This is a genomic window from Sphingobium abikonense NBRC 16140, assembly GCF_001598335.1.
In the GTDB taxonomy this organism is placed as follows: Bacteria; Pseudomonadota; Alphaproteobacteria; order Sphingomonadales; family Sphingomonadaceae; genus Sphingobium; species Sphingobium abikonense.
Genome location: NZ_BCYT01000003.1, coordinates 164400 through 219319, shown reverse-complemented (window position 1 = coordinate 219319; position 54920 = coordinate 164400). Strand labels below are relative to the sequence as shown.

Sequence of the window (54920 nt, the reverse complement as noted above, 5' to 3'; positions counted from 1 at the left end):
TCGCCGTCACGACCGATCAGCGGGGCGCCGGCATAGAAGCGGATATGCGGGGGGCCCGTGACAAGCGCATTGTCCGTAAATCGCGGGTCAGTGGTAGCGTTGGGCACTATGAAGACTTTTGCGCCCAGCATGGCATGCGCGCAAAAGGATACGTCGCGCGGCGTTTCCTTCGCGTCCAGCCCGACCCGGGCCAGAAAGCGCTGGCGAACATCTTCAACGATGCTGACCAGAGAGATGGGAGCGTCACACAGGCGCGCGGCAAAGGCGGTGATATCGTCCAGCGTCCGGAAGCCGCCGGCATCCAGATCATAGAGCGCAAGAAGCGCGCCGCGATCGGTCGCGAGCCCTGTTCCGTCAGCCATCGCCGACGCGTTCGATATCCGCGCCCACGGCCGAGAGCTTCTCCTCCAACCGCTCATAACCGCGATCGAGATGATAGACGCGATTGACCCGCGTTTCGCCCTGCGCCGCGAGGCCTGCGAGGATGAGGCTCATCGAGGCGCGCAGGTCGGTTGCCATGACGGGCGCGCCAACCAGATGCGCCACGCCGCGCACAACCGCCGTACGGCCATTGACCGCAATGTCCGCGCCCATGCGCGCCAGTTCGGGCACATGCATGTAGCGATTTTCAAAGATCGTCTCGGTCAGCACCGATGCGCCGTCGGCGAGCGTCAGCATCGCCATGAACTGCGCCTGCATGTCGGTCGGGAAGGCAGGAAATGGCGCGGTCGAAAGCGTCAGCGGCCGCAGCTTGCCATCGGAGGAAATGCGGATGCCCTGCTTGTGCGCGTCCACCTGGACCCCGGCGTCGCGCAGCGCCGCCAAAATGGCGTGCATGTCGTCCGCATTTGCGCCGATCAGGTCGAGCGATCCACCCGTGAGGGCAACGGCGCAGGCATAGCTGCCCGCCTCGATCCGGTCCGGCATGACACTATAGGTTGCGCCATGGAGGCGGGGCCGCCCATGGATCACCAGCCGGTCGCTGCCAATGCCTTCGATCTCCGCTCCCATGGCGACAAGCAGATTGCAGAGATCGACGATCTCCGGCTCGCGGGCGGCGTTTTCCAATGTGCAGGTGCCTTTGGCGAGCACGGCCGCCATGACGGCGTTTTCCGTTGCACCGACCGATACCACGGGGAAGGTATACATGCCCCCCGGAAGACCACCATCGGGCGCGCTGGCGCGGACATAGCCGGCGGCCAGCTCAATCCTTGCACCCAGCGCCTCAAGCGCCTTCAGATGCAGGTCGATCGGCCGATTGCCGATCGCGCAGCCGCCTGGCAGCGACACACGCGCTTCGCCGGCGCGCGCGAGCAGCGGGCCCAGGACGAGGATCGACGCACGCATCTTGCGCACGATATCATAAGGGGCTTCGGTCGACGTGACCCGGCCTGCGCGGAGCGTCATGACGCGTCCGAAATCCTCGGGTCGCGCGCCTTCGATCATGGTCGAAACGCCAAGCTGGTTGAGGAGGTGGCCAAAACTGTCGACGTCCGCCAGCCGGGGCAGGTTGCGCAGAGTCAGCGGCTCGTCCGTCAGCAGCGCGCAGGGGAGCAGCGTCAGTGCGGCATTTTTCGCGCCGGAAATGGGAAGGCGGCCATTCAGTGCGTTGCCGCCGCGGATATCAATGCGGTCCATCCAGCAGGCTTAATAACGGCAAACGGGCCGTGCGCAAGGCGGCTGAGATGGTCCGTTCAGCCCGTTTTACGGGATGCAAAAGGAAATTTTGCCAAGCGGGCGGGAATTGATCGAGTTTAGTGCAGAAGCTGGAAATGCAGCCAAAAGGCACTCAAGGCGTTTTGCCATCGTAACGACTATTTTTTACAAGAAGGTATGTTGGTGCCAGATAGCTGTTTTGCAGAGCAGTTGACGCGCCATTTGCGCTTGACCAACGCGGAACAGGCGGCATTGGCTAGGCTGGAGGAAAATCCGCGCAAGGTGAAGCGCGGGGCAATGATCCAGCGAGTCAACGATCCGATCACCGAATTATTCGTACTGCGCCAGGGGCGGGTGATGAGTTTCGTCATCCTGCCCGACGGCAGCCGGCAGATTTTGCGCGTCTATTTTCCAGGCGACTTTATCGGGTCGGCCAGCACCATTTATACCCGTGCTCCGGAATCATTGGTAGCGGTGTCGGATTCGGTGATCTGCCCGTTCGACAAACATGCGCTGCGCCGTTTGCTGGAAGAGCATCCGCGCGTCGCGGCGCTCCTTTTCCTGCTGTCCAATGCCGAACGCGTGTCTATGACCGACCGGCTGGCATCCTTGGGCCGCACGTCCGCCAAGGCGCGGGTCGCCGCCTTTTTGCTCGACATGTTTCATCGGCTGCGCGTCACCGACGACAGTATCGAGGATAGTTTCGACCTGAAGCTGACCCAGGAAGAGATCGGCGATTCGATCGGCCTGACCTCGGTTCACGTGAACCGCATGATCCGGCAGATGGAGCAGGAAGGCCTGATCAGCCGGACCAATGGCCGTTTCCGCCTGTTGGACATGGAGCGGCTGGAGGATATTGGGCATTATACCAATCGGCACAAGGATATGGACCTGGACTGGCTTCCGGTCGGCTGACGAATAGGGGAAAGCTCTCAGGCGAGCAGTTCGACATCCCAGTAGAGCCAGTCGTGCCAGCTTTCATGCAAATAGCCCGGCGGAAAGCCACGGCCATGTTCCTGTAGCTGCCAGCTGGTCGGACGGATCGGCTGCACATGCAATTGCATGTGTGCCTCCTTGGGCGTGCGACCACCCTTTTTCAGATTGCACGGCGAACAGGCCGTGGCCACATTTTCCCAAGTCGTCCGCCCGCCTGCGCGGCGGGGCACGACATGGTCGAAGGTGAGGTCGCTGGTCGATCCGCAATATTGGCAGGCGAACTTGTCGCGCAGGAACAGGTTGAACCGGGTGAAGGCTGGATGTTCGGAAGGCTTTACATATTGTTTGAGCGCGATAACCGAAGGAATCTTCATCTGGAAGCTGGGACTATGCACCTCCCGTTCATAGGAGGATACGATATCCACCCGCTCCAGAAACACCGCCTTGATCGCCGTCTGCCAAGGCCACAGGCTCAACGGATAATAGCTGAGCGGCGTATAGTCCGCATTCAAAACCAGCGCCGGACAATTTTCCGGATGTCGTATCAGGTCGGGATGGTACATAGAAAAACGTCTACCCCCTTGCCGAAGCCGCTGATCCATCAGCAACATGACGCGCACATGACAGCATTAACGAATATTGTTCGTCAAGGGCCAGTATGACACGGCCTGTCGCACCACAGCATATGGTGACGCGCTTTGCGCCAAGCCCGACGGGGCGGCTGCACGTCGGCCATGGCTGGTCCGCGCTGATGGCGATGGACCTTGCGCGATCTTCAGGCGGAACGATGCGCCTGCGGATCGAGGATATCGACGGCACGCGCAGCCGGCCCGAGCATGTCACCGGCATTATTGAGGACCTGCGTTGGCTGGGCGTGGAATGGGATGGCGACATCCTGTTCCAGTCGCAACGGATCGGGATATATGAGGCAGCGCTCGATCGGTTGCGCGCCGTGGGCCTTCTCTATCCCTGTTTCTGCACGCGCGCGGATATTCAGGCCAGCCTGACCGCGCCACACGGCCCGGAAGGCGCGGTCTATCCCGGCACCTGCCGCGCGTTGAGCACCCAGGTGCGGGCGCGCAGGATCGCGGCGGGCGACGCCCATGCGTGGCGGATCGACATGGCGCGCGCGGCGGCGCGCGCGGGGCCGCTCAGTTGGCGGTCCTTCGACGAGGATGCCAGCAGTGCCGTCTTTGCCGATGCGGGCGTTCATGGCGATGTCGTGCTGGCGCGCAAGGATGCGCCGGCCAGCTATCATCTGTCCTGCACGCTGGACGATGTTGCAATGGGCGTGACGCATGTCCTGCGTGGCGACGACTTGCGCAGCGTCACGGATATTCACCGCTTGATTCAGGCTTTGCTCGACCTGCCCTCCCCGGCCTATCGTCACCACCCGCTTCTGATGGACGCGCAGGGTCAGCGCCTGGCCAAACGCAGCGGATCGCTATCGCTGGCGCAGTTACGGGCGCAGGGTGTCGATCCACGCATTCTGGCCGCAGACCTGCGCGCCGGGCGCTTTCCGGTTGGCATCAGCTACGGAAAGGCATAGGCTGCGCCCATGAACACCGTCCTTGTCATCGCCCTCATCCTTGCCATGATCGCGACGCTGGTCGCTCTGATCCGGGGCGTCATCGCCTTCCTCCAGACCACCAAGGAGGATCTCAACGCGCCGGAAGGCAGCGGCCCAAGCCCGGCTCGCCTCAAGCAGAACCGCATGATGATCAACCGCGTCCTCTTTCAGGCGGGCGCCATCATCATCGTTGCTATCCTGCTGATGGCCAAGGGGCATGGCTGAAGACAGCGGTCGCATGCCATGGTGAAGCTGAACAAAATCTACACGCGCACGGGCGATGGCGGTATCACCGGGCTGGCGGATGGATCGCGGTTGCCCAAATATGCCCCGCGCATGCAAGCCGTGGGCGATGTCGACGAGGCCAACAGCGCGATCGGCCTTGCTATCGTCGCCATGGGCGACCGGGCCGAAACGCGGTGGCTGACCACGATACAAAATGACCTGTTCGATCTGGGGGCCGACTTGGCGACGCCAATTCCCGAAGGTGAGGACGAACCCTGGGCGCTACGGATCGTGGCGAGCCAGGTCGAGCGATTGGAGTCTGAAATCGACGTCATGAACGCCGAACTGGCGCCGCTCGACAGTTTCGTGCTGCCGGGCGGATCGGCTGCTGCCGCCGCTGTCCATCTGGCGCGCGCAATCACCCGCCGGGCCGAACGCAGCGCCATGGCGGCGGCCGCCGACGTCGCGCTGAACCCGCAGGCGCTGGCCTATCTCAATCGCCTGTCCGATCTGCTGTTCGTGCTGGCGCGGCGGTTGAACGACAATGGCGCTCGCGACGTCAAATGGGTACCGGGCGCATCGCGCTGATCCGAGGCAAGGCCGCCGGACTCGGACACGCAACGGATTGACGCATTCCGCGCAATTAACCCTTTTTATTCAATGAGCCTTTAGAACCCGCAAGGATTTCTCCCGCGGTTATTTCTACGGGATCGCCCATGCATTTCTATCTCGCCACGTCGTTCATTTTTCCGCGCTCGCTACGATTGCGCCTCTTTGCCATCTGCTTTGTCGCCACGCATCTGCCGTTGCTTTGCTATATCGGGTGGGGCGCGGCTACCGGGCGGCTGGCGCTTGCCGAAGTGGTCACGCTGACCCTGGCGACAGTCGCGGGCACCGGGCTTGCCCTTTACGGGATCGGCGCGCTCCTAAGTCCGATACAGGTGCTGGCCGAAGCCCTGAACGCGCAGCCCGACGACGGCAAATCGTTGCCGCAGGTGGGCGACGTAATCGCCAGTCTCTACGCGGGTGTGCAGCGGGCCGCCGCGACGACGCAGGCTCATATGAATGATCTGGCGATCGCCGCCCATGAAGACCCGCTGACCGGCGTCGCCAACCGGCGCGGATTCCTCGCTCAGATAGAGGCGCTGCCGGCGGCGCAGCGCAAGGGCTGCATAGCCCTTATCGACATAGACTTCTTCAAGCAGGTCAACGACATAAAGGGACATGACGAGGGCGATCGGGTGCTGGCGGCCTTTGCCGGGCGCCTGGCCTCGCAGGTGCGGCGCGCCGATCTGGTGGCGCGATGGGGTGGTGAGGAGTTTGCGATTTTCTTCCGCGATGGGGCCGAGGATGAAGCCAGTTGGGCGCTGGCGCGCATCGCCCAGCAGATGCGGCGCGAACCGATCGGGCGGGTCAATGGCCGCATCATCAGCTTTTCGGCAGGTCTGAGCCGCTGGACCGGAGGCCCGATCGAGGAGGCGCTGGCGGCAGCCGATGCGGCTCTTTACGATGCCAAACAGTCCGGACGCGACCGCGTATGTCGCGCCCCTGCGGCGATTTCGGCGGCCTGCACCTAAAGGAAGGGGAACCGTTAGGCCTTCCATGCGCTTTCTTCGATTGGAGCGGCACAAGCGATTGGAAGGGGCGCGAATGGCCAGAAGCTGGAACGATGCACGCCAGAATGATCTGGCGTCGCGATATCGCGACGTTCGACAACTGACGCAAGCGATCGCCGCGCCGCTGTCCGATGCTGACGCGACCGTGCAGTCCATGCCGGACGCGTCGCCCGCAAAATGGCATCTGGCGCATGTTACCTGGTTCTTCGAAACCTTTGTGTTGCGTGACCATGCGTCTCGCTATCGCCCGTTCGACCCGCGCTACGCCTATCTGTTCAACAGCTATTATGAGGCGGAAGGCCCGCGTCATGCCCGTCCTATGCGCGGCATGCTAACCCGTCCTGTGCTGAGCGACATCATGGCCTATCGTGCGCATGTCGACGCGGAAATGGACGCAGTGCTACCCCATCTCTCCCCGGCCGCCCAGCAGTTGGTGACATTGGGCCTGCATCATGAGCAGCAGCATCAGGAATTGATGCTGACGGACCTTTTGCATCTTTTTTCGCTCAATCCGCTGGAACCGGCGCTGTTCGAACCGCGCAGCGCGCAGGCGGTCGACCTGCCCGGTCCCCTGCACTGGATCGAGGGGCGCGAAGGGTTGACGGAAATTGGCGACGATGGCCGCGCCGGCTTCGCCTTCGATTGCGAAGGGCCGCGCCACCGCGCCTTGCTACATCCCCACGCCCTGGCGCACCGCCCGATCACCAATGGCGAATGGATCGCCTTCATCGAGGATGGCGGCTACACGACCCCTTCGCTCTGGCTGTCGGACGGGTGGGCGTGGGTGCAGCGAGAGGGCGTTCAGGCGCCGCTTTACTGGAAGCAGGGTGAACAGGGTTGGAGCCGCTTCGGACTCGATGGCCGCCAGCCGGTCAATCCCGCAGCGCCTGTGACGCATATCAGCCTGTATGAAGCCGACGCCTTTGCCAGCTGGGCGGGCGCGCGCCTGCCTACCGAAGCCGAATGGGAAAGCGCCGCACAGAATATCGCGCCAGGCGGCGGCAACCAGTTCGACGGGTCGACATGCCCCCGCCCCTATCCGGCGGCACCTACCGATACGCTCAAGCAGATGTTCGGCGATGTATGGGAATGGACCGGCAGCGCCTATCGCCCGCATCCCGGTTTTCGGGCAGCGGACGGGGCCGTGGGCGAATATAATGGCAAGTTCATGTCCGGCCAGTTCGTGCTGAAGGGCGGCAGTTGCGCCACCCCGCGTGGCCATATGCGGGCCAGCTACCGCAATTTCTTCTACCCCCACCAACGCTGGCAGTTCACCGGGCTGCGGCTGGCAAAGGATCTGTGACGATGCTGCTGACCGAGGATGCCCCTGCCCGAACGCAACGGATAGATCCGGCCTTTCGCCGCGATATATTGGAGGGGCTGGCGCAGGAACCGAAAGCCACACCGCCTATCTGGTTCTACGACCGGCGCGGCTCCGAACTGTTCGAGCAGATCACGGATTTGCCCGAATATTATCCGACCCGCACCGAAACTGCTTTGCTCAAGGCGCATGGCCCGGATGTGGCGCGCGCAGCCGGCGCGGGTCGCGCGGTGGTAGAATTTGGCGCGGGCAGTTCGCGCAAGACCCCCCATCTGTTGCGCGCAATTGAGCCGGCCGCCTATGTGCCCATCGATATCAGCGGCGATTTTTTGCACGACAGCAGCGCTGAACTGGCGCGCGCCTTCCCGCATTTGCCGGTCCTGCCGGTGGTGGGCGATTTCAATCAACCGCTCGACCTGCCGGAAGAAATAAGCGGCATGCCGCGCCTGGGTTTCTTCCCCGGCTCCACGATCGGCAATATGGACCCGGGGGCCGCAGTCGATCTGCTGCGCGCGATGCGTCGGCTGCTGGGCGACGATGCCATGCTGCTGATCGGCATGGACCGGATAAAGGATCGCGATCGACTGATTGCGGCCTATGACGATGCGCAGGGCGTGACCGCAGCCTTCAACCTCAACCTGATTGAGCGGATCAACCGCGAATTGGAAGGCGACATGCCAGTTGACGGCTTTGCCCATCGTGCGGTCTGGAACGACCAGAAGGCGCGGATCGAAATGCATCTCGAAGCCCTGCGCGCCCTGGATTTCCAGGTTGCCGGCGCGCGCTTTCACATGGAGCGGGGCGAAACCATCCATACCGAAAGCAGCCACAAATATGGGACGCGCGACGAGCGAATTCTGCTGCGCGCGGGCGGCTGGGACCCGGTGGAAGAATGGACCGACGCCGAGGGCCTGTTCGGGTTGGTGCTGGCGCAGGCGGCCTGACCTCCCGGCCAATTCCGATCAATCCGTCGCGCGTAGCAGGTCGCGCAAATCAGTAAGGCTCGGCAGCACATGCGCGCAGGCCAGCGTCAATTCCTCGGTCGGGGGCAGCAGGTCTGGCACCATCACGGTAGCAATACCGGCTGCCGTTGCTGAGCGAACGCCGGCATAGCTGTCCTCTACGGCCACACAATCGGCCGGATCGATGCCCAAGCGCTTGGCGGCAAGCAGATAGGGTTCAGGATAGGGCTTTGGCCGTTCCACGTCGCTGCGCGTCACGATGACATCGAAATAATGGATCAGCCCGCTGCGTTCCAGACGCTGCTGCGCGAAGGGCGCGGCGGTGGATGTGGCGAGCGCCATGGGAATACCGGCGCGGAAAAGATGATCGAGCAACAGGTCCGCGCCGGGACGCAGCGGAATGCCCGCATCCACCGCCGCTTCGAACAGCGCGTCGCTGTCGGCATAAAATTGTGCCAGCGGGAAGTCCGGGCCGAGGCGCTGCGCCAGCATCCGCTCATTTTCGTCCCGGTGGATACCCACCATGGAGAGGAGCAGTTCGTCCGCCAGCGGCCAGCCGAGCGCATGACCGGTATCGACAAAGGCGCGCCGATGGGCCGCCTCCGTGTCGATCAGCGTGCCGTCCATATCGAAAATGACGGCCCGGATCGGATCGGGAAGGCTCAACGAAGGCGTGGGCGCGGTCAGGGTTTCAGAAGCCATGCCTGCCATATAGGCACGGCCCATGGCGCTGCCATTGCAAAGAGCGGCGGAGTGATTGTCAATCGCTGACCCGCGCCGACCAGGTCCTGATCCAATGCCAGGCGCCGCGGCATTCGCCCATGCTGGTCGCTTCGGTCAGGCGGAAGCGCGATCCGTCCCAGACATAGGTTTCGCTGCCGCCGCAGTCACCGATGCCGCGGCCCTTGGCGAAGCTCGACAATTCCGACTTCTCCGGCACCCAACCAGCGTTGACCAGCATCGGCTTGGCCTCTTCCTCGCTCCAGCCGGGCTTGTAATCGAATGGTGCGAAATGAAAGGCGCGACGCCCGGCGATGCCGGTGGCGATCACGGGAATTGTCGTGAAATTATAGGCGCCGCTGCCGCAGGGTACGAGGATCAACGTCTCCGTCTTGGACAGGCGATAAAGTTGGGGCGGCTCGGCGTCGCGCATCTCCTCGGTGCAGCCTGTGAATTTTCCAAGAGCGGTTCGTTCCTCCCGCCACAGGGTCACAGGCGCGCCGCCGACCGGGACCGGCGCGCGCTTGATGACAGGGGCGGGCGGCGCCGCGCGCACGGCCAAAGGACCCAGCGGCCCCGTCGCGACGAGCGCTGTGCTGGTCCCGGCCCGGCCCTGCCGCGCATCCATGTAGCGCAGCGCCGCGCCGGACCCGGCTAGCGACGGGCGGCCCAGAAGGCGGCTGCCGGCACGCAATTCCATCTGGCTGCCCCGCGCCATGGCGATCACCAGCGCAGCCGCCTGCGGCCCGCGCACCGTCGCGTCGCCATCGCGGCTGCGCGCCGTGGCGAGGCGGCGGCCATCGACGATGAAACTGACGTCGCCATCGCCCTTGGCATCGCGACTGACCCAGACCTCGGCCTCTGCGTCCGGTCCAGCGTCGCGCGAGACACCGACCATGACGGGATTGTCCGGCCACTCGCCACCTTCGGGCAGCAAGGCAACGGCTTCGCAGCGGTTGCGGTTATCGCAGCCGATCGTCCAGTCCTTGTAGGTTTCCAAGGTGCCGGGCGTCGGCGCTTGCGCCGCGCTCATGCCCGACCAGCTCAGGGCCGCCAGCGCAGCCGCAAGAAAAGTCTTTGCCCCCATGGCGTTAACCATAGCCTATTTACGGCGAAAGAAACAGGGCTTCTGTTACGCTTTCGTCCCGATCGGGCTTAGAGGCTCAACATCAGGCCCGCCAGCGCCGCGCTCATCAGATTGGCGAGGCTCCCCGCGACCAGCGCCTTGATGCCCAGCTTGGCGATCATCGGCCGCTGGTTGGGAGCAAGATTGCCTGTCACCGCCATCTGGATCGCGATCGAGCTGAAATTGGCGAAGCCGCACAGCGCAAAGGTGACGATGGCGATGGTGGTGGGCGACAGCGCGCCCTGGACCTGACCCAGATTGATATAGGCGACAAATTCGTTGAGCACGACCTTCGTCCCGAACAGGCCGCCCGCCACCTGCGCTTCGGTCCAGGGAATATTGAGCAGATACATGACCGGGGAAAACACATAACCCAGCAGCATCTGGAAGCTGAGATCAGGATAGCCGAACAGCCCGCCGATGCCGCCCAATATGCCGTTGGCGAGCGCCACCAACGCGACGAAGGCCAGCACCATGGCGCCGACCGCGACAGCGAGCTTGACGCCAGTCTGCGCCCCTTGCGCGGCGGCCATGATGATATTGGCGGGCCGCTCCTCATCATGGGTGGCGGGCGGCATGGGCTCGCCCGGGGTCGTTTCGCTCATCAACGCGGCCGGGCCGGCGCCGCTCATCCGCGCGTCGGGCAGCGGGAGGTCGCGATGCGCCTCCAGCGGCAATTCCGGTTCCCGCTCGGGCTCATCGGGCATGATGATCTTTGCCATCAGCAGGCCGCCGGGCGCGGCCATGAAGCTGGCGGCGAGCAGATAGTCGATGCGGATGCCCATGGAGGCATAGGCGGCCAGGATGGTGCCGGCGACGCCCGCCATGCCGCTGGTCATGACCGCGAACAGTTGCGCGGGGTTGAGCGCGGCGAGATATGGGCGGATGACCAGGGGGCTTTCGCTTTGCCCGACGAAGATATTGGCGGCCGCGCACAGGCTTTCGACCTTGGACACGCCGGTCACTTTTTCGATCGCGCCGCCGACCCAGCGGACGACGAATTGCATGATGCCGAGATAATAGAGGATCGACACGAGGCTGGCGAAGAAGATGATGACGGGCAGCGCGGCGATCGCAAAGCTCGCCCCGCCGACATCCGGGCGGGCGAGCGGCCCGAAGATGAAATCGGTGCCCGCCTGCGCATAGCCGAGCAGGTTCGACACACCCCGCGACATGCCCGCGATGATGGCGCGGCCGGCCGGCACGTAGAGCACCAGCAGCGCGATCCCCGCCTGCAACAGGAACGCTGCGCCGACAACGCGCGGGCGGATGGCGCGGCGGTTGGACGAGAGGGCAAAGGCGATGGCAAGAATAAGGACGATGCCGGCAAGGCCGATGAGAAGATGCATGAAGCGCTTTCGCGGGAATAGGGCAAACGCGGGCGACTATATGGAGAGCGACGCGCCGAAGCCAGCCTTTTGGAATGCTACAAAGACGCTACGTCGGGCAATCGGCTGGAGACACGCCATCCCTATCCTGCGGCCTGGGCCTGAACAGGCAGATCGAGGAACGGGCAAAGGTCGGGACGATGCACGAACAAGATTTGGATCATGACCACGGGTTACTGCATGATCTGGAGCGGATACGGATGTTGGCGCGGGAGAATATCGGCCGACGGCGGACATTACGCCTGCTATTTTCCGCGAGCGGGGCGGCGCTGATTGGAGCATGCGGCGGATCGGGATCATCGAGCGGATCGACCACGACGACGACGGCGACACCTACCCCAACGCCAACGCCAACGCCCACACCAACTCCCACGTCCAGCGACACCTGCGTTGCCGATCCGGAAGAAACCAACGGCCCCTATCCGGCGGACGGATCCAACAGCAGCAACGGGACGCTGGTCAATGTGCTGGACGACAGCGGCATTCAGCGCAGCGACATCCGGTCCAGCTTCGGATCGTCGAGCGGCACGGCGCAAGGCGTGACGATGACGCTGACCATCACAGTGGTCAATGTCAATAATGGGTGCGCGACGCTGGAAGGCTATGCCGTTTACATCTGGCACTGCACCCGCGACGGACTCTATTCGCTCTACACCGTGCCGAATGAAAATTACCTGCGCGGCGTGGGCGTCACAGACGCCGATGGACAGGTGACATTCACCAGCATTTTTCCGGGCTGCTATGCCGGGCGCTACCCGCATATCCATTTTGAGGTCTATCCCAGCTTGGCGCGGGCGACAAGCTACAGCAACCGTTTGCTTTGTTCGCAATTCGCGATGCCGCAGGCGGCCTGCGACACGGTCTATGCCAGCAGCGGCTATTCCAGCAGTGCAAGCAATTTTGCCAACACGACCACCAGCAACGACAATGTGTTCGGCGACAATAGCAGCGCGCAGGTCACGGCCATGACGCCGGTCATGACAGGCGACCTCACCAACGGCTACACCGGCACAGTGACGGTCGGGCTTGCGATCTGAGGGGCAAGGGAATGATTTTGCAGGCTGACAGGATAGCAGATATGCTGCCCCCCATCATGGACAGTTCGCGCATTCTGGTAATCGACGATGATGGGGATATTCGGTCCCTGCTTTCGGATTTTCTGGAACAGCACGGCTTTGACGTGACGGCGGTTGCGGACGGACTGGCGATGGACCGTGAACTGGCGATCGGCACGTTCGACCTGGCGGTGCTGGACGTGATGATGCCTGGGGAAGACGGGCTTTCCATCCTGCGGCGTTTGAGCGCGCGCGGTGGCCTCCCCATCATTATGCTGTCTGCGATCGGCAACGATGTCGACCGTATCGTGGGACTGGAAATGGGCGCGGAGGACTATTTGTCCAAACCGTGCAACCCGCGCGAATTGCTGGCGCGGATTCGCACGGTCCTGCGCCGTCACCGACGGCAGGAGGAAGGAAGCGTCAACGCCTCAACGCGCAAGCTGCGCTTCGTGGGATGGCAAATCGACATGGGCGCCCGGCTGCTCACTGACCCTGACAATGTCGTAGTGACGCTGACCGATGGCGAATTCCGGCTGTTGCGCGCCTTCATCGAGCATCCGCGCAGGGTGTTGAGCCGGGATCAGCTGCTCGATTATTCGGCGGGCAGTGACGCCGAAAGCTATGATCGCGCGATCGACGTACAGGTCAGCCGTCTGCGCCGCAAACTGGAGCGCGGCGCGCGACGCCCCGGCATCGGCGACCTGGTCCGCACCGTGCGCAACGAAGGCTATATGTTCACCGCCGAGGTGCTGCCCGCGTGACTGATCGCGCCGAGCGGTTCAACCCATCGATCCTGACCCGTATCGTCGCACTAGTGGCGGCGGCGTTGCTGTTGGCGCTGGCAGCGATGATGCTGGTGACTTTTCGAGGACCTCCGCCGCATGCGCGGCCGATGTTGCTCAGCGAAGCGGCCCAATTGCTGCGGGGTGCTGGCGTAAGCGAGGCACCTGGTTCTGCGTGGAGCGTCACGCGCTACATATCGGATCGCGCGCCGAGCCCCGAACCCGACCAGCAAATCGACCTGCGGACAGGCGCGCAGGTGGCCGATCTGGTCGGCGTGCCGGCACGCGACATTCGCCTGATCCGCGAAAAACCACCCGAAGCCATGCGGGGCATGTCCTTGCCCGATCAACAGCGGCCGCTCCATCGCGCCTTCACCCTGGCACAGCGCAACGGCGCGCAGTGGCACGTCATTCAAGCCTGGCAAGGCGCCAACCTGCCTTGGTATGCAGTCACCCTGTCGCTGATGGCCGGCATTTTTCTGCTGCTGCTGGCGCCCGCTTATTGGGTGGCCAGGCGCATCACCCTACCCATCCGCAGGCTGGCCGAGGGCGCTGCGACCGAGCGGCCCGAACAGGCTCAACCCCTGCCGCTTAACGGCCCCCCTGAAGTGCGCGCGGTCGGCGCGGCCTATAATCATATGCGCGCGCGCATCGCCGATTATCTGAACGAGCGCACCGCCATGCTGGTCGCGATCGCCCACGACCTGCGAACGCCGATGACGCGGCTGTCCTTCCGGCTGGAACAGCTGCCCGACGGGCCACGCGCCAAGGCGCAGGCCGATGTCGAGGAGATGCGAGCGATGGTGACGACGCTGCTGGACTTCATGCGGCAGGGTTCCGAGCCGATCAAGCGCGTGCGGATCGACTTGTCCGCGATCGTGGATACATTGGCCGACGACCTGGCGGATATGGGGCAAGATGTGAGCGTGCGGCGTAGCGCGCGCGCCGTGATCTTCGGCGACGCTGGCGCGCTTCGCCGGTGCATCGCCAATCTGGTTGAAAACGCGGTTCGCTATGGCGGCAGCGCCGTCATCGACGTCGATGTGGCCAGCGGCCGCGCGTCCATCAGCGTCGAAGATCAAGGCCCAGGCGTCCCCGACACCATCATCGATCGGCTCTGCGAGCCCTTTTATCGGGGCGAAGCCTCTCGAAACAGGGAAACGGGCGGCGTCGGCCTAGGCCTCTCCATCGCGCGGACCATCGCCGAAAGCCATGGCGGACGGCTGGCCTTCACCAATCGCGCGGAAGGCGGGCTGCGCGTGAAGCTGACGTTGCCGCTTGCCCGCTAGGACATCAGGCGCCCGCCCCCTCCTCCGCGCCGAAGGCAATCGACAACCAGGACGTCATCGCGTCCACCGCCAGCGGCGTCAGGCGCATGACCCGGCGGCGTTTGCCCCGGGGCGACAGGCTGTGTTCGGCCAGCAGCCCGCGCCGTTCCAAGATGCCGACATGGTTGAGCATGACGTTCATCGACAGACGCAACGTTTCGGTGAGTTGTTCCAGCGTCATCGTGCGGTCTTCCAGCTCCGCCTGGAACAGGGTCAGCAGCAGGTCCCAGGCCGGATCGGCAAACAGTCCCTGACCAAAGAGCATGGATCGCGCCCGCCGCGCTTCAACATAGCGGGCGAGCATGGTGAAACCGTCGCCATCCTGCCCTTCCAGCACGGGCGGCTCTTCCTGCAGAGCATGAAAGCGGGTGAGGCAGCGTTGCAGGGCGACCACCAGGTCGACGGCCTGCTGGCTGGGCATCGCGCGTTCAGGTGGCATATGCGCGGTCATGACGGGCCTTCCGGTCGAGTTCGATTCCGATGATGGTGAAGAGAAGCAGCGGGATGACCCAGACAGTGCTGAGCCCGGCGTAGATGCGGTCGGAGAAATTGCTAAGCAGCAGCGTCACGCAATGGGTGAGGACCGTCAGGAACTGGCTGGCGGCCGCCCAGATGGGCCAGTAGCACGTCGCCCGGAGCATCAGCCATATCAAGCCGACCAACAGCAACAGATCGACCATGGCCAACCAGAATTGCGTGGCATGCCAGGATCCGGCCAACTGCGCCGGAATGGTGAGCACCACGCTAGAAAGGAACAATCCGACAAACCATCGCCCTTCCCGGCCACCAAATATGGCCGCGAAGAGGCAGGCCATCAGGGTCAGGAGCCAGAAGGAAGCCGCCAGCATTCGAATCTCCGTTTGTGAGAGGGGTCAAACATCCGGTCGAAGGCCAGCGACTTCCGCCCGGTCAGGCGACCAGGGTCAGGTGATGCGCGGTTTCGCGCTTGTCTTCTTCCTGCTCGAGTCCAATCGGGCAACCGACCGAGGTGACGGGAATGGCGCTATGTTCAAGGCAGCGCGTGAGGAGCGCGGTAGCGCGGATCATATCTCCGCGACCTTCGATAATCTTCGTCGCGCTGTCGTGAATCTGCTTGAGGATGCGCTGGCTTTCGCTCGCGGTGAGGCCAGAGCCCTGAGAAGCGGCGACGAAGGCGGTGGTCAATTGGGCGGCATCGACAAGAGCTGTATCCAGCGCGGCGAAGGCCTGACGGGTCTGGGCGGCGACAGCCTGTGTCTTGACGGGGTCGAGGTTCAGCACAAGTCTTCTCCTTCGCACACGCCGGGTGAAGCGGTGCGTTCTTTCAGCAGGGCATTTCAGGAAAGATCAGGCCAACAGCCGGAACGCTCCGGCGAGCAACAGCAGCAAAGCGACGACGCCGACGCCGGTCAGAATAGCGGCCCGGACCATCGCCAATATGCGGCCATCGATACTCAGTTCATTGGTCGATCCCCCTAGCGGCGGGCCGAAGGCGAGGATGCGTCGCAAGAGCGTTCTGGGCTGCTGCTCGTCATCCGATCCGTCCGGCTGACCCATGGATGACGCAGGTTCGGGATCGGAGGCAAGCGGTTGCGATTGATATATCAATGGCTGATATGTGCCGTTCTGGGGCGATAGTTGTTCAGCCGAAACGAAGAGGCGCGCTGCTTCCTTGCGGGAAGGCACGCCAAACTTGCGCAGGGTGATGCGCACGCGCTGGTCGACCGTATGTTCGGACACATGCAGCTGGCGCGCGATTTCCTTGGAGTTGAAGCCCTGCGCGACAAGGCGCAGGCACTGTTTTTCTCCCTCGCTCAAGGCTGGCAGGGTCTCCGCCACTCCGTCTTCCTCCTGCGTGCGACCATAGTGTTCAACGATCAGTGGCGATCATAACACCCGTCACGCATCCTGCTTGCAAAACCATCAGTTACGATTCGGTTCGCCCTAGGGCGCAAAGATGACATGACAGGGCAAGCCGACGCAAATGCAGGCGGCCCTGCATCACGCCACCTGTCCCATTTTGAGTCGCGGCCCAAAAGCGAAGGGCCGGCGCCTTGCGGCACCGGCCCCCCGGACAATCTTTGGCTTATCAGGCCGCCGCCTTCGCCCGGCTCATGCGCTTGCGCTCATTGGGGTCCAGGTAGCGCTTGCGCAGGCGGATGGTCTTGGGCGTCACCTCGACCATTTCATCATCGTCGATATAGGCGATGGCCTGTTCCAGCGTCATCTTCTTAGGCGGGGTCAGGCGGATCGAATCATCCTTGCCGCTGGCGCGGAAGTTGGTCAGCGCCTTGGACTTCATCGGATTGACTTCAAGGTCTTCGGGCTTGGCGTTCTCGCCGATGATCATGCCTTCGTACAGCGCTTCGCCCACGCCCACGAACAGGATGCCGCGTTCCTCCAGCGGACCCAGAGCATAGGCATTGGCTTCGCCCGCGCCGTTCGAGATGAGGACGCCATTCTTGCGCCCCTCGATCTTGCCCTTGTGCGGGCCATATTTTTCGAACAGCCGGTTCATGATGCCCGTGCCGCGGGTGTCGGACAGGAATTCGCCATGATAGCCGATCAGGCCGCGCGAGGGCGCCGAGAAGGTGATGCGGGTCTTGCCGCCGCCCGAGGGACGCATATCGGTCATCTCGGCCTTGCGGATGTTCATCTTGTCGACGACCGTGCCGGAAAATTCGTCATCCACGTCGATGACGACGGTTTCATAAGGCTCGGTCTTGTTACCATTTTCGTCTTCGCCGAACAGCACGCGGGGACGGCTGATGCCCAGTTCGAACCCTTCGCGGCGCATGGTTTCGATAAGAACGCCCAGCTGAAGCTCGCCGCGGCCGGCGACTTCGAAACTGTCCTTGTCCTCCGATTCGGTGACCTTGATGGCGACGTTGGACTCCGCTTCGCGGGCCAGGCGGTCGCGGATCATGCGGCTCGTCACCTTGCTGCCTTCACGGCCCGCCATGGGCGAGTCATTGACGGCAAAGCGCATCGACAGCGTCGGCGGATCGATCGGCTGCGCCTTGATCGGCTCGCTGACCTGCGGGTCGGCGATGGTGTTGGCGACGGTCGCGACGGTAAGGCCGGCAAGGCTGATGATGTCGCCCGCCTTCGCTTCGTCCACCGGCACGCGATCGAGGCCGCGGAAGGACAGGATCTTGGACGCGCGGCCGGTTTCGATCACATTGCCGTCGGCGTCGAGCGCGTGGATCGGCTGGTTGACCTTGAGCGTGCCGGACTGGACCCGGCCGGTCAGGATACGACCCAGGAAATTGTCGCGATCAAGCAGGGTCACAAGGAAGCTGAACGGCGCGTTTTCGTCCAGGGCCGGCGGCGGGACATGGTCGACGATCTTCTGGAACATCGGCTCCAGCGTGCCTTCGCGGCGCTGCGGGTCTTCGCTGGCATAGCCGTTGCGGCCCGACGCGTAGAGGACCGGGAAGTCGAGCTGTTCGTCATTGGCGTCCAGCGTCACGAACAGGTCGAACACTTCGTCCAGCACTTCCTGGATGCGCTCGTCCGGGCGATCGACCTTGTTGACGACGACGATGGGCTTCAAGCCCAGCGCCAGCGCCTTGCCGGTCACGAACTTTGTCTGGGGCATCGCGCCTTCCGAAGAATCGACCAGCAGGATGACGCCGTCGACCATCGAGAGGATGCGCTCCACCTCACCGCCAAAGTCGGCGTGGCCGGGCGTGTCGACGATGTTGATGCGGGTGCCGTTCCATTCGACCGAGGTGGGCTTGGCCAGAATGGTGATGCCGCGCTCCTTTTCCAGATCGTTGGAATCCATCGCGCGCTCTTCAACGCGCTGATTGTCGCGGAAGGTGCCGGACTGGCGGAAAAGCTGGTCGACGAGAGTGGTCTTGCCATGGTCGACGTGCGCGATGATGGCGATATTACGCTGGGACATGAACGGCCTTTGGGATCGGGTTTCCCGGTTCGGCACCACGCCGGGACGGGACTATCGGGCGCGCCCCTACAGGAAATGCCGCGCTGCGGCAAGGGCGGGCCGAGAGGGCAACGCTATGTGACAAAATAACCTGGATAGTTGCACGCCCGTATAACTGCCCTATGGAGGCAATACAGGATCGCACCATGAAAGGACGAATTGCCCATGCGGCTGCCCATTTCCCTGACGCTTGTTTCCCTGATCGCGCTGAATGCCCCTGCCTTGGCGCAAAAAGATGCGCCCGACGCCCAGAAGCAGCATGCCGAAAAGGTCGCGGAGGAAGTCGCCGCCAACTGGGCCAGCGCGCCGGTCGAGGAAGTGACGCAGAGCAGCAAGGGCACGGCGCGCGTGGATGGCAAGAGCATCGCCTATACCCAGACGGCAGGCACGCTCACCATTCGCGATGAACAGGGCAAGCCGATGGGGAGCATGTTCTACACCGCCTATACCGCAGCGGGAAAGAACCGCCCCGTCACCTTCTTCTATAATGGCGGGCCGGGGTCTTCGTCGCTGTGGCTGCGCATGGGCAGCTTCGCACCGATGCATGTACGCACCACCGACCCGCAGGCGGTCAAGCCTGCGCCCTTCGACGTCGGTCCCAATAATGACAGCCTGATCGGCAGCACCGACATGGTGTTCCTGGACGCAATCGGCGCGGGCTATTCGCGACCGATCGGCGACGCCAAGGGCTCGGACTTTTATGGCGTGGATCAGGATGTCGATGCCTTTGCCAAGGCGATCATTCGCTACACGACCAAGAATGGCCGCTGGGGTGACCCCAAATATATTTTCGGCGAAAGCTATGGGACGACCCGGTCGGGCGCGCTGGCCTATCAGCTGGAGGATCGCGGGCTAGCGCTGAACGGCGTGGTGCTGCTGTCGTCGATCATGAATTATGGCGTCCGCCAGTCGGGCTTCGACACGATCCATATCGGCTATCTGCCAAGCTATGCCGCCACCGCCTGGTATCATAACAAGGTGCCCGGCGGCCGCCCCGCCAGCCTGGAGGCCTTTGTCGAGGAAGCGCGGCAATTTGCGAACGGTCCCTATGCCACCGCGCTGCTGAAAGGGTCCGACATCACGCCGCAGGAGACGGACGAGATGGCGCGCCAGCTCAACCGCTATACTGGCTTGTCGGTCGATTACCTCAAGCGGGCGAACCTGCGCGTAAACCTGTCGCGTTTTCGCAAGGAATTGCTGCGTGACGAGCATGCGACGCTGGGCCGGTTCGACAGCCGCTATACCGGCATCGATGCCGACACCGCCGGCGAGGAACCCGAATATGATCCGTCGAGCACCGGCATCACCGGCCTCTATGTCGGCAGCTTTCTGGATCAGGTGACGCGCCAGATCGGCTACAAGACGGACTTGTCCTATCGCCTGAGCGCGCGCGAAGGCGGCGACTTCAAATGGGACTGGAGCCATCAACCGCCCGAAGGGGGCAAGCAGAATGTCGCCGACGTGACCGCCGACCTGTCGGCCGCGATGCGCACCAATCCGCATCTGCGCGTGCTGTCGCTCAATGGCTATTATGACATGGCGACGCCCTTCTTTTCGACCGAGCGGGACTTGAAGCACATGATGCTGGAGCCGCAGCTGCGCGGGAATTTGCAGTTCCGCTATTATCCGGCCGGCCACATGGTTTACCTCAACCCTGAGGCGCTGCACCAGATGCGGCTGGATATGGAGCGCTATTACGCCGAAGGGGCGCGCTGACGCGAAACCGGGCGGTGGCGATCCACCGCCCTTTTTTTAATGGTCGCTGGCGGTAAAAGCGCCGATCCCCGTTTCGGCGCGGACGCGCTGCGCTGGGTAGCCCGCCTTGTCGATCGCCGCGCGGGGCGAGCGGTCGACCAATGAAATGAGCCAGATGGCGAGAAAGCCTGCCGGCACCGAGACAATCGCGGCCGAACTGTAAGGGAAAGGCGCGTCCCCCAGGGCAAAGGTCGTCGTCCAGACCGCCGGCGACAGCAGGGTCAGCACGAAGGCCGTCAGCAACCCGATCGTCCCGCCCCACGCCGCGCCGCGCGTGGTGCAGCCGCTCCAGAGCAACGAGAGGATCAGCACCGGGAAATTGCCCGACGCGGCAAGCGCGAAGGCGAGGCTGACCATGAACGCCACATTCTGTTTTTCGAAAACGAGGCCGAGCAGCACGGCAAGCGCGCCGAGCGCCAGCGTCGTGATCCGCGACACGCGCAGTTCGTCGGCGGAACTGGCCTGCCCGTGGCGCAGAACCGTGGCGTAGAGGTCATGGCTGACGGCCGAGGCGGCCGAGAGCGTCAGGCCCGCGACCACGGCGAGGATCGTGGCGAAGGCGACCGCCGAGATAAAGCCGAGGAAAGCATTGCCCCCAATCGCATGGGCCAGATGGATCGCCGCCATGTTGCTTCCGCCGCGCAAGGCCCCTTGCCCGTCCAGATAGGCGGCGTTGGTCCCCACCAGCAGGATCGCGCCAAAACCGATGATGAAGGTCAGGATATAGAAATAGCCGATCCAGCCCGTTGCCCAGAGCACGGACTTGCGCGCCTCCTTTGCGTCCGGGACGGTGAAGAAGCGCATCAATATGTGCGGCAGGCCCGCCGTGCCAAGCATGAGGGCCAGGCCGAAGGAGATGGCCGATACAGGGTCCTTGATGAAGCCGCCGGGGGCCATGATGGCGCGGCCCTGCGCCAATGCCTGGTCCGCGCTGACGCCGGTGGCGAGCGCAGCCTGCGTCTTCACCTCGACCGCGCGGGCGAAAAGGGTTTCCAGGCTGAAGCCCGCCTGCGCCAGCACCATCACCGCCATGAAGCTGGCGCCGCCCAGCAACAAGACAGCCTTGATGATCTGGACCCATGTGGTCGCGCGCATGCCGCCGAACAGGACATAGAGCATCATCAGGCCGCCGACGATCACGACGGCGGCGGCATAGGGCAGGCCGAACAGCAATTTGATGAGTTGTCCCGCGCCCACCATCTGCGCGACAAGATAGAAGCTGACGACCAGCAACGTGCTGACCGCCGCGAAACTGCGGACCGGGGGCTGCGCGAAACGGTAGGAGGCAACATCGGCGAAGGTGAAGCGACCAAGGTTGCGCAGCCGCTCCGCCATCAGGAACAGGAGGATCGGCCAGCCGACCAGAAAGCCGGTGGAGTAGATGAGGCCGTCATAGCCATCGGCAAATATCTGCGCCGATATGCCGAGGAAGGAAGCGGCGGACATATAGTCGCCCGCCATGGCGAGGCCGTTCTGGAAACCGGTGATGCCGCCACCCGCCGTATAGAAATCCGATGCGGTGCGCGTGCGCGCGGCCGCCGCCTTGGTGATCCAGAGCGTCAGGCCGACAAAGGCGACGAACATGGCGATCGCCACCCAGTTGATCGGCTGGCGCTGCGCCTCCCCCTCCAGCGCGGCGGCAAAGGCGGACGCGGGCAGCAGCAGCGCCAATGCGGCGATGAGCGCCCTCATGCGCCATGATCCCGAAGTATGGCGGCCATCTGCGCATCATGATGGCGATTGGCCTGCCGCACATAGACGCCGGTCAGCGCGATCGCGAGCAGGATGAGGCCAAGGCCGAGCGGAATGCCGAGCGAGGTGACTCCGGCGCCGACCGGCATGGCCAGCAGCGCGGGGTGAAAGGCGATCAGCAGCAGATAGCCGACGAAGGCGATGAAGATGATCGCCGAAAGCGTCCAGCCCAATTGCGATCGGCGCGCCACCAGCGCTTCATAGCGTGGATCGGCCGCAACCGCAGCCGCCAGCCTGTCCTGTTCGTCCTGCATCGACGCGCTCCCCCTTCCCATCATGCGGCGAGCATCGCCATATGGCGGCATGCTAGCCCGGCGGCGGACGATTGCAATGGCGGGGGCGCAGGCCTTATAGCAGGTGCTGGAAAAATTGCGCAGACTTGCGACCTACTGTTTTATGCACATATAACAGTTGATGCCGCCCTTGGGCTTATCAGGAGATGACATGGCTTCGACCGCGCCCACCGCTACCGCCGACCCGCTCAATCTGACGCCGCCCGATCCGGTGCCGGCGGTCGCGCCCGACAAGGCCGCGGGACTGGTGCCGATCGACGAGGAGAAGAAGTCGAAGCTGGACGAGAAGGTCGACGCCTTTGTCGAGGACCTGGTCGCGCAGGACGCCAATTCGCCCGAATTCGGCAAGCGGGTGGACCAGTTGACCAATATGGGGCGCAAGGAGATTGCCGAGGCCGCCGGGCACAGCAATCGCTTCCTTGACCGGCCGGTGCGCGCGATGGACAGCGACAGCAAGGTCGGGGCGGACCTGGCCGAATTGCGCCGCACGGTCGAGGATTTGGACCCGGGCAAGCGCGGCAGTTTGCTGGCGCCGAAAAAGCTGTTCGGCATCATCCCCTTCGGCAACAAGATGCGCGACTATTTCGACGGCTATAAAAGCGCGCAGGGCCACATCAACTCGATCCTGGGAAGCCTCGCCAGCGGCAAGGACACGCTGATCAAGGATAATGCCGCGATCGATGTTGAGCGGCAGAACATGTGGGCCACCATGGGTCGTCTGGAACAGATGATCCATATCAGCAAGACCATGGACGCGCGGCTGGAAGCCAAGGCGATGGAGATGGATTCGATCGATCCGGCCAAGGCCAAGGCAATCCGCGAAAGCGCGCTTTTCTACATCCGTCAACGCACGCAGGACCTGCTGACGCAGATGGCGGTGACGGTGCAGGGCTATCTGGCGCTGGACCTGGTCAAGAAGAACAATGTCGAGCTGGTGAAGGGCGTCGACCGCGCGAGCACGACAACCGTGGCGGCGCTGCGCACGGCGGTGACGGTGGCGCAGGCGCTGGTCGGGCAGAAACTGGTGCTGGAACAGATCACCGCGCTCAACACCACCACCGCCAACATGATCGACCGGACCGGCGAACTGCTGAAAAGCCAGACCGCGCAAATCCATGAACAGGCAGCATCGAGCACGATCCCGATCGAGACGCTGCAGCGCGCCTTCCAGAATATCTACGACACGATGGACAATATCGACACGTTCAAGATGAAAGCGCTGGAGAATATGAAGACGACGGTGAATACGCTGTCGAACGAAGTGGAGAAGTCCAAGGGCTATATCGCGCGGGCGCAGGGCCAGGCGCAGGCGGCGCAGGAAGCGCGTGTCGACAATCCGCTGCTGAGCGCAATCGAGTGATGATATCAATGTCTCTCCTGTTACCGTTCGGGCCGAGCCCGTCGAAGCCCTGCTTTTTCTTTCAAGACAGGACAGCCCTTCGACAAGCTCAGGGCGAACGGATGCCGGCGCCTTGTCTATGAGCCGATCCGACCGCGTGCTGGCGGATGCCGAAGCCGTGCTGCGCCGTCACAGCGAGCGCGGACGGAGCCTGTCGGCGCGCGCGCGCGACCGCCGCAATGCGTCGATCATGCGGCGGCTGGGGCGGATTGGCGCCGCGATCTTCGTCATCCTGATGGGCGCGATGATCGCCGGATGGTTCCTGCCGCTGGGCACCAATGGCGTGATGATCGTGCTGGGGCTGTTGCTGATCGCGACATTGTTCTTCGCGCTGCTGCCCGGCGATCGCCCAGTCAGTGCCGAGAAGCTGGCGCAGACTGAACTGCCCGCCCTCCCCCTCAAGACCGAAATCTGGCTGGAAACACAGCGCAAGGCACTTCCCGCGCCGGCCGTGACGCTGGTCGACAGCATCGGCGTGCGGCTGGAGACGCTGGCGCCGCAATTGGAGCGGCTGAACGAGCAGGACCCGGCGGCGCTGGAAATCCGGCGCTTGCTGTCGGACCATCTGCCCGAGCTCGTCACCGGCTATCAATCCATCCCGGCGCCCATGCGAAGGGAGGAGCGCAATGGCCGCGTACCGGAAAAGCAGCTGGTCGAAGGATTGACCGTGATCGACGCGGAAATCGCGCGCGTGACCGAGAGCCTGGCAAGTGGCGATCTGGACAAGCTGGCGACGCAAAATCGCTTTCTGGAGCTGAAATATCAGGAAGCCAAGGATCTGGGCCGTTAGTTCCGGCCTGAATCCGTCATGATCCACCTGACCCTGATCATCGTCGATTTTCTGACCGGGCTGCTGGCGGCCGGGGCATGGGCGCTGGCGTCGGCCGGGGGCGCGATCGCGGCGGTCGTGGGCGGCGGCTTTCTGGGACTGTCGATGGTGCGGCGCTGGCGTCGGAAAAGCTGATCAGCGCTGTTGCAGGACCCGCTCTATGACAGGAGCGGGCAGCGCCGCATCGAAATGAAGTCCGAACCGCTTACCGCCTGCCCATACGACCCGGCCTGCAACGCCCAGACAGTCGGCGTCGATCAGCACGCGATCGCCCGCACCGAACGGCGTATCGCTGTGGCACAGCGCGCCGGTTGCCGACAGGTCGAGCAAATGCCCGCGCATGGATGCGCCATCGCGCCACAGAGAAACGGGTTCGAATAATTTGTGGCGCGGCGCGCGTTCAGGACCGAAAGTCAGTCCCGCTCTGGGTTCACTCTGCGTCATGCATGACCTCCCGAGCGCACTGTAACGCATCGGCAGGCACATGGGACCATCTTTTCAGCCTGACCCTTGCGTTAACCTTTAGGATGGCTGGTTGATCGTGCAGGGGACGATGGCGGCTGGGTCCGGTCGGGCGACGATGCGGCGAAAGCGCGCGAAATAGCCCCCGGCCGTTGGTTTGGGGATCAGTTCTTCCATACGGAAACCCATGGTCGCAAGTTCACAGGCCAGCAGGCGCGGCGGCGTGCCGTGCTGATCGGTCGGCCGATCCGCATCGACGACGATCAGTTCGCCGTCGGGCTTCAGCGCAGGGCTGAGATGCCACAGGAAGGCGTAAGGCTCGGCGATCTCATGATACATATGGACCATCAGAATGCGGTCGAAACTGTTTTCGGGCAGGCGCGGGTCTTCGGGCGCGCCCAGCTTGACGCTGACATTGTCCCATTCCTCCCGCGTGATGCGCCGCGACAACGCCTCTATCACTTCGGGCAATATGTCCTCGGCCAGGACCCTGCCGGTCGGGCCGACCCGCTGGGCCAGGCGCACCGTATAATAGCCTTCGCCAGCGCCGATGTCGGCGACGGTCATGCCAGGGCGGATGCCGGCCCGATCCATGATATCCTCCGCCTCGTTGACGCGATCGCGCGCTTCCTCGCTGGACCAGCGGGTCGACACGATCGGTGCTACCGGCCGATCGGCGCGCGGAAAATCGCGGGCGGCGACAGGGCGCTGGGAGGCATTGCCACCGCTCAACTGGTCGCAGGCGGACAGGAGGACGAGCGCGCCCGCCAGTGCCGCCCGGATCATCAGTCGACATCCTCCACATCGACCTTTTCGCCCGTCACCTTCTGGCTGAGCGCGGCCGCCATGAAGGGATCAAGCGCGCCGTCCAGCACATCGTCGGGCGATGTCGAGGTGACGCCGGTGCGCAGGTCCTTCACCAGCTGATAGGGTTGCAGCACATAGGATCGGATCTGGTGGCCCCAGCCGATTTCGGTCTTGGCCTGATAGTCGCTCGACGCCGCTTCCTCCCGCCGGCGCAGTTCGGCTTCATAGAGGCGAGCCTTGAGCATGTTCATCGCGGTGGCGCGGTTCTTGTGCTGCGAGCGGTCATTCTGCGACGCGACGATGATGCCTGAGGGAATGTGGGTGATGCGGACGGCGGAATCGGTGGTGTTGACGTGCTGCCCGCCCGCACCCGAAGCGCGATAGGTGTCGATCTTGAGGTCGCTTTCCTTGACCTCGATATCGATGTCGTCGTCGATCACGGGATAGACCCAGACCGACGAGAAGCTGGTGTGCCGGCGCGCGCTGCTGTCATAGGGGCTGATGCGGACCAAGCGGTGGACGCCGCTTTCGGTCTTGGCATAGCCATAGGCATTTTCGCCCTTGAACAGGAAGGTCGCAGACTTGATGCCGGCCTGATCGCCAGCCTGATAATCGACCAGTTCCACCTTGTAGCCGCGCCGTTCGGCCCAGCGCCGATACATGCGGCTGAGCATTTCGGCCCAGTCCTGGCTTTCGGTCCCGCCAGCGCCGGCGTGGATTTCCAGATAGGTGTCGTAGCTATCGGCCTCACCCGCCAGCAGCGCCTTGATCTTGTCTTCATCGGCCCGATCGGCCAGCGCCTTGAGCGCCGCAACCGCTTCGTCCACCATCCCCTCATCGCCCTCGGCCTCGGCCATCTCGATGAGTTCGGCGGTGTCGGTCTTTTCGCCCTCGATCGCGCGGGTGGCGCCGATCGCGCTGTCGAGCCGGGTGCGTTCGCGCATCACCTCCTGCGCCTGCTTGGCATTATCCCACAGGGTCGGGTCCTCGACGCGGGCGTTGAGTTCATCCAGCCGGCGCAGCGCGCGGTCCCAGTCGAGCGACTGGCGCAGCAGGGCGAGCGCGGCATCGATACGGTCGATATATTGCTGCGCTTCGGCGCGCATGGTCATGTCTCCAATAGGCGGCGCGGGGCCGTGTGCGGCCGCTGTAGCGGGTTGCGGCCGTCTTGTCGAAAGCGGGTTACTTCGCGATGTGCAGGCACTTCGTCAAGGGTCAGCCCTGCGTCACGCTTTCCAGCACGGCGGCGCGCAGTTCGGGCAGCCCCATGCCCTTTTCACTCGACGTGGCGATGATGTCGGGATGGGCGGCCGGACGCTTGCGGATGGCGTCGGCGGTCTGCTGCGTCACAGCGGCGAGCGCGCTCGCCTTGATCTTGTCCGCCTTGGTCAGGACGATGCGATAGCTGACCGCCGCGCCATCAAGCATGTCGAGCATGTCGGTGTCGACATCCTTGATGCCGTGGCGGCTATCGATCAGCACCAGCGTGCGCTTGAGTGCTGCCCGCCCACGCAGATAGTCGTTCACCAGGAAACGCCATTTCTTGACCATGTCCTTGGGCGCCTTGGCATAGCCATAGCCCGGCATGTCGACGAGGCGGAAACGCAGCGGATCGCCCACGTCGAAGAAATTGAGTTCCTGCGTGCGACCTGGCGTGTTGGACGTGCGCGCCAGCCCATTGCGGTTGGTGAGCGCGTTCAGCAGCGAGGATTTGCCCACGTTCGAACGGCCCGCGAAAGCGACCTCGTTCACCGCCATGTCGGGCAGGAATTTGAGGTCCGGCGCGGATTTAAGGAAGGCGATCGGCCCGGCAAAGAGCCTGCGCGCGTCTTCGATCAGGGCAGTGTTGTCTTGCTCGGTCACACTCATTCTCCGTTCGCCCTGAGTAGCCGCTGAGCTTGTCGAAGCGGCGTATCGAAGGGCCGAAGGTCGCAATGCTCCGATACGGACCTTCGACTTCGCTCAGTCCCCACTCAGCACGAACGGGACTTGAGAGGTATATTTACTTCGCCGGCACCGCTGCCGCTGGCACCGGATGCTTGCGATAGAGCCACCACTGCTGCGCCATCGACAGGCAGTTGTTGGTGATCCAGTAGACCAGAAGGCCCGCCGCGAAGGGCGCCATGATGAACATCATCATCCACGGCATGATGCCCATGATCTGCTGCTGCATCGGGTCCATCTGCGTCGGATTGAGCTTGAACTGGAAATACATGCTGATGCCCAGCAGCAGCGCCAGCACGCCGATGCCCAGGAACGCGGGCGGCGTGAAGTCGAGCAGGCCGAAGAGATTGAGGATATGCAGCGGATCGGGCGCGGACAGGTCCTTGATCCATAGGACGAAGGGCTGGTGGCGCATTTCGATCGTCAGCATCAGCACCTTGTAGAGCGCGAAGAAGATCGGAATCTGGATGAAGATGGGCAGGCAGCCGGCGAGCGGATTGACCTTCTCCTGCTTGTACAGTTCCATCATCTTGAGCTGCAGCTGCTGCTTGTCGTCCTTATGCTTTTCCTGCAGCGCCTTCATCTTGGGCTGGAGCGCACGCATCGCCGCCATGCTGGAAAACTGGCGCTGGGCGATCGGGAACATGATCGCGCGCACGACGAACGTCAGGCAGATGATGGCGACGCCGAAATTGCCGATATGTTCGAACAGCCAGTGCAGCAGGGCGAAGATCGGCTTTTCGAACCAGTAGAACCAGCCCCAGTCGATCGCCCGGTCGAACAGCGGCACGCCGGCGTCCTGATAGGCTTCGAGCGTCTTCACTTCCTTGGCGCCGACGAACAGGCGCTGCGTCTGCGTCACCGCCTTGCCGGGCGCGACCATAGTGGAGCCAAGCGCGACATCGGCCTGATATTGCGTGCCCGCGCCCTTGCGGAACTGGCCGGCAAAGTCGGCGTCGGCAGCCGGCACGAGAGCAGACAGCCAATATTTGTCGGTAAAGCCGATCCACCCGCCCTTGGACTGGAAGCTCTGGACCGACGGCCCCTTGTCCAGATCCTTGTAATTCACGTCATAATTGGCCGCGCCGTTGAACACGCCCATCGGTCCGACATGGATGGTCCAGGTATCGGGGTCCTTGGGAATGCCGGTGCGGCTGATATAGGCATAGGGCTTGACGCCGACCGTGCCGGCGCCGGTGTTCGACACCTTCTGCGCGGCGGTGATCATATAATTGTCGTCGACCGACAGGCGGATTTCGAAGAGCTGCCCAGCGCCATTGTTCCAGCTGAGCGTTACCGGGCTAGTGGGCGTTAGCGCGCTGCCCTGCGCGGTCCACAGCGTGTTGCGATCAGGCGCGCGCAGCCCTTCGCCCTGCCAGCCGAAACCGGCAAAATAGGCGTCCTGCGTGCCCGAAGGGCTGTAGAGACGGACGTCCGGCGAATCCTTGGCGATCGTTTCCTTGTAGGTCGGCAGCACGATGTCGTCGATGCGCGCGCCCTTGAGGTTGATCGAGCCAGTCAGCTTGGGCGTGCGAATGGGAATGCGCGGGCTTTCCTTGAGCACAAGCGCACGGTCGCGGATCGCGGCGGGGCTGTCGGCGGCGGGGTCAGCATCGGGCCGGGCGACGGGGACCTGCTTCCCGCCCTCGATCTTCGTTGCGGGCGGATTGGCCGTGGGGAAGAAATAGTTGGAAAGATAAGGCCAGCCGAACAGAATCGCCGCGGTCAGCAGCACCGCCAGGATGATATTCTTCTTGTCGTCCACGCTTTTGCGCTCCGCCGTCTTGTGATCTGTCGTTTCAGGGGATCGGGTCGTGGCCCGACCCGCCCCATGGGTGGCATCGCATTAGCCGCTTGAACCCCAGCCAGCTACCCTTGATCGCGCCATATTTGCGCACCGCCTGAATCGCATATTCCGAACAGGAGGGCGCATAGCGGCAGGTGGGCGGCAGGATGCGCGACGGGCCAAGTTGCCAGAAACGCGCGATCAGGATGAGCAGGCGCGCGATCATCGGGACTTAGCCGGGGCTCTGGTTCCGGAAGATTTTCCCTTGCAGCGGGACGGGTCGCGCGGCGCGTCGACCGGCCGCGTCATGATCTTGCCCAGCGCCTTTTCTAGTTCGCCGCGCAACAGGGCAAAGTCCCGCTCAATCCCCCCTTCCCGGCCGATCAACACATGATCGGCGCCGGCTATGCCAAGGGTAGGCAGCAATTCGCGCGCCAGAACGCGAAAACGGCGCTTCATCCGGTTGCGGATGACAGCGCCGCCAATCTTTTTCGTGACCGTGATGCCATAGCGCATCGCCGGATCACCGTCGCCGCGTTCGCGCACCAGCAGGACAAAGCCCGGCATCGGCGCGCGTCGCCCGCGATTCGCCGCCAGAAAATCCGCGCGCCGGACCATGATGGCCGGCGCGGCGGGCTGATCCGGCGATGATGTCAGGCGCAGAGATTCTTGCGGCCGCGGGCGCGACGGGCGCGCATCACATTGCGGCCGCCGGGGGTCGCCATGCGGGCGCGGAAACCGTGACGGCGCTTCCGAACCAGATTGCTCGGCTGAAAGGTGCGCTTCATCGTTCATTCCTCAAAAACAACAAGAGAATCGGGTGTGACAAAAAAGGGCCGCTTACGCAGCGGCCGCCAGTCAGGGGGCGTCCGATAGGGAAAAGGGATGGGGAAGTCAATGGCGGGGCGGCACCGCATCTCTTCATTTCATGTTCCTGCGTTCGCAGAAACAGGATGCCGCTACTTTCCGCGCGCGCTCGCCACGCCCTCCTTGAGCGCGTCAAAGCCGACCGCACCGCTTAGCACCTGATCGCCGATGACGAAGGTAGGCGTGCCGGTCGCCTGCAATTTCTGGGCGAGCGCGATGTTCGACTGGATTTCCGAATCATATTTGCTCGACGCCATTGCCGCTTGCGCATCCGCCTTGCTGATGCCGGCCTTGGCCGCGGCCCCCAGGATGGTGTCGCGCGTCACGCGCCCGGCGGCATAGAGCGCCTTGTGATAGGGCATATACTGGCCGCGCTCGGCCGCCAGCAGCGATACCTTGGCCGCATCGCCGCTTTCTTCCGACAGGATCGGCAGTTCGCGATAGACGATCTTCACCTTCTTGTCGGACCCCACCAGCTTGCCAAGGTCGGGCAGCGAGGCGCGGCAATAGCCGCAGGCATAGTCGAAAAATTCCACCACGGTCACGTCGGCGTCCGCTGCCCCCTCCCATGCGCCGGCATAGGGGGTTTCGAGCGCGCTGCGATTGGTGTCGATGACGCTGGAAAGACGCTTGGATTGCAGCTTCTCGATCGCCTGCGGGATGATTTCGGGATGCTCCAGGATATAGTCATGGACGATCTGTTCGATCGCAGCTTTGTCCGTGGCGCCGACGCTGGCGGTAGCCTGGACGGCGAGCGCGGCGCCGGCGGCGGCCGCGATGAAGGCGAAGGCGCCAAGGGTCATCTGGATGGTCCTGTTGGCAAGGGCGGCGCGAAAGCTCGGCCGGGTCTGATCTGTCATTGCTATCTTTTCTTCCGCTGCTGCTCGACCGCGGCACGCGACGTCATGGCGATATCCTGCGCGCGCAGATAGTCAACCGTGCCGGGTTGCAAACCCTGCACCGCGACGTCGGCGCTACGCAGCGCCAGATTATGATCGCCCATCATCGCATAGCGTTCCGCCGTGGCGAGCGCGGCGCGCGGCGTGTCGCCGCGCCGCTCGTAAACGACGCCCAGCTGATACCAGGCGAAGGGATTTTCGCGGTCACGCTGCACGGCGACCCGCAGCACTTGTTCGGCCTCCGCGAAATTGGCCGGGTCTTCGGTCGCGATGAGGGCGTGGGACAGGAGCACGGAAATCAGCGGCTGATTGGTGATCTTCACCGCTTCGCGCAGCGGCGCGATGGCGTCGGCCGGCCGGCCGCTTTCCAGCAGGATCTGGCCCTTGAGTTCCAGAAAATAGGGGTCATGCGGCTCCGCTGCGAGCAGCGCATCGGCCTCCGCCAGCGCCTTTTGCGGATAGGCGCTTTTGTGCCAGGCATAGGCGCGGGCATAATGGGCCGGCAGCGACTGGTCGCTTTCGGGATATTTGATGAGCGTCTGCTGCGGTTCAGACACGAAACCGATCAGTTTTGCCTTGATCCGTTCGAACCGCGCCTCCAGCTGCGGGTCGACCGGCCTGTCCCAGGCGGGGTCGACCTCATAGACCTCCCGCAGGACGCTGATGCGTTCGCCCGACAGCGGGTGGGTGCGCCCGTAGCTATTGTCCTGCGGAATGGCGAGGCGATATTCCTGGTTCTGCAGCTTCTTGAAGAATTCCAGACTCCCCCGGCCGCTGATCCCGGCGGTGTGGAGATACCGCGCGCCGGCAAGGTCGGCGGAGCTTTCCTGCGCGCGGGAGAAAGCGAGAAACTTGCTCATCGCCGCCTGCTGGCCAAGGCCCATGATGCCCATGCCCGCTTCCGCGCCGCCCGCTGCGATCGCCGCCGCGCCGAGCACGAGGCTGAGCAGGGTGACGCTGGTCGCGTCTTTGATCCCCTCGCCCGAGCGGATGATGTGGCCGCCCTCGATATGGCCCAGTTCGTGCGCGACCACGCCCTGCAACTGATTCACATTGTCCGCCTGGGCGATCAGGCCGCTATGCACCCAGACATATTGGCCGCCCGCGACGAAGGCGTTGATTTCCGGGTCGTTGATGACGAGGACCTGGACGTTCTTGGGCGTCATGCCCGCCGCCTTGACCAGCGGCGCGGACATGTCGGCCATGAAGGCTTCGGTTTCAGCGTCGCGCAAAATCTGCTGCGCGAGCGCCGGGCGCGACATCAGCGCAAGCGACGTCAGCGCAAGGGCCAGGAACTGGAGCAAACGGGCCATGGATGCCAGCCCTTGCCATGGGCGTCCTGAACGCGCCGTGAAGCGGGACGCAAGGAAAAGCGCCGCTGCGCACCGGTAAGGACCGGACGGGCAGCGGCGCTTCATCATTCAACCCTTCGCGTGCTTACTGACCGAAGGTGCGCTGCCACCAGCCGCGCCGGGGCGTGCCATCGGCATCCTCGCCGCCTGCGTCGTCGGCGGCGCCGGCTTCGGCTGGAACCGGGTCCGGCGAACCGGTCGGTTCGGACGGCGCGACAGGCGCAGCTTCAGCCGGGGCTTCCGGTGCGGCTTCGGCGGCAGGATCCGCCGCTTCCGCTTCGGCAGCCACCACCTTCTTGCGACGCGTACGCTTGGGCTTGGCGGGCGCGGCGTCCGCCTCAACTGCTGGCGCATCTGCTTCAGCCGCCTCGCCCTCGCTCGCCACCGCCTTCTTGCGACGCGTGCGCTTGGGCTTGGCCGGTGCGGCGTCCGCTTCGGCTGCTGGCGCAGGCTCTTCGGTCGCGGCCGGAGCAGTGTCGGACGGAGCCTCGGTCGCTGCCTCAGCAGTGTCAGCCTCCGCTTTCTTGCGGGCGCGCGGACGCCGACGCGTCTTGGGCGCGGGCTCGGCCGCTTCCTCGCTCACCGGCTCGGCGACAGGCGTTTCTACGGCAGCCGGCTCTTCAACCGGCGCCTCAGCATCGGCCGCAGCCGTTGCATCGTCCTGCTCGATCGCAGCGGTTTCGCCCGCTTCGCGCCGACGGCGGCCTCCGCGACGACCACGACGCCCGCGACGACGCGCGCCGCCTTCGTCACTGTCGGCGTCGCTTGCGGGCTCGGCGCCTTCGCGATCGTCGGCTTCTTCGCCTTCATCCGTATCGGTCTCGTCACCGGACTCGGCGTCGCCAGCCTCGGCTTCCGATCCGGCATCGCGCTGCTCGTCGCGCTGGCCACCGCGGCGACGGCGACGGCGACGGCGACGGCGGCCGCCTTCACGATCCTCGTCCCCCCTGTCGCCCCGCTCCTCGCGCTCGGCGCTGCCTTGGGCGTCCTCGACCTCTTCGATGTCGTCTTCGTCCTCGGGCAGGTCGATATCGTCATCATCCTCGACCAGCGGCGCATAGGTGACGACACGTTCCGGGCGCGGCCCGCTGGCTTCGACCGACATGCGCGCGCCTTCGATCTCGCCATCGGGTAGGATTTCGATACGCACGCCATAGCGCTGCTCGATCTCGTCCAGTTCGCGACGCTTGTTGTTGAGGACGTAGAAGGCCGCTTCCTGGCTGGCGCGCAGGGTGATGAGGTTGCCGCGACCGCGCGCCGCTTCCTCTTCCAGCATACGCAACGCGCTGAGGCCCGCCGACGACGCGGTGCGGACAAGGCCGGTGCCCTCGCAATGCGGGCATTGGCGCGTCGACGCTTCCAGCACGCCGGTGCGCAGACGCTGGCGGCTCATTTCCATCAGGCCAAAGCCTGAAATCCGGCCGACCTGAATGCGGGCGCGATCGTCCTTGAGCGCCTCCTTCATTGCCTTTTCGACCTTACGAATGTTGGAATTCATCTCCATGTCGATAAAGTCGATGACGACGAGGCCCGCCATGTCGCGCAGACGCAACTGGCGCGCAATCTCGCGCGCCGCTTCCAGATTGGTGGCGACGGCGGTCTGTTCGATGCCATGTTCGCGCGTCGACCGGCCAGAGTTGATGTCGATCGACACCAGCGCCTCGGTCGGGTTGATGACCAGGTAGCCGCCCGATTTGAGCTGAACGACCGGATTGTACATCGCGGCGAGCTGATCCTCGACACTCGCGCGCTGGAACAGCGACACCGCATCGGCATATTGCTTCACCCGCCGGGCATGGCTCGGCATCAGCAGCTTCATGAAGTCCTTGGCGGCCTTGTAGCCATCCTCGCCCTCGACGATGACTTCCTCGATGTCCTTGTTGTAGATGTCGCGGATGGCGCGCTTGATGAGGTCGCTGTCATTGTGGATCAGTTCGGGTGCCGACGCCTGGAGCGTCTTTTCGCGAATCTCGTCCCACAGCCGCGCGAGATAATCGAAGTCGCGCTTGATTTCCGGCTTGGTCCGCTGAAGCCCCGCCGTGCGAACGATGCACCCCATGGAAGAGGGCAGGTTCATTTCCGCGATGATGGTCTTCAACCGCTTGCGATCGGCCGCGTTGCTGATCTTGCGGCTGATGCCGCCGCCATGCGACGTGTTGGGCATGAGCACGCAATAGCGGCCCGCCAGCGACAAATAGGTGGTCAGCGCCGCGCCCTTGTTGCCGCGCTCTTCCTTCACGACCTGCACCAGCAGCACCTGGCGGCGCTTGATGACGTCCTGGATTTTGTAGCGGCGACGCAGCGCCATGCGCTTGCGGCGCAGTTCGTCGGCGGCCTCATCGCCATTCTTCCCGCGCTTGCGGCGGCCACCCTTGGCGGCTTCGGGAGCCTCGTGCTCGGCGTCCGCCTCGGGCGCTTCCTCATCCTCATGATGATGGGTCGCCTCGACCAGTTCGACGCCATCCTCGCCCGCGTCCTCATCATCCTCGATCTCGGCGCGCAGGGCAGCTTCTTCCTCGGCATGGGCCCGCTCTTCCTGGAGCAGCGCCTCACGGTCCTCGCGCGGGATCTGATAATAATCGGGGTGGATTTCGCTGAAAGCCAGGAAGCCGTGGCGGTTGCCGCCATAATCGACGAAGGCGGCCTGGAGCGAAGGCTCCACGCGCGTCACCTTGGCCAGATAGATATTGCCTTTGAGCTGCTTGTGCTCGGCCGATTCGAAATCGAACTCCTCGATCCGGTTACCTTTGACGACCGCGACCCGGGTTTCTTCCCGGTGACGCGCATCGATCAGCATACGCATTGTCATTTATAAGTCTCCGGCGTGCGCGGGCTGCGGCATGACGCCGCGCCGCCACGCGATAAGAAAAGGGTGCCGGCCAGCGCGCGCCATCGGGCGCGGCGCAGGCAAGCATCCGGTTTTGAAGGAAAATCTGCGCGTCTGCTGCATCGGCAGGGCCGGACAAGGCGCCGGGCCGCACCATCCACGCCGCCATGCCCGTCACCGGGGCAAGCGTGGATGGAAATTCATGCCTCATGCAGCGTCAACCTGTTCTGTCTCGCCCGCACAGCAGCGGGCGCTCGTTTCACCTGAAGACCGGTCGCAAAAACGACAATTCTTGCAGGAATGGGAATGGTTAGCAGTCAATAGCGCGGGCGGCAACGGCTGGTCGAAATATTATGTCCCGGTGCGCACTCGACGTTCGGACCATGGCCGGTCATGGTGAAAATGACGTTAACCAGCTCATTTTACCGGGTTAAAAGAGGGCGATGCTTAATCGGGTGTTCAGCGTGGGGACGCTGGACGGGTCAACGTCGATGATATTTGGCTGGACGGCCGACAGGCCTGCGGTGCACAAGCGGCGCATGTTGCAAAGCCTTGCCCTGGCAAGCATTCTTCTTTCCTCCCCCGGCCAGGCGGGGGGCATCGCCGGCGTCGATGTGCAGGGGGACCGGGTGGTGGTGCGTTTCGATGAGCGGGTGGAGGGCGCGTCCGCCTTCCTGCTCGACGGGCCGCAGCGCATTGCCCTCGATATCGATGGCGCGCAGACGGGCCGCTTTCCCTTTTCACCAGGCAATGGCACGGTCGCGGGCGTGCGGCAGGGGCAATTGAGCCCGGAGCGCGCGCGTGTCGTGCTGGACCTGGCAAGCCCGGCGACGCTGGCCGACGCGCGCATTGCACCGGACGGCAAATCGCTGAGCTTCGCGATCCAGGGCGTGAGCGACAGCCGCTTTCGCAGTGAATTGGGTCGCGGGCGCATGGCGTTCGATGCGCCGGCGGACATGGCCGCACGGCCGCAAAAGCGGTTGCATTCGATCACCGTGCCGATCCCACCCGCCGCGCGCGGCGTCGCCCTGCCGCCGGTGCAGGGCGTCAATGACGGCGCGCGGCCGCTGGTGGTGATCGATGCGGGCCATGGCGGCCATGATCCCGGCGCCATCAACAAGGACAATGGCAAACGCGAAAAGGACGTGACACTGGCGATCGCGCAGGCGATCCGCGACCAACTGGTCAGGGGCGGTCGGGTGCGCGTCGCCCTGACGCGGGACGATGATCGCTTTCTGGTGTTACAGGAACGCTATGGCATTGCGCGCAAGATGGGCGCGGACCTGTTCATTTCGATCCATGCCGATGCGGCCGAAAATACTGATGCCCATGGCGCGACGGTCTACACCTTGTCGGAAACCGCGTCGGACCGGGAAGCCGCGCGCCTCGCCGCGCGCGAGAACAAGGCCGACATCATCAACGGCGTCAATCTGGGCGGCCAGTCGGGCGACGTGTCCTCTATTCTCATCGATTTGACGCAACGCGAATCGCTCAACATATCGTCCAGTTTCGCGCGGCTGCTCCAGCGTGAGGCTTCACCCTATGTACCCTTCCGCAGCGCCTATCATCGCTTCGCATCGCTGATGGTGCTCAAGGCCCCGGACACGCCGTCGATCCTGTTCGAAACCGGCTATATCAGCAATGAGGCGGACTCCGCCTTCCTGTCCTCGCGCGAGGGGCAGCAGAAGATCGCACGCGGCGTTGCCAAGGCGATCGAGGTGCATTTTGCGCGCAAGCTGGCGATGAGCGGGGTTGCGGCGGGCGGCTGAAGGCGCGACCCGTCGAAACGCCACTGGCCTTGGCCGCGATTTGATCCTAGAGCCTCTTCCCCATGGAAGAGGCCCGTTCCGATACCGCCCCGACATCCTTCGCCTATCGCCTGCGCCGTGACGCGGGCGGCGTCATGGACCGGATACGTCCGCTATGGGGCCGGAGGCTGTTTCGCTGGTTGGCGATCCTGCTGGGCGGGTTTCTGCTGGCAAGCTTCCTGTTCTGGCTGATTTTCGCGCGCGGCCTGCCCGATGCAGCGACCTTGCTTGAATATGAGCCGCCGCTGCCCACCATGGTGCGCGACATCAACGGGCAGCCGGTGCACAGCTATGCCCGCGAACGGCGGGTGCAGTTGCAATATAGCGATTATCCCCCGCTGCTGATCCGCGCCTATCTGGCGGCGGAGGACAAGACGTTTTTCGAGCATCATGGCGTCGATTTTCCCGGCTTTGCCGGCGCGGTGGCCGACTATGTCAGCAAGCTGGGGTCGGGGCAGCGCGCGCGCGGCGGGTCGACCATCACGCAGCAGGTGGCCAAGAACCTGCTGATCGGCGACGAATATTCGCCCACCCGCAAGGTCAAGGAGATGATCCTGGCCTGGCGCATGGAAAATGTGCTGTCAAAGCAGCAGATATTGGAGCTCTACCTCAACCAGATTTTCCTCGGCCGCAACGCCTATGGCGTTCAGGCAGCCGCGCGCGCCTATTTTGACAAGGATGTCGCTGACCTCAGCCTGCCTGAAATGGCCTATCTGGCGATCCTGCCCAAGGGGCCGGCCAATTACCGTCCCGAAAGCGAAACCGGTCACGCCCGCGCGATCGAGCGGCGCAACTGGGCGCTGGGCGAAATGGAGCGCAATGGCTGGATCACCGCCGCGCAGCGCGCACAGGCGCAGGCGCAGCCCTTGGGCACCGTGACCGTCCGCGGTTCCAGCTTCGATGCGCGCGCGGGCGGCTATTATATGGAAGAGGTGCGCCGCCGCCTGATCGACCGGTTCGGCGAAAAGGCGACGGACGGCCCCAACAGCGTCTATGCCGGCGGCCTGTGGGTGCGCAGCCCTTATGACCCGGTGGCGCAGGAACGCACCAAGGATGCGCTGCGCAACGGATTGCTGCGCTTTGGCGCGGGGCGCGGCTGGTCGGGTCCGGTGGGCCATATCGACCCTGACCGGGGCTGGGCGCGCGAACTGGCCGCCAGCTATGTCGGTGTCGATTATGAAGGCTGGCGCGTCGCCGTGGTCATCGATCGATCATCGTCTCAGGCGCAGATCGGCTTTTCCGACGGCAGCACCGGCACCCTGCCCGCGTCGCTGGCGCAGACGCCCTATCGCCGGACCGGTGGCCCCGCCTTTTCCGCGCTCAAGGCGGGCGACCTGATCGTCGTCGCAAAGAATGGCGCCGACTGGGCGCTGCGCACCATTCCCGAAGTGTCGGGCGGCATGGTGGTGCAGGAAGTGCATTCGGGCCGCATCCGCGCGATGCAGGGCGGGTTCGATTCGCGCCTGTCTTCCTATAACCGCGCGACCCAGGCCCAGCGCCAGCCCGGCTCCACGATCAAGCCCTTCGTTTATGCCGCCGCGCTGGACAATGGCATGACGCCCGCGTCGATCATCGTCGATGGACCGCTCTGCGTCTATCAAGGCGCGGGATTGGGGCAGAAATGCTTTCGCAACTTCTCGGGCGGCAGCGCCGGGCCGCAGACGATGCGCTGGGGCGTGGAACAGTCCCGCAACCTGATGACGGTGCGCGCCGCCAGCCAGACCGGCATGGACCGGGTCGTGCGCACGATCAAGGCGATGGGCATCGGCGATTATCAGCCCTACCTCTCCTTCGCGCTGGGTGCGGGCGAAACGACGGTGGAGCGGATGGTCAATGCCTATGCGACGCTGGCGAACCAGGGAAAACAGAACCCGTCCAAGGTCATGGATTATGTGCAGGACCGGCGCGGCAAGGTCATCTGGCCCGAACGCTGGCGTCCGTGCGACGGGTGCAACATGGCCAATTGGGACGGCAAGCCGATGCCGCGCTTCGGCTTTGAAGGGCGGCAGGTGATGAACCCGATGACCGCCTATCAGGTCGTGCATATCGCCGAGGGCGTGGTGCTGCGCGGCACCGCCACCGTGCTGGCCGATCTCAAGCGCCCGCTGTTCGGCAAGACCGGCACCACCAATGGCCCCACCAATGTCTGGTTCGTGGGCGGATCGCCCGATTTGGTGGCAGGTGTTTATGTCGGCTATGACAAGCCCCGAAGCCTGGGCGGGTGGGCGCAGGGCGGCCGCATCGCCGCGCCGATCTGGAAGGCGGCGATGGCGCCGATCCTGGAAACCATGCCCAAGACGCCCTTCGTCGCACCGGCGGGCATCCGCATGGTCACGATCGACCGTCGTTCGGGCAAGCGCGTCTATGGCGTGTGGCCGACCAACGATCCCAAGCCCGCAGTGATCTGGGAAGCGTTCAAGCCCGAAACCGAGCCGCGCCGGTCGATCCGCAAGGAAGAGGCCGAGGCGCAGGCGAAGGCTGCCGATGCCAAGGCGGCAGCCGCCGTGGCGCGCGGGCGTCAGCGCACCGACGCCGACTTCCTGCAGGACCAGGGCGGGATTTACTGACGGGCACCTCCCGTGAGGAGGCGCCCGCTTTATTTATGCAGGATGGTGTCGGAACCGGACACCATCAGCTGGGACAATTCATATCCCGGCGGCGCATCCGTCAGGTCATGCTGGCGGCTGATGAGCGTCCATATGTCGCGCGAAAAGCCCGCCGCCTTGACGTCGCGATAGAACATGTCTGCCGAATAGCGGTTCAGCGTCAGATATTCCTTCCACATATGGTTGAGGATCATGTCAGGATGAACGACGGTCTGCTCATGCGCCGTCTTTTCGATGATGGCGCGCATTGCTGCCCGGTCATGCGTCAGATGCGCGAAAGGGACAGGCACGAAGTCCGACAGATGACTGCCGAAATAGGAATGGAACCAGGGAAAAACCTTGATGAAGGCGATGCCGCCTGTCTTGAGCACGCGCTTGATTTCGGCCAGCACGGCCGGGACATCGGCGACATGCTCCATCACGCCCCAGCAGAATATGATATCGAAATGCTCGTCGGGAAACGGCATGGACTTGCCGTCATAGACGACAGCGGCGACGCGATCCCTGAAATTAGTAGCGTCGGGGAAACCACCATCGACCAGGGTCTTGAGGCTTTTGTCCGGGTCCGGCGTGGTGATATCCAGACCGACGACCTGTTCGGCGCCGCGCGAGGCGAGGCCATAGGTCATCAGCATCTCGCCGCACCCCAGATCCAGGATGCGTTTCCCCTCCAGACTGCCGATGGCCGCCACGAATTCATCGACGACGCCGACATAATGGGTGCGGACCCACTGGTTCATGTCGGGCAGGAAACTGATATCCTCGTCGCTGTTCTTTGGCTGGTCGGCGACGGGCGGTTGCTCCGTTTTCGCTTCACCGCTCTTGAATTTGCGCGCAATATGCCGCCGTATCGATGATAGTCGCAAGTCGTCAGTTCCTTCGTGGCGCGCCAAAGACAGTCGGATACTCTAAATATGTCTCTGCCAGCCCCGGCATGATGAAGGATAGACCTTTTTTCGATCGGGATGGGATGATCGCTGATAGCCGCCCCCGCCGGATCGCCCGCGCCGTCCTGGCATTGGCCTATCTGATCGCAGGGGTGGCGCATTTGCGGACGCCGGGCGGGTTCATCGCGATCACGCCAGATTGGGTGCCCTATCCCGCCACCGTTATCTGGCTGACTGGCATCGCCGAAATCGCCGGGTCGATAGGCCTGATGCTGCCGCCCTTTCGCCGCGCCGCGGGCATCGGGCTGGCGCTTTATGCGCTGTGCGTATGGCCGGCCAATATTCATCATGCGCTCAGCGACATTCCGCTGGGCGGCGTGCACTTGAGTTGGTGGTATCATGGACCACGACTGGCGCTGCAACCGGTCATTATCTGGTGGGCGCTGTGGGCGAGCGGCGTCATCGACTGGCCTTTTGCGCGGCGGCGCTAAGGCGGTTGTCTTTGCCGCCCGCCCCCCTAGGGTGACGGCAAATCTGTGAACAAGCGGAGCGAGGCGGCGTGACCCGGCATATTCCCTGGATAGTGACAGCCATTATCGGCGTCGTGGCCCTGACCGTGGTGGCGATATCACGGGGGGAAAGCGTCAACGCGCTGTGGATCGTCGTCGCAGCGGTCAGCTGCTTCCTGGTCGCCTACCGCTATTATGCGCTGTTCATCGCCCGGCACGTCATGGGACTAGACCCTGCGCGACCGACGCCTGCCGTGCGCCGCGCGGACGGCCTGGATTATGTCGCGACCGACCGCAGCGTCCTGTTCGGTCACCATTTCGCGGCGATCGCGGGCGCGGGGCCGCTGGTCGGACCCGTGCTCGCCGCGCAGATGGGCTATCTGCCCGGAACATTGTGGATCATCTTCGGCGTGGTGCTGGCCGGGGCAGTGCAGGATTTCATGGTCCTGTTCATTTCCATGCGCCGCGACGGCAAGTCGCTGGGCGAACTCATCCGCGTGGAAATGGGCCAGGTCGCCGGTACGATCGTCCTGTTCGGCGCGTTCATGATCATGGTCATCATCCTGGCGGTGCTGGCGCTGATCGTGGTCAAGGCGCTGGCCGAAAGCCCCTGGGGCATGTTCACAGTCGCGGCGACCGTGCCGCTCGCCATGGCGATGGGGGCCTATACGCGCTGGATCAGGCCGGGGCGGATCGGCGAGGTGTCGGTGCTGGGCCTCATCGGCCTGATCGCGGCGATCGTCTACGGGCAGGCCGTGGCGCAGTCCCCCATCTGGGGGCCGGCCTTCACCTTCACCCCGGTGCAGCTCTGCTGGATCCTGATCGGCTATGGCGCGGTGGCGTCGGTACTGCCGGTCTGGCTGTTGCTCGCGCCACGCGACTATCTGTCGACCTTTCTCAAGATCGGGGCGATCGCCGCGCTCGCCATCGGCATCGTCATCATGGCGCCGCCGCTCCAGATGCCGGCGCTGACGCGATTTGTCGCGGGCGACGGGCCGGTTTGGGCCGGCGGCCTGTTCCCCTTCCTGTTCATCACCATCGCCTGCGGCGCGGTGTCCGGGTTCCATGCGCTGATTTCGAGCGGCACCACGCCCAAGCTGATCGCCAGCGAAGCGCATGCGCCGCTGATCGGCTATGGCGCGATGCTGATGGAGGCGTTCGTGGCGATCATGGCGCTGGTGGGCGCATCGATCCTGGACCCGGGCATCTATTTCACGATGAACAGCCCGACGGCCCTGATCGGCACGGACGCCGCCAGCGCATCCGCCGCCGTCACCGCGATGGGCTTTCCCATTTCAGCCGATAGCATCGCCCAGACGGCGCGAGATGTGGGCGAACATACGATCATCAGCCGCGCGGGCGGCGCACCCACGCTGGCGGTGGCTATGGCGGAGATTTTCAGCCATGTCGTGGGCGGGCCGGCGATGAAGGCTTTCTGGTATCATTTCGCCATTCTGTTCGAGGCGCTGTTCATCCTGACCGCCGTCGATGCGGGCACGCGGGCGGGTCGTTTCATGTTGCAGGACCTGATCGCCCTTGTCGTCCCGGCATTCAAGCAGAGCGAGAGCCACATGCCCGGCATCATCGCCACCGCCCTGTGCGTCGCGGCCTGGGGCTTTTTCCTTTATCAGGGCGTCACTGATCCGTTGGGCGGGGTGAATACGCTGTGGCCGGTATTCGGCATTTCCAACCAGATGCTCGCCGCGATCGCGCTGATGCTGGGCACGGTCGTGCTGTTCCGCATGAAGCAGGACCGGTTCGCCTGGGTGACGATGCTGCCCACCGCCTGGCTGCTGATCTGCACGCTGTCGGCAGGCTGGCTCAAATTATTTTCCGCTGATCCCAAGGTCGGCTTCCTGGCGCACGCAGCCAAATTCAGCGAGGCGGCAGAGGCTGGCTCGCTGCTTGGCCCGGCGAAAACCATGGACGAAATGCAGCGCATCATCTTCAACGACCGGGTCGACGCCGCGCTGGTTGGCCTGTTCCTCGCCGTCGTTCTTGCCATTTTGTTTTTCACCATCCGCAGTTGCATCGCCGCGCGCCGCAACGCCGCCCCTACGGCATGCGAGATTCCTGCCAGTCTGGCGCCAGCGCAATGACGGATTTATTCAGAAAGCTGCGCCAGGCGGCGCATATGATGGTTGGCATCCCCGATTATGACGCTTATCTGCGCCATATGGCCGACCATCATCCCGCCAAGCCGGTGATGGACCGCACCAGCTTTTTCCGTGATCGCCAACAGGCCCGATATGGCGGCCGCAACGGCGGGCGCTGCTGTTAATCTTGCAATTATATTACAATATTTTGCAGTTTTACGCTCATAAAGTTTAATACGGCCTCCGTTTTTTTATTGCTGTTTCCCGGCGCTCTGCTACGGGGCGGCCGTCTCTGGTGCCCGACAGCTTCAGGACATGCCCCCTGCCCATCCCTTGCGGCGGGGGGCATCCTCTTCCTATCCCTTTGCGTTGAACCCCGCGATCATGCCCGCCGTGATCGACAGGGCGATTTCCGCCGGCCCGATCGCGCCGATATCCAGACCCGCCGGGCCGTCGATCCGCGCCAGCGCATCCGCGTCAAACCCCTCGGCGGTCAACCGATCAAGCCGCGCCGCATGGCTGCGTCGCGATCCCAAGGCGGCGATATAGCCGGTCGGCGCGTTCAGCGCGGCGATCAACGCGGGATCGTCAATCTTGATGTCATGGCTCAGCGTCACGACCGCGGTCGACTCGCCCGGGTGGTGCGCGGTGATCGCCTCATCGGGCCAACGGTCGTCCAGTTCCGCGTTCGGGAATCTTTCCGCCGTCAGGAAGCGGCCGCGCGGATCAATGACGATGGGCGTCACGCCAATCGCCTGCGCCAGCGGAACCAGCGACTGAGCGATCTGCACCGCACCGACGATCAGCAACCGGCGCGGCGGATCATAGCGATTGAGGAATGCGCCCTCCGCCTCCCCCTCGCGCGTCCGGCCAGTGACAAGGTCAGTCGCCAGCGTGACGGCCCGCCCCGTTTCATTGGCCTTCGCGACCAGATCGAACAGGTGAGGTGGAAAACCCACCTCCGATATGGGCTGCACCAGCACTGCGATCTCGCCGCCACAGGGCAGTCCGACCTCCCACGCGTCACCATCGGCGACGCCATAGCGGTGCATATGGGCGGGCCGGCCGGCTATGACCTCTGCCGCGCGTTGCAGCACGTCGGTTTCCACGCAACCGCCCGAAATGCTGCCTTCCAGCCTGCCGTCCTGATGCACCAGCATGTGGCTGCCGCGCGGGCGTGGCGCCGAACCCCAGGTCGAAATCACCGTGGCCAACGCCATTGGCGCGCCGCGCCATTCGATCGCCTTGCGGATCACCGCGCCATTGTCGTTCAAAACATCATGCTCCCGGCTCGCGCGCACCGTCGCGCTACCGACAAGCAATGGGGATGAAGCGCCCCTAGTGCAAGCGTCGCCCCGTCCAAACGACGCGCCCGACGATGTCGACCAATGCCGGGTCGATATCAGTCCAGTCGGGATAATGCGCATTGTCGCTCAGCACGCTAAACCGCCCCCGCAGCGGTCCCATGGCAATGCGCTTCACCATCAGCACACCGTCCAGCCGGAGCACATAAACGCCGTCGCGCAACCGATCTGCGTCATCATCATGATCCACCATGATGTCGTCACCATCGCTGAGCGTCGGCGCCATCGATTCGCCATCGACGCGGATAATCGACACGCGCTGTGGCCGCACCCCCAGATGGCGCAACCAGTGCGCATCGAACGCCATCACGCCAGCCGCGCGTTCATCCTCATCCAACGTGCCGCCCCCGGCCGACGCGCCCAGCGCAAGTCGCGGAACGGAGACGACGGCGGGCAGTCCACGGTTGCGCGCAGGCGGCGGGGCGAGTGACGCAACGCCCCCCAGCATGTCCTCCGAAACACCGAAATAGCGCGCCAGCACGCGCCGGTCATCCTCGTCCAATTTGCGCGGCGTGCCGCGTTTGATGAACTGCTGGATATAGGCGGCGTTGCGGCCGATCAGTCGGGACAGATCGGCATAATTGTCCCCTCGCTCGGCGATCAGCCGGTCCAGCGTGGCGCGGGCATCCTGCGATTGGTCCATCATCTATCCATTATCGATAAGATTTTTCCTAGACAAGTAGGAAATTAGGGGGGAGTAGATAGGAATATTCACATCGACTCGCATTGGGCGAGTCGCTTTAAACGGGGAGATACGGGCTGATGCTGCTGCCATTGATCGAAACTTTCCTGCGTCAAAATGACATGCCGCCAACGCGCTTTGGTCGCAGTAGCGCCCGCGACCCGCGGCTGGTGTTCGACCTGCGACGCGGCCGCGAACCGGGTGCGCGACTGACAAGACGCGTGGAACATTTCATGAACACTTATCGCAGGAGCCAAGGCCAATGACAAGCATGGATGCACATTTTGGCCGCGCCAATCTGCTCCGAAATAAAGCGATCGAGCGGCGCGGGACGGATCCCCTGCCGCTTTTGCTAGCGCAATTGCTGCTGCGGGCGGGCCGCCCGACGGTGATCGACCGTGCAACCAGTCGCCCTTGGGCCAGCGCCCTGTTCGAGGGGCGGCGGCATGCCATTCGCCTTCGCTTCAGCGGCCCCAAGGCGCAGGATCAAAAGGATCGATTGATCGCTGGCCTTGACGAAGCGGAATGGGCCTTGCCCGGCCATTTCGTCGCCGACATTACCGTCGATGCGCATGGTAATGCGGACGATGAACCATGGGTTCAACTGTCGGCTTTGACCATCCGCGACTGGTAGGAACGCAGATCAGCGGCGGCGTGCGGCCATGGTGCGCAAGGTGCCAAGCGCCGCGCGCAATGCTTCGTCCGCATCAGGCGCCACGCTGTCGCGGACCGGCACGGCTGGCGCGACCGGCATGTCGGCCAACACTGGCGCAGTGGTGGCGCGGCGGCGCGAGGCCAGCCCCCGTTCCAGTCGATCGGTCAGCTCGGCGACGGACAAGCCATGGGTAGGCAGCGGGAGCGGCGAAGGACGGACGACGTTAGCCGCCTCCTGCTCAACGCACCGTTCAGCCTCATCGCCTGCAATCTCTTCGACATCAGCCTGAAACGCCACCGGATCGGCGCTCGGGGCGCCTTTGTCGGCGGGGCGCGCAAAGGACGGTGTCGGCTGATCCGCTTCGCGCGCATGATCCGGCGACGGCCCGGAAACACCCTGCATCGGCACCACCGATTGCGATTCAGGTTCGGGCGAAACGATCAGCGGGCGCCGCTTGGCGTCGGGACGGGCGAAAATTTCCACGCCATCGAAATCCCGGCTCGCAAAGATCGGCGGACGCGGCGGCGCGTCGGGATGCGCATCGGCACGGCGAAGCGCCGGAGCGTCCGGGATTCTGGTTGGTGTAGCGCGGCCCCGCGCCAGGGCTGTCAGCTTGGAAAAGGCGAAACCCATCTGTCTTGCTCCCTGGGCGCTACGCTGTCGCCCGTCCATATCCTGTTCGTCATCCGCCCGGCGCGGATCGCGGACGCTTGCCGCCACTGCACCGGCTATCAACACACCTACAAACACCGCCATCGTCAGCCGGGCGGTCACACCCAAAGGCGGGGCGGCGGCTGGTAGGGCTTCACTCAGGCCACTCGACGCCACCAGCATTTCCAGCAGGCCAACCGGCGTAGCGAGCAAGGCCACGGCGGCCGCGACGCCTGCCAGCACCGCCATGGCCGTTCCCCGTCTGGCGCCTGCCCTGTTCACCCTCTCAACCTTCGCTTCCGTTCACGCCGCCGCGCGACTCTCACGCGACCGTGCTAACAACAGTTGGTAAACAGGTTCGTAACGCAAAATATTCGATGACCATGTGCGTTCACGCTCGACATAGGCCCGCGCGACCTGGCGGCGCTCGTCCCACATCGTTCGATCGGCGAACAGCGTGGCAAGCGACTGCGCGATCGCCGCTGGATCGTCGGGCGCGAACAAGGCGCCTGTCACTCCATCCTCGATCAGTTCGCGATGACCGCCGACGTCCGATGCCGCCACCAGCCTGCCCTGCGCCATCGCCTCCAGCGGCTTGAGCGGGGTCACGAGATCGGTCAGCCGCATCGCCTTGCGCGGATAGGCCAACACATCGACCTGCGCATAATAATGTTCGACCTCATCATGCGGCACGCGACCGACGAAGACGATATGATCGGCAAAGGGCGACGCCATCGCCTGTGCCTGCAGCGCCTGCTCCATCGGTCCGCCCCCCACCAGCAGCAGCTTGGCCCGCGGCCGGGCGCGCACGAGTCGCGGCATGGCGGCGATCAGGTCGTCCAGCCCCTCATAATCATAGAAGCTGCCGATGAACCCGACCACGTCCGCTCCCGTCAGCCCCAGCTTCGCCGTCAATTCCGGATCGCGCGGCACCGGCGCGCCGAACTGATCCATGTCGACGCCATTGGGCGACACGATGATCTTGGCCGGATCAATGCCCCGCGCGACCAGATCGCCGCGCAGCCCTTCGCAAATCACCGCAACCGCATCCGCCTCGCGCACGGCGCGGGTTTCCAGTTGCCGCGTCAGCCAATAACGGGGGCTGCCTTCGCGCCCCGTCCCATTGCCGACCGCCGCATCCTCCCAGAAAGCGCGAATTTCGTAGATCAGAGGAATGCCGTGCCGCCGCGCGACGCGCTGTGCGGCCATCGCGTTCAGCACCGGCGAATGGGCATGGATCACATCCGGCCGCCACCGCCGCACCAATGCCTCGATCGCGTCCGCATGCGCGGCGATATCGCGCCATTCACGCATAAGCGCGTTGCCGGTCGCCGGCGGTCCGGCCGTGCGGTGAAAGATCAGGCCATCCACCATTTGCTCGTCCGGCCCGGTCGCGCTGTGCCGCCGCCCGGTAATGCCGCGCACGTCCCACCCCTTGCCAATCTGCGCACGCAGAATCGCCCGGGTCCGGAACGTATAGCCGCTGTGCATCGGCAGACTGTGGTCCAGCACATGAAGAATGCGAGTCATAGCCTGTCCTGTTTGCGGCAAAAGGTTTAACGCCCCGTCAACTCTGTCAGGCTAGGACATATGTTCCGAAGCGATAGCCCAAGCGAGCCATGATAGACACTTTGTCCCTGCTGATCAGCCATGGCGTCATCCTGCTCGCTGCGTGGCGGCTGTTGCCGCGCGCCGATCTGGATCGCGATCCGCCGGCGCAGGAGCCGCATGGCGATGCGTGACCTGTTCTTCATCGCGTTTCTCGGCCTGTTCGGGCTGATGGGACTGCGGCGGCCGTTCCTGCTGGTCGCGGTCTATGCCTATATCGACATCGTTTCGCCCCAGCGACTTTCCTATTTCCTGCTCAATTCGATCCCGATTTCCGCGATCGCCTTTGCGATGATGGTGGGCGCTTGGCTGCTGGTCGATGACAAGAAGGATTGCCGTTTTTCCGCGCGACAGGGGTTGATGCTGCTGCTGCTTGCCTGGTGCGGCTATACCACGTTGACGGCCGATTTCCCGGTCGAGGCGCTGACCAAGTGGAATTGGGTGTGGAAGGCGATCATCGCGGGCGTCTTCCTGCCGCTGGTGCTGCGTACAAGGCTGCGAATCGAGGCGCTGGCGCTGTTCATGGTGCTGTGCGCCAGCACGATCATCATCAATGGCGGCATGAAGACGGCCCTGTCGGGCGGCGGCTATGGCGTGCTCAACCTGATGGTCGAAAACAACAGCGGCCTCTACGAGGGCAGCATCATATCCTGCGTTGCGATCTCGCTCATCCCGCTGATCCTGTGGCTGTCGAAACATGGCACCGTCTTTCCGCCCGACTGGAGGGTGAAGACGTTTTGCTATTGCTTGTGCCTCGCCTGCCTGCTGATGCCTGTGGGCACCGAAGCGCGCACCGGCCTTGTCTGCATCGTCATACTGGCGGGGCTGATGCTGATGCGCTCGAAGCGCAAATTCGTTTACGGCCCGCTGATGCTGCTGGCCGCGCTCATCTCCATCCCCTTCCTGCCGGCCAGCTTCACCCAGCGGATGCAGACGATCGAGAATCACCAGGGCGACGAAAGCGCCTCCACGCGCGTCGCTGTCTGGATGTGGACGCTCGACTATGTGAAGGAGCATCCGGGCGGGGGGGGCTTCGACAACTATCTGCAGAACAGCTTCACCTATTTCGCCCAAGGCACGGTCACGGATGGCGGTGGCACGCGGGTCGAGCGCCGGCTGGTGACGGACCGGGGGCGCGCCTATCACAGCGCCTATTTCGAGCTGCTGGGCGAACAGGGCTATTTCGGTTTTGCCGTGTGGGCGCTGCTGCACCTCATCTGCTTCATCCGTACAGAGGCTATCCGCCGCGTCTATCGCAAGCGCGACGGCCCGGACGACGCGTGGGTCGCGCCCTTTGCGCTGGCCCTGCAACAGGGACATATCATCTACATGATCGGATCGCTGTTCGTGGGCATCGCCTATCAGCCCTTCATCTTCATGATGCTGGCATTGCAGATCGGGCTCGACACCTATCTGTCGCGCAAGCGCAAGACAGCCGCCAAGCAGCAGTTGGACAGGGCCATCGCCCTGGGCAATGGGGCCATCGCATGAAGAGGGAGATGGCGCCGCTCAACGTGGCGCATGGACTGGTGCTCGGGCTGTTTCTGGCGCTGCCATGGCTGGGGCGGAGCGAATGGCTGCCATGGGGCGCGGAGGCGCTGTTCCTGATCGGCGGGTTCCAGTTGCGGCTGGCGGATCGGCGATGGAACGCGCGGAGCGGCGCGCTGGACTGGATCAGTCATATCCGCATGGCGCCAGCGCGGCTGCTACCCTGGGGCGTCATGGCGATCGTCGCGATCATCGCGCACCGGCCCCAGGATGCGCAAGCAATAGGCCTTGCAGCGATTGTCAGCGAGCTGCTGCTCTATCCGGCGTCCGTTCGCCTGATGCGCCAGACGACCCGCCCCGTCGCCGCAGCTTTTCTGATGATATTGGTGGGGGCCCTTGGCGTTATCGATGGCTGCGATGCCCGCTTGGCCTTCGCATTCATGGCGGGGATTGCGACCGGCATCCTCTGGCTTCGGGGGCCGGACGGCGACATTCGCATGACCGTTTCGGCCGTCATAAGCGTCGCCCTCGCTGTCGGATCGACAATCACATTTCCTCAGATACTGCCCTTTGCTTTACCGTTGATCGCCGTCGGCGCCACAATGGCTTTGGCGCATCTGTCGACGCTGCGCCGCCGCCCCATGCCCTGGCAATGGGACGGCGGCGCCAGCAGCCGGTTCAGGCGGGCACTGCGGCCGCTTGCGTCACCGCCTTCTTGAAGGCGTCGACAAAGGCGGGAATGTCATCCGGATTGCGGCTGGTGATGAGATTGCCGTCGACGACAACCTCCTGATCTACCACCCGCGCACCCGCATTGGCCAGATCGGTGCGCACCGACGGCCAGGATGTGACGGTCTTGCCATCCACGCAATCGGCCTCGACCAGCAGCCAGGGACCATGGCAGATGGCGGCGACCGGCTTGCCCGAAGCCACGAAGTCTCGCACGATTCGTACGGCGCGTTCGTTGGTCCGCAGCGTGTCGGGATTGGCGACACCGCCGGGCAGTATCAGACCGTCATAATCCTCGATCTTCACGGACTCCAAAGTCATGTCGGGCGTGATCGTGTCGCCCTTTTCATCATGCTGCATGCCCTGGATCGGATCGGTGGCGGGCGACGCGAGCGTGACCTTCGCGCCGGCGTCGATCAGCTTCTGGCGTGGCTGGAAAAGTTCTGACTGTTCGAACCCGTCGGTCGCGACGATGAGGATGCGGCTCTGCTCAATGGCTGGCATGAAATATTCCTTTGCTTGGGGGTGAGACCCTTTCAACGGGTGAGCAGCGACGGAGTTGCGGAACGAAGCGATGAACGGCGGGTTTTGCGGCATGAGAAGGAAAACATGGCCCAGCCCGCACTCGTCCACACCAACGACACCAGCCCTGGCATCACGCGACGCGCGCTCAAACACGGATGGGCCTATTATGATGGCGACGGGCAGCGGATTACCGACCGTGACGAGATCGATCGGTTGAATGCCATCGCTTTGCCCCCCGCCTATCGTGACTGCTGGTTCTGCGCGTCGCCCTACGGCCATATCCAGGCGACCGGCTATGACGACAAGGGACGCAAGCAATATCGCTATCATCCCGATTTCCGCGCTGCGCAGGAAGCGGCGAAATATGCCGGTTGCCCGGACTTCGGCCGCGCCTTGCCCAAGCTGCGCGCCCGATTGGACAGCGACCTGTCTAAACGCGGCCTGCGTAAGGACCGCACGCTGGCCGCCGTCGTCCGCCTGCTCGACCTTGCCAAGCTGCGCGTGGGCAATGAACATTATGCCACCACGAACAAGAGTTTCGGGGCCACCACCCTGCGGCGACGGCATTTCGACATCAGCGGACGCAAGATCATGCTGCGCTATCGTGCCAAATCGGGCAAGGAGCGGGAACTGGCGGTGACGGACAGCCGGCTGCTGCGCTTCGTGCGGCAGGTCCAGGATCTGCCCGGCCAGCACCTCTTCCAATATCTCGACGAGGACGGCGATGCGCGTCCGATCAATTCGTCCGACGTCAATGCCTATATTGCCGAGGCCATGGGCGCGCCCTTCACGGCCAAGCATTTCCGAACCTGGGGTGCGTCGGTCATCGCATTCGAACAGCTGGCGACCGGTCCGGTATCGCTCAAGGCGATGATCGCCCCGGTCGCGCAGGCGCTCGGCAACACGCCGGCGATCAGCCGCAAATCCTATATCCATCCCGCCCTCATTGCCCTCTGCAAGGATGGACAGGAAGAGTGGCGCAACACGTTGCGATTGCCGCGCAGGACGCGCTATCTCTCGCGGATGGAACGGGGCCTGATCGCCTTCCTCGATGACATAGCCGATTGCACGCCTCTGGCTGCGGCGGCTTGAACCCGACTGGGTTCATGCTCTACCCCCCGGTGCAGAAGTGGCGGGCCGGTAGTCCGCCTTTATATTCCCTAGACAACAGACAGGACAGGCATGGCCGACACAAAAGACCCCGCCCTCCCGACGAAACCCCTTCGCACGCCCGACATTCAGGCAATGTGGAGGGACATGTCAGATTGGTTGTCCGCTCATTATATTCAGATCCTGATTGCGATTGGCGCCGGGATCGTCATCTATCTGCTGCTCGCCACATTGAAGGGACTGGGCAAGCGGTACAAGGGCACGCGCGGCGACACGATCGGCTATACCAATGTGCTCGGCCGCACGGTCGCCAAGACCACGCATTTCTTCATGGTGATGGTGTCCGCCCGCTTGGTGGTGGGCTATGCCGACGCGCCGCCCGCTTTGTATCGCACCGTCATATTCCTGTTCACCATCGCCACCGTTTTGCAGGGCGCGATCTGGGCACGCGAAGTCATATTGGGCCTGATCGAACGGCGCACATTGGCGGAGGATGGCCAAGGCGAAACACTCGCCAACGCGATGGGCCTGATCCGCGTGCTGGTGACGGTGGCGCTGTTCGCGGTCGCGGCCATCATGGTGCTCGACAATCTGGGCGTCAACGTCACCGGCCTGGTTGCAGGCCTTGGCATCGGCGGCATCGCCATCGGCCTTGCCGCTCAGGGTATTTTCTCCGATCTGTTCGCCGCGCTGTCGATCATTTTCGACAAGCCATTTCGTCGGGGCGAATCCATTTCCTATGACACAACAACCGCGACGGTGGAGAAGATCGGCCTCAAATCCACCCGCCTGCGCGCGCTGACGGGCGAGAAGAAGGTGATTTCCAACGCCAATCTGCTGCAAAAGGAAATCACCAGCTATCAGACGCTGGATCATCGCCGGCTGAAATTCGCCATCGGCGTCATTTATCAGACACCCCCGGACGTCGCGGAACAGATCCCCGATATCCTGAAAGGGATCGTCGACGATTTGGGGGGCACCTTCGTCCGGTCGGGTTTTGTCGGGTTCGGCGCGTCCAGCCTCGATTTCGAGCTGGAGTTCGAGGTCTACCTGCCGGGATGGGACGACATCTACAAAATCCGCCACAATATCGGCCTCGCCATCCTGCGCCAGTTCAACGAGCGCGGCATCGAATTTGCCTATCCGACGCAGACGACATTCACGGCCGCGCCTGATGGCCGGATGATCATGCCCTATGCCGAAGTGCAGCCTGTCAAACGGGTCGACGTTGAAGGATGACGGCGGACTGGCGCGCGGGCGACTCCATTCGTCGGCGCGCGCTTGTCGCGATCGGGCCGCTCACCTAGCGGCCTCAACCATGAAGATCATGCCGCTCCTGCTCGCCGCCGCCGCTTTCGCCGCACCTCAAGCCGCATTCGCCCAGGGGCTGGGCGCCGAAATCAACTATGGGCGCGCTGACGGCCATTGGGGCACCGAAATCGGCGCTGGCTATGCCTTTGGCATGGCGGGCTTCAGCCTGACGCCCGGCGGCGGCGTTTACCTGCGCGATGGCGATACAAAGCTTTATGGGCGCGTGGAGGCGGCCTACACCATTCCCCTGTCGGCAAGGATCGGCGCTGGCGCGCGAATCAGCGGCGATGACATCCGTCCCTACGCCACGGTCGCCATGCCATTGCTGCCCAAAGTTCGAGCGAAGGCCAATGTCGGCCCGAAATATTATGCCTTGGGCCTGACGCTGGGTTATTGAAAGACGTCCGTTAAGACATTGTCACAGGCCGGTTATTCTGCCGCATTTGCGTGCCGGGTCATCTTGCACCCTATGCGCGCGCCGCATGAACGGGCATAGAGTCGCCGCCTTGCCCGCATCAGGAGTTGATTGCCCGTGACGTCCCGTGAGCTTACCGGTTTCCTGCCTCTGGATGACAGGCATGGGACGGACGCGCAATGGTCGCGCCGGCTGTCCGACATGGCGTGGCGCATCGGTTTCGGGGCAATCGGCTGGCCGTGGTTGCTCGCCAGCCTGTCGGGCGGTCGCAAGGCGGACAAGCGGGCCTTGCTTGACGATCTGGGCCTTGCCCATGACGCCTTGCCGCATCTGGGAAGCTGGAAGGCGGATGTCGGCTTTCTGCGGCATATCGTCCGGGAAATTGCCCGGCTGCGCCCGGCCCATGTGGTGGAACTCGGCGCGGGCGCGTCATCGCTGGTGGCTGCGCGCGCTTTGCAACTCCATGGCGGCGGGCAATTGCACAGTTTCGACCAGCATGGTGGGTTCGTTGATGCGACGCGGCAATGGCTGAGCGACCATGGCCTGTCGGTCGACATTCGTCACGCCCCGCTGACGCAGGATAGCAGCGACTGGCCGGGGCGATGGTATGCGCTGGACGGGGTGCCGGAACAGATCGACCTCATCATCATCGATGGTCCGCCCTGGAGCGTCCATCCGCTCGTGCGCGGCGCGGCGGACAGCCTGTTCGCACGATTGTCGCCCCAGGGCGTCGTGCTGCTCGACGATGCGGCGCGGCCCGGCGAGCGACTGGTCGCGCGCCGGTGGCGTAAACGCTGGCCCCATATCGACTTTCGGTTGGTGAAGGACGGGACCAAGGGCACACTGGTCGGTCGTCGGCGCGACATCTCCGTGCCGGTCGCCAATGAT

General features: G+C 63.8%; 58 protein-coding genes (2 of these 58 cut by a window edge). 28 read left to right on the top strand and 30 right to left on the bottom strand.

The annotated features are described in order from the left end of the window. Together SAB01S_RS04905 and murA are read right to left on the bottom strand one after the other, a co-directional pair. Nucleotides 1-362, bottom strand: the beginning of a protein-coding gene (locus SAB01S_RS04905; protein WP_062731987.1) for a PAS domain-containing protein. It extends 1165 nt beyond the left edge of the window; 362 of the gene's 1527 nt are visible here — the first part of the coding sequence; its start codon is at nucleotides 360-362; its stop codon lies beyond the left edge, outside the window. Beyond that, a complete protein-coding gene (gene murA, locus SAB01S_RS04900; protein WP_062731986.1) occupies nucleotides 355-1638 on the bottom strand; it encodes a UDP-N-acetylglucosamine 1-carboxyvinyltransferase in 1284 nt (427 codons plus the stop codon). Before murA ends, SAB01S_RS04905 begins: the two co-directional genes overlap by 8 nt. 195 nt (nucleotides 1639-1833) lie before the next feature. Between murA and SAB01S_RS04895 the strand changes: the two genes are divergently transcribed. Next, nucleotides 1834-2571 carry a Crp/Fnr family transcriptional regulator gene (locus SAB01S_RS04895; RefSeq protein ID WP_174525617.1) on the top strand — a complete coding sequence of 246 codons (738 nt, stop codon included), beginning with the start codon at nucleotides 1834-1836 and terminating at the stop codon, nucleotides 2569-2571. A gap of 17 nt (nucleotides 2572-2588) precedes the next feature. Here SAB01S_RS04895 and SAB01S_RS04890 read toward each other — a convergent pair whose 3' ends face one another. Further along, complete coding sequence (locus SAB01S_RS04890; RefSeq protein WP_021227984.1) at nucleotides 2589-3155, bottom strand: HNH endonuclease; 567 nt, start codon at nucleotides 3153-3155, stop codon at nucleotides 2589-2591. Nucleotides 3156-3250: 95 nt separating this feature from the next. Here SAB01S_RS04890 and gluQRS point away from each other — a divergent pair, with 95 nt between their 5' ends. The 6 genes from gluQRS to egtD all read left to right on the top strand — a co-directional run bounded on the left by gluQRS (nucleotide 3251) and on the right by egtD (nucleotide 8268). Next, entirely contained in the window at nucleotides 3251-4141 is an 891-nt protein-coding gene (gluQRS, locus tag SAB01S_RS04885; RefSeq protein ID WP_062731985.1) for a tRNA glutamyl-Q(34) synthetase GluQRS, read from the top strand. A 9-nt stretch (nucleotides 4142-4150) separates the two neighbouring features. Next, the gene (locus tag SAB01S_RS04880; protein WP_021227982.1) at nucleotides 4151-4387 is read left to right on the top strand and encodes a twin transmembrane helix small protein; all 237 of its coding nucleotides are present in this window, start codon (nucleotides 4151-4153) and stop codon (nucleotides 4385-4387) included. Nucleotides 4388-4405: 18 nt separating this feature from the next. Next, nucleotides 4406-4975: a cob(I)yrinic acid a,c-diamide adenosyltransferase gene (locus SAB01S_RS04875; protein WP_062731984.1), complete on the top strand. Its 570-nt coding sequence runs from the start codon at nucleotides 4406-4408 to the stop codon at nucleotides 4973-4975. A 128-nt stretch (nucleotides 4976-5103) separates the two neighbouring features. Then, entirely contained in the window at nucleotides 5104-5964 is an 861-nt protein-coding gene (locus SAB01S_RS04870) for a GGDEF domain-containing protein (protein WP_062731983.1), read from the top strand. Between the two features lie 73 nt (nucleotides 5965-6037). After that, the gene (gene egtB / locus SAB01S_RS04865) at nucleotides 6038-7306 is read left to right on the top strand and encodes an ergothioneine biosynthesis protein EgtB (RefSeq protein WP_062731982.1); all 1269 of its coding nucleotides are present in this window, start codon (nucleotides 6038-6040) and stop codon (nucleotides 7304-7306) included. 2 nt (nucleotides 7307-7308) lie between these two features. Further along, nucleotides 7309-8268, top strand: coding sequence for an L-histidine N(alpha)-methyltransferase (egtD, locus tag SAB01S_RS04860; protein WP_062731981.1), 960 nt, complete (start codon nucleotides 7309-7311; stop codon nucleotides 8266-8268). An 18-nt stretch (nucleotides 8269-8286) separates the two neighbouring features. On the opposite strand, the gene SAB01S_RS04855 is transcribed toward egtD, so the two are convergent. The 3 genes from SAB01S_RS04855 to SAB01S_RS04845 form a co-directional block, all read right to left on the bottom strand. Beyond that, nucleotides 8287-8988, bottom strand: coding sequence for an HAD family hydrolase (locus SAB01S_RS04855; RefSeq protein WP_083951182.1), 702 nt, complete (start codon nucleotides 8986-8988; stop codon nucleotides 8287-8289). Nucleotides 8989-9046: 58 nt separating this feature from the next. Beyond that, nucleotides 9047-10093 (bottom strand): DUF1176 domain-containing protein, encoded by a 1047-nt coding sequence (locus SAB01S_RS04850; RefSeq protein ID WP_062731980.1) that lies wholly within the window; start codon nucleotides 10091-10093, stop codon nucleotides 9047-9049. 68 nt (nucleotides 10094-10161) lie between these two features. Further along, the gene (locus SAB01S_RS04845) at nucleotides 10162-11481 is read right to left on the bottom strand and encodes a NupC/NupG family nucleoside CNT transporter (protein ID WP_062731979.1); all 1320 of its coding nucleotides are present in this window, start codon (nucleotides 11479-11481) and stop codon (nucleotides 10162-10164) included. Nucleotides 11482-11660: 179 nt separating this feature from the next. Between SAB01S_RS04845 and SAB01S_RS04840 the strand changes: the two genes are divergently transcribed. Genes SAB01S_RS04840 through SAB01S_RS04830 form a run of 3 tightly spaced genes read left to right on the top strand, consistent with a single transcriptional unit; the run spans nucleotide 11661 to nucleotide 14649 of the window. After that, entirely contained in the window at nucleotides 11661-12557 is an 897-nt protein-coding gene (locus SAB01S_RS04840; RefSeq protein WP_062731978.1) for a dioxygenase family protein, read from the top strand. 41 nt (nucleotides 12558-12598) lie between these two features. Further along, entirely contained in the window at nucleotides 12599-13339 is a 741-nt protein-coding gene (locus SAB01S_RS04835; protein ID WP_062731977.1) for a response regulator, read from the top strand. Beyond that, nucleotides 13336-14649, top strand: coding sequence for an ATP-binding protein (locus tag SAB01S_RS04830; protein WP_062731976.1), 1314 nt, complete (start codon nucleotides 13336-13338; stop codon nucleotides 14647-14649). Before SAB01S_RS04835 ends, SAB01S_RS04830 begins: the two co-directional genes overlap by 4 nt. A gap of 4 nt (nucleotides 14650-14653) precedes the next feature. Here SAB01S_RS04830 and SAB01S_RS04825 read toward each other — a convergent pair whose 3' ends face one another. From SAB01S_RS04825 to typA, 5 genes are all read right to left on the bottom strand, one after another. Continuing rightward, nucleotides 14654-15139, bottom strand: a complete 486-nt coding sequence (locus SAB01S_RS04825) for a helix-turn-helix transcriptional regulator (RefSeq protein WP_062731975.1) — start codon at nucleotides 15137-15139, stop codon at nucleotides 14654-14656. Further along, nucleotides 15117-15536 (bottom strand): hypothetical protein, encoded by a 420-nt coding sequence (locus SAB01S_RS04820; RefSeq protein ID WP_062731974.1) that lies wholly within the window; start codon nucleotides 15534-15536, stop codon nucleotides 15117-15119. Before SAB01S_RS04820 ends, SAB01S_RS04825 begins: the two co-directional genes overlap by 23 nt. Before the next feature lie 61 nt (nucleotides 15537-15597). After that, on the bottom strand, nucleotides 15598-15948 hold the full coding sequence (locus tag SAB01S_RS04815; RefSeq protein WP_021227969.1) for a hypothetical protein: 351 nt from the start codon (nucleotides 15946-15948) through the stop codon (nucleotides 15598-15600). A 66-nt stretch (nucleotides 15949-16014) separates the two neighbouring features. Further along, nucleotides 16015-16506, bottom strand: a complete 492-nt coding sequence (locus SAB01S_RS04810) for a helix-turn-helix domain-containing protein (RefSeq protein ID WP_062731973.1) — start codon at nucleotides 16504-16506, stop codon at nucleotides 16015-16017. Nucleotides 16507-16756: 250 nt separating this feature from the next. Continuing rightward, nucleotides 16757-18577: a translational GTPase TypA gene (typA, locus tag SAB01S_RS04805; protein ID WP_062732107.1), complete on the bottom strand. Its 1821-nt coding sequence runs from the start codon at nucleotides 18575-18577 to the stop codon at nucleotides 16757-16759. 204 nt (nucleotides 18578-18781) lie between these two features. Here typA and SAB01S_RS04800 point away from each other — a divergent pair, with 204 nt between their 5' ends. After that, a complete protein-coding gene (locus SAB01S_RS04800) occupies nucleotides 18782-20332 on the top strand; it encodes a S10 family peptidase (RefSeq protein ID WP_062731972.1) in 1551 nt (516 codons plus the stop codon). A gap of 36 nt (nucleotides 20333-20368) precedes the next feature. Here SAB01S_RS04800 and SAB01S_RS04795 read toward each other — a convergent pair whose 3' ends face one another. After that, on the bottom strand, nucleotides 20369-22063 hold the full coding sequence (locus tag SAB01S_RS04795; protein WP_062731971.1) for a cation acetate symporter: 1695 nt from the start codon (nucleotides 22061-22063) through the stop codon (nucleotides 20369-20371). Then, nucleotides 22060-22377, bottom strand: a complete 318-nt coding sequence (locus SAB01S_RS04790) for a DUF485 domain-containing protein (RefSeq protein ID WP_169802549.1) — start codon at nucleotides 22375-22377, stop codon at nucleotides 22060-22062. The genes SAB01S_RS04795 and SAB01S_RS04790 overlap by 4 nt, the downstream gene beginning before the upstream one ends. A 190-nt stretch (nucleotides 22378-22567) precedes the next feature. Between SAB01S_RS04790 and SAB01S_RS04785 the strand changes: the two genes are divergently transcribed. From SAB01S_RS04785 to SAB01S_RS18585, 3 genes are all read left to right on the top strand, one after another. Continuing rightward, a complete protein-coding gene (locus tag SAB01S_RS04785) occupies nucleotides 22568-23776 on the top strand; it encodes a toxic anion resistance protein (protein ID WP_062731970.1) in 1209 nt (402 codons plus the stop codon). 118 nt (nucleotides 23777-23894) lie between these two features. Continuing rightward, the gene (locus tag SAB01S_RS04780) at nucleotides 23895-24605 is read left to right on the top strand and encodes a hypothetical protein (protein ID WP_062731969.1); all 711 of its coding nucleotides are present in this window, start codon (nucleotides 23895-23897) and stop codon (nucleotides 24603-24605) included. An 18-nt stretch (nucleotides 24606-24623) separates the two neighbouring features. Then, nucleotides 24624-24779 (top strand): hypothetical protein, encoded by a 156-nt coding sequence (locus tag SAB01S_RS18585; protein ID WP_009822724.1) that lies wholly within the window; start codon nucleotides 24624-24626, stop codon nucleotides 24777-24779. Here SAB01S_RS18585 and SAB01S_RS04775 read toward each other — a convergent pair whose 3' ends face one another. The 11 genes from SAB01S_RS04775 to SAB01S_RS04730 all read right to left on the bottom strand — a co-directional run bounded on the left by SAB01S_RS04775 (nucleotide 24780) and on the right by SAB01S_RS04730 (nucleotide 35570). After that, entirely contained in the window at nucleotides 24780-25088 is a 309-nt protein-coding gene (locus SAB01S_RS04775; protein WP_062731968.1) for a PilZ domain-containing protein, read from the bottom strand. It lies immediately after the preceding gene. 78 nt (nucleotides 25089-25166) lie between these two features. Continuing rightward, a complete protein-coding gene (locus SAB01S_RS04770; protein ID WP_062731967.1) occupies nucleotides 25167-25892 on the bottom strand; it encodes a class I SAM-dependent methyltransferase in 726 nt (241 codons plus the stop codon). Then, on the bottom strand, nucleotides 25892-27019 hold the full coding sequence (gene prfB / locus SAB01S_RS04765; protein ID WP_031298914.1) for a peptide chain release factor 2: 1128 nt from the start codon (nucleotides 27017-27019) through the stop codon (nucleotides 25892-25894). The genes SAB01S_RS04770 and prfB overlap by 1 nt, the downstream gene beginning before the upstream one ends. A gap of 109 nt (nucleotides 27020-27128) precedes the next feature. Continuing rightward, nucleotides 27129-27776 (bottom strand): ribosome biogenesis GTP-binding protein YihA/YsxC, encoded by a 648-nt coding sequence (yihA, locus tag SAB01S_RS04760; RefSeq protein WP_062732105.1) that lies wholly within the window; start codon nucleotides 27774-27776, stop codon nucleotides 27129-27131. Between the two features lie 139 nt (nucleotides 27777-27915). Then, nucleotides 27916-29622 (bottom strand): membrane protein insertase YidC, encoded by a 1707-nt coding sequence (gene yidC, locus SAB01S_RS04755; protein WP_062731966.1) that lies wholly within the window; start codon nucleotides 29620-29622, stop codon nucleotides 27916-27918. Between the two features lie 34 nt (nucleotides 29623-29656). After that, a complete protein-coding gene (yidD, locus tag SAB01S_RS04750; RefSeq protein WP_062731965.1) occupies nucleotides 29657-29869 on the bottom strand; it encodes a membrane protein insertion efficiency factor YidD in 213 nt (70 codons plus the stop codon). Next, complete coding sequence (gene rnpA, locus SAB01S_RS04745; RefSeq protein WP_062732104.1) at nucleotides 29866-30261, bottom strand: ribonuclease P protein component; 396 nt, start codon at nucleotides 30259-30261, stop codon at nucleotides 29866-29868. The genes yidD and rnpA overlap by 4 nt, the downstream gene beginning before the upstream one ends. 35 nt (nucleotides 30262-30296) lie before the next feature. Continuing rightward, a complete protein-coding gene (rpmH, locus tag SAB01S_RS18035) occupies nucleotides 30297-30431 on the bottom strand; it encodes a 50S ribosomal protein L34 (RefSeq protein ID WP_021227954.1) in 135 nt (44 codons plus the stop codon). Nucleotides 30432-30602: 171 nt separating this feature from the next. Next, on the bottom strand, nucleotides 30603-31370 hold the full coding sequence (locus tag SAB01S_RS04740) for a DsbA family protein (RefSeq protein ID WP_062731964.1): 768 nt from the start codon (nucleotides 31368-31370) through the stop codon (nucleotides 30603-30605). Nucleotides 31371-31372: 2 nt separating this feature from the next. Beyond that, the gene (locus tag SAB01S_RS04735; protein ID WP_062731963.1) at nucleotides 31373-32722 is read right to left on the bottom strand and encodes a M48 family metalloprotease; all 1350 of its coding nucleotides are present in this window, start codon (nucleotides 32720-32722) and stop codon (nucleotides 31373-31375) included. A gap of 124 nt (nucleotides 32723-32846) precedes the next feature. Continuing rightward, nucleotides 32847-35570 (bottom strand): Rne/Rng family ribonuclease, encoded by a 2724-nt coding sequence (locus tag SAB01S_RS04730; protein ID WP_218016145.1) that lies wholly within the window; start codon nucleotides 35568-35570, stop codon nucleotides 32847-32849. 509 nt (nucleotides 35571-36079) lie between these two features. Here SAB01S_RS04730 and SAB01S_RS04725 point away from each other — a divergent pair. After that, nucleotides 36080-37357, top strand: a complete 1278-nt coding sequence (locus SAB01S_RS04725) for an N-acetylmuramoyl-L-alanine amidase (protein ID WP_062732102.1) — start codon at nucleotides 36080-36082, stop codon at nucleotides 37355-37357. A 62-nt stretch (nucleotides 37358-37419) separates the two neighbouring features. Next, nucleotides 37420-39963 carry a penicillin-binding protein 1A gene (locus SAB01S_RS04720; protein ID WP_062731962.1) on the top strand — a complete coding sequence of 848 codons (2544 nt, stop codon included), beginning with the start codon at nucleotides 37420-37422 and terminating at the stop codon, nucleotides 39961-39963. Between the two features lie 29 nt (nucleotides 39964-39992). On the opposite strand, the gene SAB01S_RS04715 is transcribed toward SAB01S_RS04720, so the two are convergent. After that, a complete protein-coding gene (locus SAB01S_RS04715) occupies nucleotides 39993-40868 on the bottom strand; it encodes a class I SAM-dependent methyltransferase (RefSeq protein ID WP_062731961.1) in 876 nt (291 codons plus the stop codon). Between the two features lie 104 nt (nucleotides 40869-40972). On the opposite strand from SAB01S_RS04715, the gene SAB01S_RS04710 reads away from it, so the two are divergent. From SAB01S_RS04710 to SAB01S_RS04700, 3 genes are all read left to right on the top strand, one after another. Continuing rightward, nucleotides 40973-41380, top strand: a complete 408-nt coding sequence (locus tag SAB01S_RS04710) for a DoxX family protein (protein ID WP_174525616.1) — start codon at nucleotides 40973-40975, stop codon at nucleotides 41378-41380. A 68-nt stretch (nucleotides 41381-41448) separates the two neighbouring features. Beyond that, nucleotides 41449-43497: a carbon starvation CstA family protein gene (locus tag SAB01S_RS04705; RefSeq protein WP_062731960.1), complete on the top strand. Its 2049-nt coding sequence runs from the start codon at nucleotides 41449-41451 to the stop codon at nucleotides 43495-43497. Then, nucleotides 43494-43679 carry a YbdD/YjiX family protein gene (locus tag SAB01S_RS04700; protein ID WP_157078282.1) on the top strand — a complete coding sequence of 62 codons (186 nt, stop codon included), beginning with the start codon at nucleotides 43494-43496 and terminating at the stop codon, nucleotides 43677-43679. Before SAB01S_RS04705 ends, SAB01S_RS04700 begins: the two co-directional genes overlap by 4 nt. Before the next feature lie 171 nt (nucleotides 43680-43850). Here SAB01S_RS04700 and SAB01S_RS04695 read toward each other — a convergent pair whose 3' ends face one another. Beyond that, the gene (locus SAB01S_RS04695) at nucleotides 43851-44768 is read right to left on the bottom strand and encodes an XdhC family protein (RefSeq protein ID WP_062732100.1); all 918 of its coding nucleotides are present in this window, start codon (nucleotides 44766-44768) and stop codon (nucleotides 43851-43853) included. A gap of 64 nt (nucleotides 44769-44832) precedes the next feature. Further along, entirely contained in the window at nucleotides 44833-45501 is a 669-nt protein-coding gene (locus SAB01S_RS04690; RefSeq protein WP_021227942.1) for a S24 family peptidase, read from the bottom strand. 119 nt (nucleotides 45502-45620) lie between these two features. Between SAB01S_RS04690 and SAB01S_RS18800 the strand changes: the two genes are divergently transcribed. Together SAB01S_RS18800 and SAB01S_RS04680 are read left to right on the top strand one after the other, a co-directional pair. Continuing rightward, complete coding sequence (locus tag SAB01S_RS18800) at nucleotides 45621-45806, top strand: hypothetical protein (protein WP_062731958.1); 186 nt, start codon at nucleotides 45621-45623, stop codon at nucleotides 45804-45806. Then, complete coding sequence (locus tag SAB01S_RS04680; protein ID WP_062731957.1) at nucleotides 45803-46174, top strand: hypothetical protein; 372 nt, start codon at nucleotides 45803-45805, stop codon at nucleotides 46172-46174. Before SAB01S_RS18800 ends, SAB01S_RS04680 begins: the two co-directional genes overlap by 4 nt. Nucleotides 46175-46183: 9 nt before the next feature. Here the strand turns inward: SAB01S_RS04680 and SAB01S_RS04675 are convergent, their stop codons facing one another. Further along, nucleotides 46184-47095, bottom strand: a complete 912-nt coding sequence (locus SAB01S_RS04675; RefSeq protein ID WP_062731956.1) for a hypothetical protein — start codon at nucleotides 47093-47095, stop codon at nucleotides 46184-46186. Between the two features lie 54 nt (nucleotides 47096-47149). Beyond that, on the bottom strand, nucleotides 47150-48376 hold the full coding sequence (locus tag SAB01S_RS04670) for a TIGR04063 family PEP-CTERM/XrtA system glycosyltransferase (RefSeq protein ID WP_062731955.1): 1227 nt from the start codon (nucleotides 48374-48376) through the stop codon (nucleotides 47150-47152). Between the two features lie 89 nt (nucleotides 48377-48465). On the opposite strand from SAB01S_RS04670, the gene SAB01S_RS18970 reads away from it, so the two are divergent. From SAB01S_RS18970 to SAB01S_RS04660, 3 genes are read left to right on the top strand one after another with little or no spacing between them, the layout of a single operon-like run. After that, entirely contained in the window at nucleotides 48466-48588 is a 123-nt protein-coding gene (locus tag SAB01S_RS18970) for a hypothetical protein (RefSeq protein WP_009822747.1), read from the top strand. Then, entirely contained in the window at nucleotides 48581-49945 is a 1365-nt protein-coding gene (locus SAB01S_RS04665) for a putative O-glycosylation ligase, exosortase A system-associated (protein ID WP_062732099.1), read from the top strand. The genes SAB01S_RS18970 and SAB01S_RS04665 overlap by 8 nt, the downstream gene beginning before the upstream one ends. After that, nucleotides 49942-50661, top strand: a complete 720-nt coding sequence (locus tag SAB01S_RS04660) for a hypothetical protein (protein WP_157078281.1) — start codon at nucleotides 49942-49944, stop codon at nucleotides 50659-50661. Before SAB01S_RS04665 ends, SAB01S_RS04660 begins: the two co-directional genes overlap by 4 nt. Here SAB01S_RS04660 and SAB01S_RS04655 read toward each other — a convergent pair. After that, on the bottom strand, nucleotides 50621-51175 hold the full coding sequence (locus tag SAB01S_RS04655; RefSeq protein ID WP_062731953.1) for a type 1 glutamine amidotransferase domain-containing protein: 555 nt from the start codon (nucleotides 51173-51175) through the stop codon (nucleotides 50621-50623). The genes SAB01S_RS04660 and SAB01S_RS04655 overlap by 41 nt on opposite strands. Before the next feature lie 105 nt (nucleotides 51176-51280). Here SAB01S_RS04655 and SAB01S_RS04650 point away from each other — a divergent pair, with 105 nt between their 5' ends. From SAB01S_RS04650 to SAB01S_RS04635, 4 genes are all read left to right on the top strand, one after another. After that, nucleotides 51281-52288: a DNA topoisomerase IB gene (locus SAB01S_RS04650; RefSeq protein ID WP_062732098.1), complete on the top strand. Its 1008-nt coding sequence runs from the start codon at nucleotides 51281-51283 to the stop codon at nucleotides 52286-52288. A 90-nt stretch (nucleotides 52289-52378) separates the two neighbouring features. Next, complete coding sequence (locus SAB01S_RS04645; protein ID WP_062731952.1) at nucleotides 52379-53545, top strand: mechanosensitive ion channel family protein; 1167 nt, start codon at nucleotides 52379-52381, stop codon at nucleotides 53543-53545. Nucleotides 53546-53624: 79 nt separating this feature from the next. After that, the gene (locus SAB01S_RS04640; protein WP_157078280.1) at nucleotides 53625-54014 is read left to right on the top strand and encodes a hypothetical protein; all 390 of its coding nucleotides are present in this window, start codon (nucleotides 53625-53627) and stop codon (nucleotides 54012-54014) included. 135 nt (nucleotides 54015-54149) lie between these two features. Continuing rightward, nucleotides 54150-54920, top strand: the 5' portion of a protein-coding gene (locus SAB01S_RS04635; protein WP_062731951.1) for a class I SAM-dependent methyltransferase. The gene runs 522 nt beyond the window's last position; 771 of the gene's 1293 nt are visible here — the first part of the coding sequence; the start codon lies at nucleotides 54150-54152; its stop codon lies off the right edge, out of view.

What these genes read in the sequence shown, in the direction of transcription:
- SAB01S_RS04730 (WP_218016145.1), bottom strand. Translation starts at nt 35,570, where the DNA reads ATGACAATGCGTATGCTGATCGATGCGCGTCACCGGGAAGAAACCCGG.
- SAB01S_RS04820 (WP_062731974.1), bottom strand. Translation starts at nt 15,536, where the DNA reads ATGCTGGCGGCTTCCTTCTGGCTCCTGACCCTGATGGCCTGCCTCTTC.
- SAB01S_RS04655 (WP_062731953.1), bottom strand. Translation starts at nt 51,175, where the DNA reads ATGCCAGCCATTGAGCAGAGCCGCATCCTCATCGTCGCGACCGACGGG.
- SAB01S_RS04785 (WP_062731970.1), top strand. Translation starts at nt 22,568, where the DNA reads ATGGCTTCGACCGCGCCCACCGCTACCGCCGACCCGCTCAATCTGACG.
- SAB01S_RS18800 (WP_062731958.1), top strand. Translation starts at nt 45,621, where the DNA reads ATGCTGCTGCCATTGATCGAAACTTTCCTGCGTCAAAATGACATGCCG.
- SAB01S_RS04775 (WP_062731968.1), bottom strand. Translation starts at nt 25,088, where the DNA reads ATGACGCAGAGTGAACCCAGAGCGGGACTGACTTTCGGTCCTGAACGC.
- prfB (WP_031298914.1), bottom strand. Translation starts at nt 27,019, where the DNA reads ATGCGCGCCGAAGCGCAGCAATATATCGACCGTATCGATGCCGCGCTC.
- SAB01S_RS04870 (WP_062731983.1), top strand. Translation starts at nt 5,104, where the DNA reads ATGCATTTCTATCTCGCCACGTCGTTCATTTTTCCGCGCTCGCTACGA.
- SAB01S_RS04850 (WP_062731980.1), bottom strand. Translation starts at nt 10,093, where the DNA reads ATGGGGGCAAAGACTTTTCTTGCGGCTGCGCTGGCGGCCCTGAGCTGG.
- SAB01S_RS04875 (WP_062731984.1), top strand. Translation starts at nt 4,406, where the DNA reads ATGGTGAAGCTGAACAAAATCTACACGCGCACGGGCGATGGCGGTATC.
- SAB01S_RS04700 (WP_157078282.1), top strand. Translation starts at nt 43,494, where the DNA reads ATGACGGATTTATTCAGAAAGCTGCGCCAGGCGGCGCATATGATGGTT.
- SAB01S_RS04645 (WP_062731952.1), top strand. Translation starts at nt 52,379, where the DNA reads ATGGCCGACACAAAAGACCCCGCCCTCCCGACGAAACCCCTTCGCACG.
- SAB01S_RS04825 (WP_062731975.1), bottom strand. Translation starts at nt 15,139, where the DNA reads ATGACCGCGCATATGCCACCTGAACGCGCGATGCCCAGCCAGCAGGCC.
- rnpA (WP_062732104.1), bottom strand. Translation starts at nt 30,261, where the DNA reads ATGGTCCGGCGCGCGGATTTTCTGGCGGCGAATCGCGGGCGACGCGCG.
- SAB01S_RS04720 (WP_062731962.1), top strand. Translation starts at nt 37,420, where the DNA reads ATGGAAGAGGCCCGTTCCGATACCGCCCCGACATCCTTCGCCTATCGC.
- SAB01S_RS04710 (WP_174525616.1), top strand. Translation starts at nt 40,973, where the DNA reads ATGATCGCTGATAGCCGCCCCCGCCGGATCGCCCGCGCCGTCCTGGCA.
- SAB01S_RS04740 (WP_062731964.1), bottom strand. Translation starts at nt 31,370, where the DNA reads ATGACAGATCAGACCCGGCCGAGCTTTCGCGCCGCCCTTGCCAACAGG.
- SAB01S_RS04725 (WP_062732102.1), top strand. Translation starts at nt 36,080, where the DNA reads ATGATATTTGGCTGGACGGCCGACAGGCCTGCGGTGCACAAGCGGCGC.
- egtD (WP_062731981.1), top strand. Translation starts at nt 7,309, where the DNA reads ATGCTGCTGACCGAGGATGCCCCTGCCCGAACGCAACGGATAGATCCG.
- typA (WP_062732107.1), bottom strand. Translation starts at nt 18,577, where the DNA reads ATGTCCCAGCGTAATATCGCCATCATCGCGCACGTCGACCATGGCAAG.
- SAB01S_RS04665 (WP_062732099.1), top strand. Translation starts at nt 48,581, where the DNA reads ATGCGTGACCTGTTCTTCATCGCGTTTCTCGGCCTGTTCGGGCTGATG.
- SAB01S_RS04680 (WP_062731957.1), top strand. Translation starts at nt 45,803, where the DNA reads ATGACAAGCATGGATGCACATTTTGGCCGCGCCAATCTGCTCCGAAAT.
- SAB01S_RS04880 (WP_021227982.1), top strand. Translation starts at nt 4,151, where the DNA reads ATGAACACCGTCCTTGTCATCGCCCTCATCCTTGCCATGATCGCGACG.
- SAB01S_RS04675 (WP_062731956.1), bottom strand. Translation starts at nt 47,095, where the DNA reads ATGGCGGTGCTGGCAGGCGTCGCGGCCGCCGTGGCCTTGCTCGCTACG.
- SAB01S_RS18585 (WP_009822724.1), top strand. Translation starts at nt 24,624, where the DNA reads ATGATCCACCTGACCCTGATCATCGTCGATTTTCTGACCGGGCTGCTG.
- SAB01S_RS04800 (WP_062731972.1), top strand. Translation starts at nt 18,782, where the DNA reads ATGCGGCTGCCCATTTCCCTGACGCTTGTTTCCCTGATCGCGCTGAAT.
- SAB01S_RS04795 (WP_062731971.1), bottom strand. Translation starts at nt 22,063, where the DNA reads ATGAGGGCGCTCATCGCCGCATTGGCGCTGCTGCTGCCCGCGTCCGCC.
- gluQRS (WP_062731985.1), top strand. Translation starts at nt 3,251, where the DNA reads ATGACACGGCCTGTCGCACCACAGCATATGGTGACGCGCTTTGCGCCA.
- SAB01S_RS04790 (WP_169802549.1), bottom strand. Translation starts at nt 22,377, where the DNA reads ATGCAGGACGAACAGGACAGGCTGGCGGCTGCGGTTGCGGCCGATCCA.
- SAB01S_RS04660 (WP_157078281.1), top strand. Translation starts at nt 49,942, where the DNA reads ATGAAGAGGGAGATGGCGCCGCTCAACGTGGCGCATGGACTGGTGCTC.
- SAB01S_RS04835 (WP_062731977.1), top strand. Translation starts at nt 12,599, where the DNA reads ATGCTGCCCCCCATCATGGACAGTTCGCGCATTCTGGTAATCGACGAT.
- yidD (WP_062731965.1), bottom strand. Translation starts at nt 29,869, where the DNA reads ATGATCGCGCGCCTGCTCATCCTGATCGCGCGTTTCTGGCAACTTGGC.
- SAB01S_RS04640 (WP_157078280.1), top strand. Translation starts at nt 53,625, where the DNA reads ATGAAGATCATGCCGCTCCTGCTCGCCGCCGCCGCTTTCGCCGCACCT.
- SAB01S_RS04780 (WP_062731969.1), top strand. Translation starts at nt 23,895, where the DNA reads ATGAGCCGATCCGACCGCGTGCTGGCGGATGCCGAAGCCGTGCTGCGC.
- SAB01S_RS04840 (WP_062731978.1), top strand. Translation starts at nt 11,661, where the DNA reads ATGCACGAACAAGATTTGGATCATGACCACGGGTTACTGCATGATCTG.
- murA (WP_062731986.1), bottom strand. Translation starts at nt 1,638, where the DNA reads ATGGACCGCATTGATATCCGCGGCGGCAACGCACTGAATGGCCGCCTT.
- SAB01S_RS04690 (WP_021227942.1), bottom strand. Translation starts at nt 45,501, where the DNA reads ATGGACCAATCGCAGGATGCCCGCGCCACGCTGGACCGGCTGATCGCC.
- SAB01S_RS04650 (WP_062732098.1), top strand. Translation starts at nt 51,281, where the DNA reads ATGGCCCAGCCCGCACTCGTCCACACCAACGACACCAGCCCTGGCATC.
- SAB01S_RS04890 (WP_021227984.1), bottom strand. Translation starts at nt 3,155, where the DNA reads ATGTACCATCCCGACCTGATACGACATCCGGAAAATTGTCCGGCGCTG.
- SAB01S_RS04845 (WP_062731979.1), bottom strand. Translation starts at nt 11,481, where the DNA reads ATGCATCTTCTCATCGGCCTTGCCGGCATCGTCCTTATTCTTGCCATC.
- SAB01S_RS04770 (WP_062731967.1), bottom strand. Translation starts at nt 25,892, where the DNA reads ATGATCCGGGCGGCACTGGCGGGCGCGCTCGTCCTCCTGTCCGCCTGC.
- SAB01S_RS04855 (WP_083951182.1), bottom strand. Translation starts at nt 8,988, where the DNA reads ATGGCTTCTGAAACCCTGACCGCGCCCACGCCTTCGTTGAGCCTTCCC.
- egtB (WP_062731982.1), top strand. Translation starts at nt 6,038, where the DNA reads ATGGCCAGAAGCTGGAACGATGCACGCCAGAATGATCTGGCGTCGCGA.
- rpmH (WP_021227954.1), bottom strand. Translation starts at nt 30,431, where the DNA reads ATGAAGCGCACCTTTCAGCCGAGCAATCTGGTTCGGAAGCGCCGTCAC.
- SAB01S_RS04895 (WP_174525617.1), top strand. Translation starts at nt 1,834, where the DNA reads ATGTTGGTGCCAGATAGCTGTTTTGCAGAGCAGTTGACGCGCCATTTG.
- SAB01S_RS04670 (WP_062731955.1), bottom strand. Translation starts at nt 48,376, where the DNA reads ATGACTCGCATTCTTCATGTGCTGGACCACAGTCTGCCGATGCACAGC.
- SAB01S_RS18970 (WP_009822747.1), top strand. Translation starts at nt 48,466, where the DNA reads ATGATAGACACTTTGTCCCTGCTGATCAGCCATGGCGTCATCCTGCTC.
- SAB01S_RS04735 (WP_062731963.1), bottom strand. Translation starts at nt 32,722, where the DNA reads ATGGCCCGTTTGCTCCAGTTCCTGGCCCTTGCGCTGACGTCGCTTGCG.